55 protein-coding genes, 3 pseudogenes and 1 other annotated feature (1 of these 59 cut by a window edge) are annotated in these 57,671 nt (G+C 48.7%); of the genes and pseudogenes, 50 read left to right on the plus strand and 8 right to left on the minus strand.

The window, feature by feature from the left end; translation table 11 throughout:
• The 15 genes from NSU00_RS05415 to NSU00_RS05485 form a co-directional block, all read left to right on the plus strand.
• On the plus strand, positions 1-630 hold the final stretch of the coding sequence (locus NSU00_RS05415) for a penicillin-binding protein (RefSeq protein WP_340702494.1). Its footprint begins 1,509 nt before the window's first position; 630 of the gene's 2,139 nt are visible here — the last part of the coding sequence; its start codon lies beyond the left edge, outside the window; it ends in the stop codon at positions 628-630.
• A gap of 238 nt (positions 631-868) precedes the next feature.
• The gene (locus NSU00_RS05420) at positions 869-2,785 is read left to right on the plus strand and encodes a stage V sporulation protein D (RefSeq protein WP_029142128.1); all 1,917 of its coding nucleotides are present in this window, start codon (positions 869-871) and stop codon (positions 2,783-2,785) included.
• A gap of 274 nt (positions 2,786-3,059) precedes the next feature.
• Positions 3,060-4,517 carry a UDP-N-acetylmuramoyl-L-alanyl-D-glutamate--2,6-diaminopimelate ligase gene (locus NSU00_RS05425; RefSeq protein ID WP_340702495.1) on the plus strand — a complete coding sequence of 486 codons (1,458 nt, stop codon included), beginning with the start codon at positions 3,060-3,062 and terminating at the stop codon, positions 4,515-4,517.
• A gap of 5 nt (positions 4,518-4,522) precedes the next feature.
• A complete protein-coding gene (locus NSU00_RS05430) occupies positions 4,523-4,963 on the plus strand; it encodes a hypothetical protein (protein WP_017553743.1) in 441 nt (146 codons plus the stop codon).
• Complete coding sequence (gene mraY / locus NSU00_RS05435) at positions 4,960-5,934, plus strand: phospho-N-acetylmuramoyl-pentapeptide-transferase (protein WP_013858973.1); 975 nt, start codon at positions 4,960-4,962, stop codon at positions 5,932-5,934. The genes NSU00_RS05430 and mraY overlap by 4 nt, the downstream gene beginning before the upstream one ends.
• Before the next feature lies 1 nt (position 5,935).
• Entirely contained in the window at positions 5,936-7,291 is a 1,356-nt protein-coding gene (gene murD, locus NSU00_RS05440) for a UDP-N-acetylmuramoyl-L-alanine--D-glutamate ligase (protein ID WP_017553744.1), read from the plus strand.
• A gap of 78 nt (positions 7,292-7,369) precedes the next feature.
• Positions 7,370-8,470, plus strand: coding sequence for a stage V sporulation protein E (spoVE, locus tag NSU00_RS05445; RefSeq protein ID WP_013858975.1), 1,101 nt, complete (start codon positions 7,370-7,372; stop codon positions 8,468-8,470).
• A gap of 180 nt (positions 8,471-8,650) precedes the next feature.
• Positions 8,651-9,754 (plus strand): undecaprenyldiphospho-muramoylpentapeptide beta-N-acetylglucosaminyltransferase, encoded by a 1,104-nt coding sequence (gene murG, locus NSU00_RS05450; RefSeq protein ID WP_013858976.1) that lies wholly within the window; start codon positions 8,651-8,653, stop codon positions 9,752-9,754.
• Between the two features lie 27 nt (positions 9,755-9,781).
• Positions 9,782-10,537, plus strand: coding sequence for a cell division protein FtsQ/DivIB (locus tag NSU00_RS05455; RefSeq protein ID WP_258921715.1), 756 nt, complete (start codon positions 9,782-9,784; stop codon positions 10,535-10,537).
• Between the two features lie 318 nt (positions 10,538-10,855).
• Positions 10,856-12,145 carry a cell division protein FtsA gene (ftsA, locus tag NSU00_RS05460; RefSeq protein WP_340702497.1) on the plus strand — a complete coding sequence of 430 codons (1,290 nt, stop codon included), beginning with the start codon at positions 10,856-10,858 and terminating at the stop codon, positions 12,143-12,145.
• Positions 12,146-12,232: 87 nt separating this feature from the next.
• Positions 12,233-13,366: a cell division protein FtsZ gene (ftsZ, locus tag NSU00_RS05465; protein ID WP_013858981.1), complete on the plus strand. Its 1,134-nt coding sequence runs from the start codon at positions 12,233-12,235 to the stop codon at positions 13,364-13,366.
• Between the two features lie 599 nt (positions 13,367-13,965).
• A complete protein-coding gene (gene spoIIGA, locus NSU00_RS05470; protein ID WP_237349150.1) occupies positions 13,966-14,892 on the plus strand; it encodes a sigma-E processing peptidase SpoIIGA in 927 nt (308 codons plus the stop codon).
• A gap of 24 nt (positions 14,893-14,916) precedes the next feature.
• Positions 14,917-15,636 carry an RNA polymerase sporulation sigma factor SigE gene (sigE, locus tag NSU00_RS05475; RefSeq protein WP_019721956.1) on the plus strand — a complete coding sequence of 240 codons (720 nt, stop codon included), beginning with the start codon at positions 14,917-14,919 and terminating at the stop codon, positions 15,634-15,636.
• Between the two features lie 154 nt (positions 15,637-15,790).
• Positions 15,791-16,567, plus strand: coding sequence for an RNA polymerase sporulation sigma factor SigG (gene sigG / locus NSU00_RS05480; protein ID WP_013858985.1), 777 nt, complete (start codon positions 15,791-15,793; stop codon positions 16,565-16,567).
• Positions 16,568-17,246: 679 nt separating this feature from the next.
• Entirely contained in the window at positions 17,247-17,525 is a 279-nt protein-coding gene (locus tag NSU00_RS05485; RefSeq protein ID WP_017554168.1) for a YlmC/YmxH family sporulation protein, read from the plus strand.
• Positions 17,526-17,567: 42 nt separating this feature from the next.
• Here NSU00_RS05485 and NSU00_RS05490 read toward each other — a convergent pair whose 3' ends face one another.
• The gene (locus tag NSU00_RS05490) at positions 17,568-17,936 is read right to left on the minus strand and encodes a 3D domain-containing protein (RefSeq protein WP_340703521.1); all 369 of its coding nucleotides are present in this window, start codon (positions 17,934-17,936) and stop codon (positions 17,568-17,570) included.
• Between the two features lie 276 nt (positions 17,937-18,212).
• On the opposite strand from NSU00_RS05490, the gene pgeF reads away from it, so the two are divergent.
• The 19 genes from pgeF to pyrE all read left to right on the plus strand — a co-directional run bounded on the left by pgeF (position 18,213) and on the right by pyrE (position 37,621).
• Positions 18,213-19,037 (plus strand): peptidoglycan editing factor PgeF, encoded by an 825-nt coding sequence (gene pgeF, locus NSU00_RS05495; protein WP_013858988.1) that lies wholly within the window; start codon positions 18,213-18,215, stop codon positions 19,035-19,037.
• On the plus strand, positions 19,034-19,711 hold the full coding sequence (locus tag NSU00_RS05500; RefSeq protein ID WP_017554171.1) for a YggS family pyridoxal phosphate-dependent enzyme: 678 nt from the start codon (positions 19,034-19,036) through the stop codon (positions 19,709-19,711). The genes pgeF and NSU00_RS05500 overlap by 4 nt, the downstream gene beginning before the upstream one ends.
• A 26-nt stretch (positions 19,712-19,737) precedes the next feature.
• Complete coding sequence (locus tag NSU00_RS05505; RefSeq protein WP_013858990.1) at positions 19,738-20,187, plus strand: cell division protein SepF; 450 nt, start codon at positions 19,738-19,740, stop codon at positions 20,185-20,187.
• 5 nt (positions 20,188-20,192) lie between these two features.
• Entirely contained in the window at positions 20,193-20,465 is a 273-nt protein-coding gene (locus NSU00_RS05510; RefSeq protein WP_017554172.1) for a YggT family protein, read from the plus strand.
• 60 nt (positions 20,466-20,525) lie between these two features.
• Positions 20,526-21,302: a YlmH family RNA-binding protein gene (locus NSU00_RS05515; protein WP_017554173.1), complete on the plus strand. Its 777-nt coding sequence runs from the start codon at positions 20,526-20,528 to the stop codon at positions 21,300-21,302.
• Between the two features lie 107 nt (positions 21,303-21,409).
• Complete coding sequence (locus tag NSU00_RS05520) at positions 21,410-21,925, plus strand: DivIVA domain-containing protein (protein WP_237349154.1); 516 nt, start codon at positions 21,410-21,412, stop codon at positions 21,923-21,925.
• Positions 21,926-21,974: 49 nt separating this feature from the next.
• Positions 21,975-22,195 (plus strand) — a binding site (T-box leader).
• 93 nt (positions 22,196-22,288) lie between these two features.
• Positions 22,289-25,057 carry an isoleucine--tRNA ligase gene (gene ileS / locus NSU00_RS05525; protein WP_340703522.1) on the plus strand — a complete coding sequence of 923 codons (2,769 nt, stop codon included), beginning with the start codon at positions 22,289-22,291 and terminating at the stop codon, positions 25,055-25,057.
• 193 nt (positions 25,058-25,250) lie between these two features.
• Positions 25,251-25,499 (plus strand): hypothetical protein, encoded by a 249-nt coding sequence (locus tag NSU00_RS05530; protein ID WP_013858995.1) that lies wholly within the window; start codon positions 25,251-25,253, stop codon positions 25,497-25,499.
• A 191-nt stretch (positions 25,500-25,690) separates the two neighbouring features.
• Positions 25,691-26,188, plus strand: coding sequence for a signal peptidase II (gene lspA, locus NSU00_RS05535; RefSeq protein WP_340703523.1), 498 nt, complete (start codon positions 25,691-25,693; stop codon positions 26,186-26,188).
• The gene (locus NSU00_RS05540) at positions 26,160-27,071 is read left to right on the plus strand and encodes an RluA family pseudouridine synthase (RefSeq protein ID WP_013858997.1); all 912 of its coding nucleotides are present in this window, start codon (positions 26,160-26,162) and stop codon (positions 27,069-27,071) included. The genes lspA and NSU00_RS05540 overlap by 29 nt, the downstream gene beginning before the upstream one ends.
• Positions 27,072-27,240: 169 nt before the next feature.
• Entirely contained in the window at positions 27,241-27,783 is a 543-nt protein-coding gene (gene pyrR, locus NSU00_RS05545) for a bifunctional pyr operon transcriptional regulator/uracil phosphoribosyltransferase PyrR (RefSeq protein WP_017552910.1), read from the plus strand.
• A 234-nt stretch (positions 27,784-28,017) separates the two neighbouring features.
• Entirely contained in the window at positions 28,018-28,920 is a 903-nt protein-coding gene (locus NSU00_RS05550) for an aspartate carbamoyltransferase catalytic subunit (protein ID WP_340703524.1), read from the plus strand.
• Positions 28,921-28,935: 15 nt separating this feature from the next.
• The gene (locus NSU00_RS05555; protein WP_340703916.1) at positions 28,936-30,264 is read left to right on the plus strand and encodes a dihydroorotase; all 1,329 of its coding nucleotides are present in this window, start codon (positions 28,936-28,938) and stop codon (positions 30,262-30,264) included.
• Positions 30,261-31,358 carry a carbamoyl phosphate synthase small subunit gene (locus NSU00_RS05560; RefSeq protein ID WP_340703917.1) on the plus strand — a complete coding sequence of 366 codons (1,098 nt, stop codon included), beginning with the start codon at positions 30,261-30,263 and terminating at the stop codon, positions 31,356-31,358. Before NSU00_RS05555 ends, NSU00_RS05560 begins: the two co-directional genes overlap by 4 nt.
• Entirely contained in the window at positions 31,342-34,542 is a 3,201-nt protein-coding gene (gene carB, locus NSU00_RS05565) for a carbamoyl-phosphate synthase large subunit (protein WP_013859002.1), read from the plus strand. The genes NSU00_RS05560 and carB overlap by 17 nt, the downstream gene beginning before the upstream one ends.
• The gene (locus NSU00_RS05570; RefSeq protein ID WP_017552915.1) at positions 34,539-35,315 is read left to right on the plus strand and encodes a dihydroorotate dehydrogenase electron transfer subunit; all 777 of its coding nucleotides are present in this window, start codon (positions 34,539-34,541) and stop codon (positions 35,313-35,315) included. Before carB ends, NSU00_RS05570 begins: the two co-directional genes overlap by 4 nt.
• The gene (locus NSU00_RS05575) at positions 35,312-36,286 is read left to right on the plus strand and encodes a dihydroorotate dehydrogenase (protein WP_013859004.1); all 975 of its coding nucleotides are present in this window, start codon (positions 35,312-35,314) and stop codon (positions 36,284-36,286) included. Before NSU00_RS05570 ends, NSU00_RS05575 begins: the two co-directional genes overlap by 4 nt.
• Complete coding sequence (gene pyrF, locus NSU00_RS05580; RefSeq protein WP_340703525.1) at positions 36,279-36,986, plus strand: orotidine-5'-phosphate decarboxylase; 708 nt, start codon at positions 36,279-36,281, stop codon at positions 36,984-36,986. The genes NSU00_RS05575 and pyrF overlap by 8 nt, the downstream gene beginning before the upstream one ends.
• Positions 36,986-37,621, plus strand: a complete 636-nt coding sequence (pyrE, locus tag NSU00_RS05585) for an orotate phosphoribosyltransferase (RefSeq protein ID WP_340703526.1) — start codon at positions 36,986-36,988, stop codon at positions 37,619-37,621. Before pyrF ends, pyrE begins: the two co-directional genes overlap by 1 nt.
• Before the next feature lie 544 nt (positions 37,622-38,165).
• On the opposite strand, the gene NSU00_RS05590 is transcribed toward pyrE, so the two are convergent.
• A complete protein-coding gene (locus tag NSU00_RS05590) occupies positions 38,166-39,074 on the minus strand; it encodes a nuclease-related domain-containing protein (protein WP_340703527.1) in 909 nt (302 codons plus the stop codon).
• Between the two features lie 88 nt (positions 39,075-39,162).
• On the opposite strand from NSU00_RS05590, the gene NSU00_RS05595 reads away from it, so the two are divergent.
• Positions 39,163-40,266, plus strand: coding sequence for a transposase (locus NSU00_RS05595; protein ID WP_340703528.1), 1,104 nt, complete (start codon positions 39,163-39,165; stop codon positions 40,264-40,266).
• Positions 40,267-40,665: 399 nt separating this feature from the next.
• Here the strand turns inward: NSU00_RS05595 and NSU00_RS05600 are convergent, their stop codons facing one another.
• On the minus strand, positions 40,666-40,839 hold the full coding sequence (locus NSU00_RS05600; RefSeq protein ID WP_340703918.1) for a helix-turn-helix transcriptional regulator: 174 nt from the start codon (positions 40,837-40,839) through the stop codon (positions 40,666-40,668).
• Between the two features lie 91 nt (positions 40,840-40,930).
• Here NSU00_RS05600 and NSU00_RS05605 point away from each other — a divergent pair.
• The 7 genes and pseudogenes from NSU00_RS05605 to NSU00_RS05630 all read left to right on the plus strand — a co-directional run.
• Positions 40,931-41,890 (plus strand): annotated as a pseudogene (locus NSU00_RS05605) (L-rhamnose isomerase); the annotation flags it as partial.
• 72 nt (positions 41,891-41,962) lie between these two features.
• A pseudogene (locus tag NSU00_RS16045) lies at positions 41,963-42,100 on the plus strand (hypothetical protein); the annotation flags it as partial.
• 96 nt (positions 42,101-42,196) lie between these two features.
• On the plus strand, positions 42,197-42,619 hold the full coding sequence (mgsA, locus tag NSU00_RS05610; protein ID WP_013859011.1) for a methylglyoxal synthase: 423 nt from the start codon (positions 42,197-42,199) through the stop codon (positions 42,617-42,619).
• 333 nt (positions 42,620-42,952) lie between these two features.
• Entirely contained in the window at positions 42,953-43,261 is a 309-nt protein-coding gene (locus tag NSU00_RS05615; RefSeq protein WP_061575515.1) for a hypothetical protein, read from the plus strand.
• A gap of 113 nt (positions 43,262-43,374) precedes the next feature.
• Positions 43,375-43,482 carry a hypothetical protein gene (locus tag NSU00_RS05620; protein ID WP_142236785.1) on the plus strand — a complete coding sequence of 36 codons (108 nt, stop codon included), beginning with the start codon at positions 43,375-43,377 and terminating at the stop codon, positions 43,480-43,482.
• A 289-nt stretch (positions 43,483-43,771) separates the two neighbouring features.
• Entirely contained in the window at positions 43,772-44,398 is a 627-nt protein-coding gene (locus tag NSU00_RS05625) for a 5-formyltetrahydrofolate cyclo-ligase (protein ID WP_340703529.1), read from the plus strand.
• Positions 44,395-45,735 carry an MFS transporter gene (locus NSU00_RS05630; RefSeq protein ID WP_340703530.1) on the plus strand — a complete coding sequence of 447 codons (1,341 nt, stop codon included), beginning with the start codon at positions 44,395-44,397 and terminating at the stop codon, positions 45,733-45,735. Before NSU00_RS05625 ends, NSU00_RS05630 begins: the two co-directional genes overlap by 4 nt.
• Positions 45,736-45,931: 196 nt before the next feature.
• Here NSU00_RS05630 and NSU00_RS05635 read toward each other — a convergent pair whose 3' ends face one another.
• Positions 45,932-46,702 carry an MFS transporter gene (locus NSU00_RS05635; RefSeq protein ID WP_340703919.1) on the minus strand — a complete coding sequence of 257 codons (771 nt, stop codon included), beginning with the start codon at positions 46,700-46,702 and terminating at the stop codon, positions 45,932-45,934.
• A complete protein-coding gene (locus NSU00_RS16050; protein WP_133536750.1) occupies positions 46,624-46,848 on the minus strand; it encodes an ATP-binding cassette domain-containing protein in 225 nt (74 codons plus the stop codon). Before NSU00_RS16050 ends, NSU00_RS05635 begins: the two co-directional genes overlap by 79 nt.
• A 379-nt stretch (positions 46,849-47,227) precedes the next feature.
• Here NSU00_RS16050 and NSU00_RS05640 point away from each other — a divergent pair, with 379 nt between their 5' ends.
• The 3 genes from NSU00_RS05640 (at position 47,228) to NSU00_RS05650 (ending at position 50,547) form a co-directional block, all read left to right on the plus strand.
• The gene (locus tag NSU00_RS05640) at positions 47,228-48,385 is read left to right on the plus strand and encodes an AI-2E family transporter (protein WP_340703531.1); all 1,158 of its coding nucleotides are present in this window, start codon (positions 47,228-47,230) and stop codon (positions 48,383-48,385) included.
• Positions 48,386-48,961: 576 nt separating this feature from the next.
• Positions 48,962-49,207: an FAD-binding protein gene (locus NSU00_RS05645; RefSeq protein ID WP_412733975.1), complete on the plus strand. Its 246-nt coding sequence runs from the start codon at positions 48,962-48,964 to the stop codon at positions 49,205-49,207.
• 14 nt (positions 49,208-49,221) lie between these two features.
• Positions 49,222-50,547 carry a glycoside-pentoside-hexuronide (GPH):cation symporter gene (locus NSU00_RS05650; RefSeq protein WP_340703532.1) on the plus strand — a complete coding sequence of 442 codons (1,326 nt, stop codon included), beginning with the start codon at positions 49,222-49,224 and terminating at the stop codon, positions 50,545-50,547.
• Between the two features lie 159 nt (positions 50,548-50,706).
• On the opposite strand, the gene NSU00_RS05655 is transcribed toward NSU00_RS05650, so the two are convergent.
• Both NSU00_RS05655 and NSU00_RS05660 read right to left on the minus strand, forming a co-directional pair.
• Positions 50,707-50,844, minus strand: a complete 138-nt coding sequence (locus NSU00_RS05655) for a hypothetical protein (protein ID WP_218832535.1) — start codon at positions 50,842-50,844, stop codon at positions 50,707-50,709.
• Between the two features lie 66 nt (positions 50,845-50,910).
• Positions 50,911-51,948 carry a PocR ligand-binding domain-containing protein gene (locus tag NSU00_RS05660; RefSeq protein ID WP_340702518.1) on the minus strand — a complete coding sequence of 346 codons (1,038 nt, stop codon included), beginning with the start codon at positions 51,946-51,948 and terminating at the stop codon, positions 50,911-50,913.
• Positions 51,949-52,248: 300 nt separating this feature from the next.
• Here NSU00_RS05660 and NSU00_RS05665 point away from each other — a divergent pair, with 300 nt between their 5' ends.
• The 5 genes from NSU00_RS05665 (at position 52,249) to NSU00_RS05685 (ending at position 56,838) form a co-directional block, all read left to right on the plus strand.
• On the plus strand, positions 52,249-53,391 hold the full coding sequence (locus NSU00_RS05665) for a glycerol dehydrogenase (RefSeq protein WP_026684549.1): 1,143 nt from the start codon (positions 52,249-52,251) through the stop codon (positions 53,389-53,391).
• Between the two features lie 120 nt (positions 53,392-53,511).
• Positions 53,512-54,504: a dihydroxyacetone kinase subunit DhaK gene (gene dhaK, locus NSU00_RS05670; RefSeq protein ID WP_026684550.1), complete on the plus strand. Its 993-nt coding sequence runs from the start codon at positions 53,512-53,514 to the stop codon at positions 54,502-54,504.
• 18 nt (positions 54,505-54,522) lie between these two features.
• Positions 54,523-55,113, plus strand: coding sequence for a dihydroxyacetone kinase subunit DhaL (gene dhaL / locus NSU00_RS05675; RefSeq protein WP_110133936.1), 591 nt, complete (start codon positions 54,523-54,525; stop codon positions 55,111-55,113).
• On the plus strand, positions 55,106-55,483 hold the full coding sequence (dhaM, locus tag NSU00_RS05680; protein ID WP_110133937.1) for a dihydroxyacetone kinase phosphoryl donor subunit DhaM: 378 nt from the start codon (positions 55,106-55,108) through the stop codon (positions 55,481-55,483). The genes dhaL and dhaM overlap by 8 nt, the downstream gene beginning before the upstream one ends.
• A gap of 200 nt (positions 55,484-55,683) precedes the next feature.
• Positions 55,684-56,838: an iron-containing alcohol dehydrogenase gene (locus NSU00_RS05685; protein ID WP_026684553.1), complete on the plus strand. Its 1,155-nt coding sequence runs from the start codon at positions 55,684-55,686 to the stop codon at positions 56,836-56,838.
• A 279-nt stretch (positions 56,839-57,117) separates the two neighbouring features.
• Here NSU00_RS05685 and NSU00_RS05690 read toward each other — a convergent pair.
• Positions 57,118-57,552: pseudogene (locus NSU00_RS05690) on the minus strand (superoxide dismutase); the annotation flags it as partial.
• Positions 57,553-57,671 lie beyond the last annotated feature (119 nt).

Here is a 57,671-nt window from a genome sequence, read left to right on the forward strand (position 1 = left end):
AACATTCCGGGCTATGAGGTGACCGGCAAAACCGGTACCGCCCAGATCCCGAATCCGAACGGCGGCGGATATTTAACCGGTACCGATAACTATATCTTTTCTTTTCTCGGCATGGCGCCGAAAGACAATCCGAAATTAATCGTTTACGCCGTTGTCCAGCAGCCGCATTTAAAAGCAGGCGAGCTTGGTGGCGAACCGGTTAAAGCGCTGTTTAACCCGATTATGAAGAACAGCCTGCAATATTTAAATATTAAACCGGCAAAAGGGAAGGCCGTACGCCTTGCCAAGCTTCCTGATTTTACGGGTGACAGCCGGACAGAAGCATCATCTGCCGTAAGAGCACTGGGGCTTACCCCTGTTGTGCTCGGCGATGGCGATACCGTGACAGCCCAGGAACCCGAGGCACAGGAAAAACTACTGCCGGGCGCAAAAGTATTTTTGAAAACAAATGGCAATAGGGTAATGCCGGATATACGCGGCTTTTCGAAACGTGACGTGGCGGGCGCTGCCAAACTGCTCGGCCTCCGCCTGGCCATAAGCGGGGAAGGCTATGCCGTATCACAAAGCATTCCGGCAAAGTCAAAGGTGAAATCCGGGCAGGCCCTTACTGTAAAATTTAAGAATCCATAGGCGGGCGACAGAAGGGATGCCGAAAAAAAAGCAAGCACAAGGCTTGCTTTTTTTCATGCGCGTGAAAAGGTACTAGCCGGATGCGTACAAGCATATAAATGGGTGTAAAGGCAACAAAGGGCTTGTTTCGCCCGGAGCGGATTTGCAGGATTTCAGAAAGCCTGCAGGGCTGAAACTTTTCATCTTTCCTGCGCCGTGGAGTCTGCTGCTTTGAGATTTAAATAAAGGAGGCGCGCTCGTGAAACGTGTATCCAATGTTACGGTGAGAAAGCGGCTTGTTTTTATATTGCTTTGCGGGATTGTCATTTTCAGCATTATAGATGTGCGGCTCGGTTATGTCCAGTTCGGGCTCGGGGATATGCTGACGGACAGGGCAAAAGCGCTATGGAGCAGAAGTATCCCTTTTGAAGGGGAGCGGGGAAAAATCGAAGACAGAAACGGCGTGCCGATTGCCTCCAACCAAAGCGCCCCGACGATTTTCATCATTCCGAGGCAGGTCAAGGACCCGGCGAAAACGGCAGAAAAACTGGGGAACGCCCTTGATGCAGACAAAGAAAAGATCTATAAAGAGATTACACAGGTCAGATCGATTGTCAGAATAAAAGAAGGGCGGAAAATCAGCAATGAAAAGGCAAATGACGTACGCCGCCTCGGGCTTTCGGGGGTCTATATCGCGGAAGATTCCAAGCGGTATTATCCGTTCGGCCGCTACCTTTCGCATGTACTCGGATTCACCGGCGCCGACAATCAGGGGCTGACCGGGCTCGAACTGTATTATGATGATGCGCTGAGCGGAAAAAAAGGGGCAGTCGAGTTTTATACGGACGCAAAAGGGAAGAAAAAGATGAAGGATATGGCGGATGAATATGAAGCGCCAAAAAACGGGCTTGACCTGAAGCTAACGGTTGATACAAAAGTCCAGACGGTCATTGAGCGCGAACTCGATAATGCTGAAAAAAAATATCATCCGGACGGGCTGATTGCGATCGCCATGGACCCGGACACCGGGGAAATTCTCGGGATGTCAAGCAGGCCGAGCTATACGCCTGACAATTATAAAAATGTGCCGCAGGAAGTGTATAACCGGAACCTGCCGATCTGGAGCACATACGAACCGGGATCGACATTTAAAATTATCACACTTGCCGCCGCCCTTGAAGAAAAGAAAGTGAATTTGACAAAAGACAAATTTTACGATTCCGGCGCGGTTGAAGTCGGAGGTTCGACGCTGCACTGCTGGAAAAGGGGCGGGCACGGCAGCGAAACGTTCCTTGAGGTTGTCCAAAATTCATGCAACCCGGGTTTTGTCGAACTCGGTGAAAGGCTCGGGAAAAATACATTGTTCAAATACATCCGCAATTTCGGGTTTGGCACAAAAACCGGCGTGGATCTATCCGGCGAAGCTTCCGGCATTTTGTTCAACCTTGATCGCGTCGGGCCGGTTGAACTAGCGACAACGGCTTTCGGGCAGGGGGTTTCTGTTACGCCGATCCAGCAGGTGGCGGCGGTCTCGGCTGCCGTAAACGGCGGGATCCTCTACAAACCGTATATTGCAAAGGAACTCGTCGACCCTGAAACTGGGGAAACGGTCATGCGAAAAAACCCGGTTGCCAAAAGAAGGGTGATCTCGGAAAACACGTCAAAACAAATCCGCCATGCGCTTGAAACAGTTGTCACACAGGGGAGCGGAAAAAATGCTTATGTGGACGGTTATCCGGTCGGCGGGAAAACCGGGACGGCGCAAAAAGCCAAAAACGGCCGCTATCTCGAAAACAATTATGTTTTATCCTTTATCGGTTTCGCCCCGGCCAATGATCCAAAAATCGTCGTCTACTTGGCGGTCGATAATCCGAAAAATACGATCCAATTCGGCGGCCAGGTGGCAGCCCCGATCGCGGGCACGATCATCGGCGACAGCCTGCGTGCCATGGGCGTCAAGCCGGTGAAAAACCAGGCGGAAAAAGAAAAAAGTTATTTTGAAACGCCAACGGTGAAAGTGCCAAATTTAATCGGGGAGACGAAAAAAGAGATGATGAACGACCAATACAATCTCAAACTTGACGTCAGCGGATCCGGAAACAAGGTGATCCGGCAGTCCCCTGAACCAGGCGTGAAAGTGGAAGAAGGCTCAACGATCCGGGTTTACATGCAGTAAAACAGACTTTCCATTTCCTTATTTACTTGGGCCCCGCCAGGCCCGACAATCCGGATTTGCATGCAGGAAAACAGGGCGGCGCCGTATGTCCGGCCGCCCGTGTTTTTGTTTCAAGGGGCATAAAACAGGGCTGCTCCGGCTTACATTTTAAAAATCAGCAGGACTTCATAGCTTAATGGCCGTTTTTTTTGTACAATAGAAAAGGACTGTATTTACATGTATACACAAAAAAGATGCAGCAACAAGGGTTTGGAACAGGAAGGGTTGGAAGCAAATGAAGTTACATACATTGTTAGAGGCATTGTCGTTTGTGAAAATGCCTGCTGTGAATCCGGAAATTACGGAACTTGTCCAGGATAGCCGGCTTGTCACGAAAAACAGTCTGTTTATTTGCATCAAAGGCTATACGGTTGACGGGCACAAGTTTGCCGTTGATGCGGCAAAACGGGGCGCAGCAGCCATTTTAGCCGAAAAGCCGGTCGATGTGGATGTACCGGTCATTATCGTCCGCAATACAAAACGGGCAATGGCGCTCCTTGCAGACCGGTTTTACGGGCAGCCGTCCCGCAAGCTCCGCCTTGTCGGGATTACCGGCACAAACGGAAAAACAACAACGAGCCATATTATCGAAAAAATATACCGGGATGCAGGCAGAACGACCGGCCTGATTGGCACGATGTATATGAAAATTGGCGATGAAACGCTGGAAACGAAAAACACAACGCCGGACAGCCTGACATTGCAAAAAATATTTCATGAAATGAACGCGCGCGGCGTCACCGACTGTGTGATGGAAGTTTCTTCGCATTCGCTTGTTGAAGGCCGGGTGCACGGCTGCGACTATGATATTGCCGTTTTCACAAATCTCACGCAGGATCATCTCGATTACCATAAAACAATGGCAGAATACCGGCGCGCTAAAAGTTTATTGTTTTCGCAGCTCGGGAACTCCTGCCCGCAGGATAAGCCGAAATATGCCATTTTAAATGCAGATGACGCCGCATCAAAAGAATTTGAACAAGTAACAGCGGTGCCTGTCATAACGTACGGGATCGACCGCGATGCGGATTTTATGGCCGAAAACATTGACATGCACGCCCGTGGGACGACATTCACGCTTGTGACGCCGTTTGAAAAACGGGAAGTCCGTCTGCAGCTTGTCGGGAAGTTCAGCGTCTATAATATGCTCGCAGCGATCGCAACCGGGGTTGTTTCCGGGGTGCCGCTTGATTCGATCATTAAAACGGCGGAAGCGATGGAAGGCGTGCGCGGCCGGTTTGAGCTCGTAAACGGCGGCCAGGATTTTTCCGTGATTGTCGATTATGCGCACACGCCCGACAGTCTGGAAAATGTCCTGAAAACGGTCCGGCAGTTTGCCAAGAAAAAAATCTTTGTCGTTGTTGGCTGCGGCGGCGACCGCGATAAAACAAAGCGGCCGGTGATGGCGCAAATTGCCTGTAAATATGCGGATTATCCGATTTTTACATCGGATAATCCGCGCAGCGAAGATCCGCTTGCCATTTTGCGCGAGATGGAAAAAGGGGTAGAAGGCGAGCGGTATGCATGCATCCCCGACCGGAGGGAAGCAATCAAAACAGCCATTTTCCGTGCAAAGGCGGGGGATGTTGTCCTGATTGCCGGAAAAGGCCATGAAACTTATCAAATCATTGGAAATGAAGTGCATCATTTTGATGACAGGGAAGTTGCACTGGAAATGATAAAGGAGCGGTGAAGCATATGTTATCATTCGGGGATACAGCCCGCCTTTTCAGTTTGGGCCGCGGCATGGAGATGGCGCTCGAATTTGCAACAGTCAGCGTGTTTGCAGATGTAAACCAGCCAAAGGGATTATACGTCCCTTTTTCTGAACCGGACATTAACCGGGCAATTGCACACGGGGCAATCGCGGCGCTTTGGAAAAAAGATGCGCCCGTGCCCCGCTATATACCGAATGATTTTCCGCTGTTTATGGCAGAAGATGTTTCTTTTGCTTTTACACAACTGGTACAGTTTTATCTAAAAAAAATGGAAAGCAAGGATTTGGATATGAAGACAACTTTTATTTTTTATGGCCCGGAATTGCGGGACAAAAACCCTCATACATATGATTTGGCGGATGCGGAAAACAGGAAGCGGCTGCTTTGTGCATGCAGGCGCCACGGGAGGGAAAAAGCATGATCGAGCAGGTAATTTTTTTTACAACGCTGATGGCTTTTTTAATTTCCGTGCTGCTTTCGCCCGTTTTTATCCCTTTTTTAAGGAGACTGAAATTCGGCCAGAGCATCCGGGAAGAAGGCCCGAAATCGCACCAGAAAAAATCCGGGACGCCGACAATGGGCGGCTTGATTATTTTGGTATCGATCATTGCATCCACGCTGGTCATGGCCGGTAAATTCGCTGAACCGACTGTCAGAATTTACCTGCTGCTGCTTGTTACGATCGGATTCGGGCTGCTCGGATTTTTGGATGACTTTATAAAAGTGGTGATGAAGCGGAATCTTGGTCTTACATCGAAGCAGAAACTGCTTGGCCAGATTCTCGTTGCCGTCATTTTTTATGTCGTTTTCCGCCACTTCCATTTATCTTCGGAAGTCTCGATTCCGTTTACGGACAAATCGGTTGATTTCGGCTGGTTTTACTTTGTCATCATTCTTCTCTGGCTTGTCGGGTTTTCCAATGCGGTCAATCTGACGGACGGGCTTGACGGCCTTGTATCCGGGACGGCAGCGATTGCTTTCGGGGCATTCGCCGTTTTGGCATGGAACCAGTCACAGGCGGATGTCGCCCTGTTTTCGGTTGCCGTAGTTGGGGCCGTGCTCGGTTTTCTCGTCTTTAATGCCCATCCGGCAAAAGTTTTCATGGGGGACACTGGATCGCTTGCATTGGGCGGGGCGATTGCCGCCATTTCGATTCTGACCAATCTTGAGATTCTTTTAATTGTGATTGGCGGTGTTTTTGTCATCGAGACTTTGTCTGTCATTCTCCAGGTGATATCATTTAAGACAACAGGAAAAAGAATTTTCAGGATGAGCCCGCTGCACCACCATTATGAGCTGGCGGGCTGGTCGGAATGGCGTGTTGTCGTGACGTTCTGGGCGGTAGGCCTTTTGTGTGCGATTTTAGGAATTTATATCGAGGTGTGGATGTAACATGAAAAATATCACGGAATATGAACATAAAAAAGTATTGGTGCTCGGGCTGGCAAAAAGCGGGGTGAGCGCGGCTTCCCTGTTGCACCGGCTCGGGGCGTTTGTAACGGTGAATGATTATAAACCGCTTGAAGAGAACCCGGAGGCGCAGGGGCTTTTGGAACAGGGCATCAAAGTCATTTGCGGCAGCCATCCGATCGAACTGCTGGATGAAGGCTTTGAACTGATTGTGAAAAATCCGGGCATCCCTTATTCGAACCCGCTTGTTGCAGGGGCGCTTGAAAAAGGGATCCCGGTCATTACCGAAATCGAGCTGGCCTATAAAATTGCAGAATGCCCTATGGTCGGCATTACGGGAACGAACGGGAAAACGACGACCACCACTTTGATTTATGAAATTTTCCAGGCGGATCCGCATTTTGATCCGTTAATTGCCGGAAATATCGGCAAAGTGGCTTCCACGGTGGCGCAAAAAGCAAGCGCGGGCCAGCAGATGGTGGTGGAGCTGTCTTCTTTCCAGCTGATGGGCGTGCAAACGTTCAGGCCGCATATTGCCATCATCACGAATATTTATGAAGCCCATCTCGATTATCACGGGACAAAAGAAGCTTATGCAAAAGCAAAATCAAATATTACCCGGAACCAGACAGAGGATGATTTCCTGATTCTGAACCATGCCCAGCCGGAACTGTGGGATCTGGTCTCCTTCACAAAAGCAAAAATTATTCCTTTTTCAACGAAGGAATATGTTGAAGACGGCGCATCGGTAAAAGACGGCAGCATCATGTGGAAAGGCGAAAAAATCATGGACCGCGCTGAAATTGTGCTGCCGGGAGACCATAATCTGGAAAATATTTTAGCCGCTGTCGCCGCTGCCAAGCTGATGGGGGCAAGTAATGATGCTATCCGCGGCGTGCTCGCAACGTTCAAAGGCGTCAAGCACCGGACGCAATATATTGGTGAAATCAAAGGGCGGAAATTTTACAACGATTCAAAAGCGACCAATATCCTGGCCTGCAAAGCCGCACTCGCTGCTTTCCATCAGCCGGTCATTCTGCTTGCCGGAGGGCTCGACCGCGGCAACGGCTTTGATGAACTGATCCCGGCTTTGAAGTACGTCAAAGCATTGATTACTTTTGGGGAAACCGCGCCGAAACTGGAAAGCACCGCGAAAAAAGCAGGCATTCCGGTCATCCGCACGGTGGAAAACGTGGAAGAAGCCGTCCCGGCCGCGTGGGCATTATCCGAACCGGGCGATTGCATTTTGCTGTCGCCGGCATGCGCCAGCTGGGACCAGTACAAATCTTTTGAAATTCGTGGTGATATTTTCATCGACGCCGTGCATAAGTTAAGATAAGGGCTTGGACCGCTTTTTTACCGGTGCGGTTTGCCGGTTTTTGCGGGAAGCTCTAAATCTTTTCTGGGGTGGGCGCGGATGCCGTCGAAAAAAACGAATCCCGACTTTTTATTAATCATTGTGACCCTGGCGCTGCTTGCAACCGGGCTCCTGATGGTGTTCAGCGCGAGTGAGATCGTGGCGGAGTACAAATTTAACGATGCATTTTATTTTTTGAAGCGGCAGCTGCTTTTTGCCGGGCTCGGCGTGGCAGCGATGTTTTTCGTGATGCGCATTGATTACTGGACGTGGCGGGCATGGGCGAAAACCATCCTGGTCATTTGTTTTGTGCTGCTCGTCCTTGTGTTGATTCCCGGCATCGGGCTTGAACGGAACGGGTCGCGGAGCTGGATCGGGGTCGGCGCATTTTCCATCCAGCCTTCTGAATTCATTAAAATGGCGTTGATCGCGTATTTGGCAAAATTTTTATCGGAAAACCAGAAATACATTACGACTTTTAAAAAAGGCATGCTCCCGGCCTTGGCGCTCGTTTTTGTTGCTTTTGGGATGATTATGCTACAGCCGGACCTTGGAACGGGAACGGTGATGCTTGGGACATGCATCATCATGATTTTTGTTTCCGGCGCCCGCATTGCCCATTTTGCCATGCTCGGGCTCCTTGGTGTGGGCGGTTTTGTCGCTCTTGTTTTATCGGCTCCATACCGGATCGCACGGATTACCTCTTTCCTTGATCCATGGTCCGATCCGCAGGGGAAAGGATTTCAAATTATCCAGTCGCTTCTTGCGATCGGCCCGGGTGGCCTGTTCGGCATGGGGCTTGGGGAGAGCAAGCAAAAATTCCACTATCTGCCGGAACCGCAAAATGATTTTATTTTTGCCATTCTTTCCGAGGAGCTCGGTTTTATCGGCGGGACTTTTGTCCTGATTTTGTTTGCGCTGCTGCTTTGGCGCGGAATCCGGATCGCGCTTGGCGCACCCGATCTGTACGGAAGCCTGCTCGCAGTCGGCATTATTTCCATGATCGCGATCCAGGTGATGATCAATATCAGCGTCGTCATTGGCCTAATCCCGGTTACAGGCATTACGCTTCCGTTCATCAGTTACGGCGGCTCTTCTTTGACGTTGATGCTTGTCGCAGTCGGCGTGCTCTTAAACATCAGCCGCCATTCCCGGCTGTAACGGAAGGAGAACCTCATAAAGGGGTTCTTTTTTCGTTTGACAACTAGTTAACATTTTGATAATAATCGTTTTACTGTGTACCCATTGTCGTTTAAAATATAGTAATATAGGAAAATGAATGGTTCAAACATCATATATTGATACCCGTGCAACCCAGCACGGCGTCCTGAGGTGGAAAAAATGAAAATCATTGTCAGCGGGGGCGGAACAGGCGGGCATATTTATCCGGCCCTGGCATTGATCAGAACGATCAAACAGAAACATCCTGACACGGAATGTTTGTATATCGGCACGGAAAAAGGGCTCGAATCCCGGCTTGTGCCGCGGGAAAGCATTCCGTTCAAATCGATTCATATTACGGGGTTTAAACGCTCCCTTTCGTTTGAAAATGTCAAAACGGTTGCCCGCTTTCTAAAGGGCGTGAGTCGGTGCAAAAAAATCATCCGGGAATTCAAGCCGGATGTTGTCATCGGCACAGGCGGGTATGTATGCGGGCCGGTTGTCTACGCCGCCGCCAAACTGCACATCCCGACCATTATCCACGAACAAAACAGCGTGCCGGGGCTGACGAATAAGTTTTTAAGCCGGTACGTTGACAAAGTGGCCATTTGCTTTGAATCCGCAAAATCTTTTTTTGATGAGAAAAAAGTAGTACTGACAGGCAATCCGCGCGCATCGGAAGTGATCGGGGAGAAAAGGCGCGACGTCCTTTCCGGTTTCGGCCTGAAAACTACGCTTCCAACCGTTCTCATTTTCGGCGGGAGCCGCGGGGCACGCCCGATTAATGAAGCGGTTGTGAAATCTTTTTCCAATTTTGCACAAAAAAATTACCAGGTCATTTATGCGACAGGGGATGTGCATTATGAGGCCGTCAAAAAAGAAATTGCACTGATCGGCGAAAAGGGAAATATCAAAGTGGTGCCGTTTATCCACAATATGCCGGAAGTGCTGCGTGCGGTGGATCTTGTCGTCTCAAGGGCGGGCGCAACCACATTGGCCGAACTGACGGCGCTCGGCCTGCCTAGTATTTTAATTCCGAGCCCTTATGTGACAAATAATCACCAGGAAAAAAACGCGAAAACACTCTTGGAAAACGGTGCAGCTTTTATGCTGCTTGAAAAAGATTTATCTTCCGCGAAGCTCGTGTCCCTGATCGATAAAATTTTACTGGATCGGGAACAAATGGAGAAAATGCAGGCGGCCGCCCGCAAGCTCGGCATTCGTGACGCTTCGTGGCGGCTTTATGAAGTGATGGAAAATCTGGCCGCAAAAGCCAAATCATGATGCGGCAAATAAAAAGGGAGGAACAAAATGGCGCGGTCTGACAAAAACATCGTTTCGCTGGAAGACCGGATCCCGAAATTAAAGCAGCAGCGCCGCCGAAAAACGAACCGGCGGCTCATCATGCTGCTGACGGTTTTTTTTATGCTGGTGATGCTGATCATCTACCTTGAGTCCCCGCTGAGCCGCGTCCATCGCATTCAGATAGAGGGGAATGAGGCGGTCAGCAAGCCGTACATCCTGAAAAAAAGCGGCATTGCAACAGGTGAGAATATATGGAATATCCGTAAAGGCGCAGTCCGGAAAAGAATCGCATCCATCCCTGAAATTGATTCGGTGAAAATGGGCATTTCCTTGCCGAATACGCTTTACATAAAAGTGAAAGAGCATCAAAAAATCGGATATTTACAGCAGAAAAATGGTTTTTTGCCGGTTTTGGACAACGGTTCGGTCGTCAAAAGAACGGTGAAAGAAATTCCGGCCGCAAGCCTGATATTTACCGGCTTCAAACAGGATACGCATTTGCATGAAATGATCCGCCAGATGCAAAAATTGCCGGATTCGATCACAAATGCCATTTCGGAAGTCCGCTATACCCCTTCAAACGTTGACCGTGACCTTGTCACCCTGTACATGAATAACGGTTTTGAAGTACGCGCCAGCATTCCGTCATTCGCAGAAAAGATGGCGCATTACCCTTCGATCATCAGCCAGCTTGACCCGAAGAAAAAAGGTGTGATTGACCTTGAAGTCGGTTCGTATTTTAAAGCTTACGATTCGAAGTGAACATGAAAAAATTTCGCTTTTCTCCGTGTCCATCTTAGTGTAGACTTATGATGAAACCAAATTTTAGGAATTGCTATATTTTGAGGCTGGAAATATTTTGATAACCAAAAGAAAATGAAAAAAGTCCGATTGAAAAAAAGGGAATTTCACCATGACGAAGAATACTTTCTTTATACTCACCTTTTTAAATGGAGGCTTCAGGCGGGCTCACGGACGGAACGGCAAAAAGAGCCCGCCTCAGAAGAGACGAATTGGAAAAATGGGGCTTTAACATAGGCGGATTGCGTTTGATCGAAAGGCAAAGGGAGGTGCCGCAGTATGAACAGCAGTGAAATATATGTGAGTCTTGACATCGGTACATCTGCCACGAAAGTCATCATTGCCGAAATGGGCAATGATTCATTAAATATTATTGGGGTTGGCAATGTCAGGTCCGAAGGCATTAAAAAAGGATCGATTGTAGATATAGATGAAACCGTACTGTCCATCAGGCGGGCAATTGAGCAAGCGGAAAGAATGGTCGGCATGAAAATTGACCACGTGATCGTCGGCATTGCCAGCAATCATGTGATGCTGCAGTCGTGCCACGGGGTGGTGGCGGTCCAGAGCGAAAACCGTGAAATCACGGACGGGGATGTACAAAGAGTGATGGATGCGGCGCAAGTGCTTTCTATTCCTCCCGAAAGAGAGATTGTGAATGTCATTCCGAAGCAATTCATTGTGGACGGTTTAGATGAAATACATGATCCTCGCGGGATGATCGGTGTCAGATTGGAAATGGAAGGCATCATTGTCACGACTTCCAAAACGATCTTACATAATACATTGCGCTGTGTGGAAAAGGCTGGTCTGACCATTGCGGAAATTGTCCTCATGCCGCTTGCAGCCGGCACCATTGCACTGTCAAAAGATGAAATGGAACTCGGGACGGCACTCGTTGACATCGGCGGCGGGTCGACGACGCTGGCTGTTTTTGAAAACGGCCATATCCGGACAACGAGCGTGCTGCCCGTCGGCGGAGACCATATCACAAAAGATTTGTCCATCTGTCTGAGGGCTTCAACGGAAGATGCGGAAAAAATCAAACTGAAACACGGGCACGCGTTCAGCGAGGATGCGCTCGAAGACGATGTTTTTGATGTGCAGATCATCGGCAGCGAACAAAAAGAACAATTTAACCAATTACAAATTTCTGATATTATAGAAGCTAGATTAGAAGAAATCTTTTTGTTTATCCAGCAGGAACTCAGGAAAATCGGCATTCATGATTTGCCGGGTGGGATTGTGCTGACAGGGGGCACTGCAAATATGCCCGGTGTACCGGAGCTTGCAGAAACGGTCTTTCAAAACCGCGTAAGAGTCGCCATTCCGGATTATATCGGCGTCCGTGAGCCGCAATACACGACGGCGGTCGGCCTGATCCAGTACGCCGCGAAAAATGCGCGGCTGGAAGGGAAAAATGTCAGTTCCCGCCTGGTGGCAGCCGGAATGGAGCATGCGGAACCGAAACCGGCGAAAAAACCGCAGTCCAAACCGAAACAAGCATCCGGCCAGGAAGAAAAAATTTCATCGAAAATGAAAAAATTCTTTGGTTTGTTTTTCGAATAGCCTGCCGGCATCATGTGCGGAAAACCGGAGCCCGTCCGGCAGCAGGACCGGGATAAGATACGCAATACGAATTAGGAGGATTAGTGAATGTTAGAGTTCGATACCAATGTAGACGCTTTGGCAACGATAAAAGTTATCGGCGTTGGCGGCGGCGGCAACAATGCCGTGAACCGCATGATTGAACATAATCTGCAGGGCGTTGAATTTATTGCCGTAAACACGGATGCCCAGGCATTAAACCTTTCCAAAGCTGAAATTAAAATGCAAATTGGCGCAAAGTTAACGCGCGGCCTCGGTGCCGGCGCAAATCCGGAAGTAGGGCGGAAAGCGGCCGAAGAAAGCAAAGAACAAATTGAAGAAGCGTTAAAGGGTGCGGATATGGTGTTCGTGACAGCCGGGATGGGCGGCGGCACCGGAACAGGGGCGGCGCCGGTCATTGCCCATATCGCAAAGGAACTCGGGGCGCTGACGGTCGGGGTGGTCACAAGGCCGTTCACATTTGAAGGTCGCAAACGGGCAAACCAGGCGGCCGGCGGCATCAGTGCCATGAAAGAGGCGGTCGATACGCTGATTGTTATCCCGAATGACCGCCTGCTGGAAATTGTGGATAAAAGCACACCAATGCTGGAAGCATTCCGGGAAGCGGATAATGTGCTGCGCCAGGGCGTACAAGGGATTTCCGACCTGATCGCGGTGCCGGGTTTGATCAACCTGGATTTTGCGGATGTCAAAACAATTATGACCAATAAAGGTTCGGCGCTCATGGGAATCGGGATCGCTTCCGGGGAAAACCGTGCGACAGAGGCGGCAAAAAAAGCCATTTCATCACCGCTGCTTGAAACGTCCATTGACGGTGCACAAGGCGTGCTGATGAACATCACCGGCAGCGCGAATTTAAGTTTGTATGAAGTGCAGGAAGCGGCCGATATTGTCGCGTCCGCATCAGACCAGGAAGTCAATATGATTTTCGGATCCGTCATCAATGAAAGCCTGAAGGATGAAATTGTGGTCACGGTCATTGCAACCGGCTTTAATGAAGAAGCACAGGCCCAGGGCAAGCAGCGCCCGCCGCTCGGACAGTCGAGGCCGGCGCTGAATCAGCAAACAAAGCGCGAAACAAAGCGTGAAGAACCCCAGTCTGAACCGCAGCGCACCGTTCAGTACAGTGAAGATACACTCGACATTCCGACTTTTTTGCGGAACCGGAACAGAAGAAAATAATGAAAGAGCCCGTCTCTGTTTTCCAGGCCATCGCCTGAAAGCAAAGACGGGCTTTTTTGCGCTTGAATACTTTTCAAACCCGGTTTGGATTCGCAGAGGGTGCCTGCTTATCCAGCCGGGTTTTTTCTTTTCGGATGCATACCGACGTGACTACAGGACTACCCGGAAAGCACGCCTGACACTTTTCGGTTAAAAAAATGAAAAGTTCTGTTTTTTTGCCAGCAGAAACTGACACACTTTGATGCTCCAGGTGCGTTATACTAGCCATAAATCAAATTAAGAAGGGCAGATGCAGCAATTGCGCAAAGCGGCCCGCCTGGCAGCCGGGGTATGCCGGAACTGCGACGGCCGGTTTGTGCCATGATTCATTCACCGGATGGGAGCCCTTAAGGCCGCAGCAGATGTACCTTTCAGCCACAGTCACCGGGTTGGAGATCCTAAAGCCTTAGTGGATGTACCCTTCAACAACGTCACCGGGTTGGTGCACGAAAACCGACACAGCATGCATTGCGGCAGCATTCCGCAGGCTTCGGGCGCGCGGCCCGGGCAGAAGCGGCTGTTTTGGGGGGGCAGGTTCATTTGAGGCGGAGACAGGGGGGATGCGTTTGGTTGTATATATGGATGCCATCTGGCTTTTGAATTTTCTCGCCGACAGCCTGCTGTTATGGCTGACAAGCATTGCCTTAAAACGGCCGGCCCGCCTGCTCCGGATTCTTTCAGGCGGGCTTATCGGTTCAGTGATCATCATCATGGGCTTTATGCCGCAGCTCTCTTATTACGCCGGCAACCCGGCCGTAAAGTTGCTTTTTTCCGGCGCCATGGTGTTTGCGGTTTTCGGCTATAAGAGGTGGCGCTATTTTTTTTCAAATCTCTTAACCTTTTATTTTGCCACGTTTCTGATGGGCGGCATTTTAATGGGGGCCCACTACTTTTTAAGCTTTCGTTTTGACATGCAGGTGAAAATGCTGAAAGCTGCGGCGGGGGGATTCGGCGATCCGGTCAGCTGGGCGTTTGTTGCGCTTGGTCTTCCGGCAGCATGGCTGTTTTCAAAGAACCGGATTCAGGGGCTTGAAATGGCGAAAATCAAGTATGACCAGCTTGTCGATGTTTATATCCGCATCGGGGAAAGTGATTTTACAGTAAAAGGGCTGGTGGACAGCGGCAACCAGTTATATGATCCGCTGACAAAGCTGCCGGTGATGATCCTTTCCATCCTGCCCGTCCGTGAGCATCTCCCCGAAGAAATTGCGGCGCTTGCGGAAGATGCGACCCGTCTGCTGGACGGAAGTATTGCACTTCCTGACGAATGGGCCGGCCGCATCCGGTTCGTTCCGGCAAAAACGGTCGGGAAACAATCGATTCTTTTGGCGTACAAGCCGGATGAGGTGCAACTGACGAGCGGAAACCGGACATGGCCTGTAAAAAAAGTGCTGGTTTCTTTTTCGGCACAACGTTTATCCGGCGATGATGCATTCAGCTGCATTGTCCACCCGCAAATGATGGCAGAAGCTGCGCAATCCGCCTGATGGTGACTTTAAAGGAGGATGAATGTGAAACATTTACGGTTGAAACTCTCTTATTTTTGGTACAAACTCCTGTTCAAGCTCGGGCTGAAAGCGGATGAAGTGTATTATATCGGCGGGAATGAAGCCCTGCCGCCCCCGCTTTCCAAAGAAGAAGAAGAAATGCTGTTAAAAAAACTGCCGGCAGGGGATAAGGCAGCACGTTCGCTCCTCATTGAACGCAACTTGCGCCTTGTCGTTTACATTGCGCGCAAATTTGAAAACACCGGCATCAATATTGAAGATTTAATCAGCATCGGCACAATCGGCCTCATTAAAGCCGTGAATACGTTTAATCCGGAAAAGAAGATCAAACTGGCGACATACGCTTCCCGCTGTATTGAAAATGAGATTTTGATGTATTTAAGGCGGAACAATAAGCTCCGGTCCGAAGTTTCGTTTGATGAACCGCTAAATATCGATTGGGACGGCAATGAACTGCTGCTTTCGGATGTGCTCGGCACAGACGATGATATCATCACAAGGGACCTTGAAGCAAATGTCGATAAAAAATTGCTTTACAGCGCCCTGCACCGTTTGTCGGACCGGGAAAAGCAGATTATGGAATTGCGTTTCGGCCTTAAAGGGCAGGAAGAGAAAACACAAAAAGATGTCGCCGATATGCTCGGCATTTCCCAGTCCTATATTTCACGGCTTGAGAAAAGAATAATTAAAAGATTGCGTAAAGAATTCAATAAAATGGTATAGCAGGAAAATTTGCAGGCGGGCGGGAAGCAGGAACGGCAATGTCCGGGCATCTTCCGCAGGCAATTCCCGCTTTTTGCGCAGTGCATAAATTTCCCACCCGGGGAGATACTGTTTTTTGAACAGCAGCTCCTGAGTCCTGAAGGGGGGAAAAGATTTGAAGCGCAACAAAGTGGAAATTTGCGGGGTGGATACCTCCAAGCTTCCCGTTTTGAAAAATGAGGAAATGAGGGATCTTTTAAAGAAAATGCATGCCGGCGATACGTCTGCAAGAGAAAAGCTGGTCAATGGCAATTTGCGCCTTGTGTTAAGCGTCATTCAGCGCTTTAACAACCGCGGCGAATATGTGGACGACCTGTTTCAAGTCGGCTGTATCGGACTCATGAAATCCATCGATAATTTTGATCTGAATCAAAATGTCCGCTTTTCAACGTACGCCGTGCCGATGATTATCGGCGAAATCCGGCGTTATTTACGGGATAATAATCCGATCCGCGTATCGCGCTCCTTGAGGGATATTGCTTATAAAGCCCTGCAAGTAAGGGAAAAGCTGATGAGCGCCACTTCGAATGAACCGACAACAGAAGAAATCGCCAGAGAGCTGGATGTTCCGCACGAAGATATTGTATTTGCACTTGATGCCATACAGGATCCCGTATCGTTGTTTGAACCGATTTATAACGACGGCGGGGATCCGATTTATGTCATGGACCAGGTGAGTGACGAAAAAAACAAAGATTCGCAATGGATTGAAGAAATCGCCTTGCAGGAAGGGATGCGGCGCCTGAACGAGCGGGAGAAAATGATCATCCGCAAACGGTTTTTCCAAGGAAAAACACAGATGGAAGTCGCAGAAGAAATCGGCATCTCCCAAGCCCAAGTCTCCCGCCTCGAAAAAGCAGCCATCAAACAAATGAACAAAAATATACAGTAGTAAGAAAAGCGGAGGGCGCTTGCTCGTCGGCGTATGAATTTCATAGTCCCCGAACTGAGATAAAGGAAACACGGCGAGGAACGAGCCGATGTTGACTTATCGTAGGGGAGGGGACTGGAAATTCACTAGCCGACAGCGCCCGCAGCTGGACAAAGAAAAGCGGAGGCGACTGTACAGCGGCGTACGGATTTTGTAGTCTTCGACCGAGATAAAGGAAACACGATGAGCCGACAGGTGAATCGATGCCCGCTTATCGAAAGGAGAAGACGTAAAAATCCGCTAGCCGCTAGGAGCCGGAGCTGGACAATAAGAAAAGCGGAGGGCGTTTGATTATCGGCGTACGGATTTTATTAGGCCTCTGACTGAGATTGAGTGAAACTGCAATCATCAGGGCCATTGCCCTGATGATTGCAAGTTGAACCAATCGGACATTTACGGGCAGTTGCCACCGTCTAACTTACTAGGATGTAATTTCTGAGTGCCCATGGCGGGGGTCTTACTGCCCGTTAATGTGGGATAAAGGAAACACGGCGAGGAACGAGCCGATGCCCGCTTACCGTAGGGGAGAGGCCGGAAAATCCGCTAGCCGATAACGCTCGCTGCTTTTCTATTCGTAAAATGCTCCTCCCGTGCATAAACTTGTATTACATGGCGGAAAGACAGCAGGGGGGGAGAGCAGATGGTCCGGATTTCGGATTTTCAAGTGAAGGATGTTGTCAGCATATCGGACGGCAGAAAACTCGGAAACGTGGAAGATATTGATATCAACCTGGATAATGGCACAATTGAAAGTATCATTGTCGGCGGCTCATCGGGGAAAATGTTCGGCTTATTTGGAAAAGAGGACGAAGTGGTCATCCCGTGGAGCAACATCGTAAAAATCGGCACCGACGTTATCCTCGTCAGGTTTAAAGAGTCGGCCTATACACAGCAGCAGCTGCAGGAACCGAAAAAATAAGCGCGGCCTGGAAAAGAAAAAAAACGGCCGCGCAGCCGTTTTTTACTTATACACTTTAATTGTCACTGTTTTGCGGCCCCATTGCAGGGCTTTCTTTTTACTTGAAATAAATACATCAATTTTTTTCCCTTTGATAGCCCCGCCGGTATCACCGGCAACCGCCATACCGTAACCCGGAACGTACACTTTCGAACCGAGCCGGATCACCTTTGGATCGACCGCAATCACTTTTGCGGAAGGATGCCTTTTCAAGTTGATGCCGGTGGCCGTAATCCCGCCGCCGGAACCCGCTGTGTAAGCCGTTGCTTTCACCGTCATCGTGCGGTAAGAAGAAGTTGTTACCGCAAATGCGTGTCCCGTTCCAATTGACAACATACATACAGTCAGTAATGATACCAAAGTTTTCTTCAAATTCATTACCTCTTCTATGTAAGTGATTTATTATCAATAGAGTAGCAGTTTAATATAACAGAAAAGTAACAGCCATTTATTAGTTTCGTTACAAACCCGTTACATCCGGGAAATTTCCGGATGATACCCGTTTTTAAGCTAAAAAGTAGAGAATTTTGATGAAATTTGCTATAAATAAAATCAGTACGGAAAAAAACGCATTCAATGCGAAAATGTATAGAAGACGCATGGATAAAAAGGTATAATAGTACAAAAGAGAAACCGGGTGAGGGTGTGATGAGAGAACCGTTTGTAAAAACACAGGCATTGTATTATGCTGTCGGCGCCTGGCAAAAAAACGGGATATGTGCCGGATTTACAGTGAAAAACGGCGGCACAAGCATAAATTTTCCCGGCAGTTTAAACCTTGCTTTCCATGTGGACGACGATCCTGAATCGGTCAGGAAAAACCGGGAGATCGTTGCAAGTGCAACCGGATTCCCTTTATCAAACTGGATCGGCGCCGAACAGACGCACGAAGACCATGTTGAACGAGTTACGCGCAAAGATGCCGGCAAGGGGGCGGCTGAATACCGTTCCTCTTTTCCGCATACGGACGGATTGTACACCGATGAAAAAGAAATCTTGCTTGTGCTGGCGTTTGCGGACTGTGTGCCGGTTTTCTTTTTCGCATCGAAGTACGGCCGCGTCGGGATCGCACATGCCGGGTGGAAAGGAACCACCCGCGGGATTGCGGCTAAAATGGTTGAAAAATGGGTAAAGGATGGGGTGCCGCTTGATGAAATAGAAGCCGTCATCGGACCGTCCATTTGCGGCAAGTGCTATCTTGTCGATGACCGTGTCATCCAGGCTGTCCGCCCCTGGACCGGCAAAGGAGAAAAATTGCCGTACGTGGAAAAATCACCCGGCCAGTATGCGCTCGATTTAAAGCAGTTAAATAAAATCATATTACAGCAGGCAGGCATTCCGGAAAGCCGGATCGCAGTCAGCAGCCTGTGCACAAGTTGTTGTGAAGAAGACTTTTTTTCGCACCGGCGTGATCACGGCTCTGCCGGGAGAATGCTTGGCTTTATTGGTATAAAAGGAGCACCGGAGAGATGAAAGTATCGGAAAACCTCGCGCACATCAACGAAAAAATTGAAAAAGCGTGCCAAAGGGCAGGAAGAAGCCGCGGGGATGTGGAAATCATTGCAGTAACGAAATATGTCACAACAGAAAGGGCAAAAGAGGCACTGGAAGCAGGCATTCGGCATCTTGGCGAGAACCGAGACGACGGCCTTCTGGCAAAATACGAGGCGCTCGGAAACCGCCCCGTCTGGCATTTTATCGGGACGCTGCAGACAAGAAAAGTTAAAAACATTATTGATAAAGTCAGCTACATACACTCTTTGGACCGACTGAGCCTTGCGGAGGAAATCGAAAAAAGGGCGGCAAAATTGGATAAAGAAATCAAATGCTTTATTCAGGTGAATGTTTCCGGGGAAGAATCGAAACACGGGATGGCGCCCGGGCAAGTGGTTGATTTTGTCCGTAAACTGAAGGATTTTCCGCATATTTGCGTTGCGGGCTTGATGACGATGGCGCCGCTTACGGAAGATCAGGACGTCATCCGGCGCACATTCCGCGGGCTGAAAACTTTGCAGCGGGATATTGAATCGCTGCATTTGGATTACGCTCCGTGCCGTGAATTGTCGATGGGAATGTCCAATGACTTTGAAATTGCAGTAGAAGAAGGGGCGACTTTTGTCAGAATCGGCACTGCGCTTGTCGGATAAGGGAAAACAAACGGAGGTGTAATGGAATGGGACTGAAAACGAAATTTAAGTCATTCTTTTTGCTTGATGATGAATACGAAGACCAGGAAGAAGAAATGATGGAAAAAGAGTATGAAGAACCCGAGCAGCCCGCTGAGAAACCGGTCCGGCATGCGCGGCAAAATGTGGTCAGCCTGCAAAGCGTCCAAAAGTCTTCAAAAGTCATTCTGGTGGAACCGCGGGTTTATGCCGATGCACAGGAAATTGCCGACCATTTGAAAAACCGGCGCGCGGTGGTCGTCAATTTGCAAAGCATGCCGCATGACCAGGCGAAGCGGATTGTCGATTTTCTGAGCGGGACGGTGTACGCCATTGCAGGCGATATCCAGAGAGTCGGCAGCAATATTTTTCTTTGTACGCCGGATAACGTGGAAGTTTCCGGAAAAATTTCTGAATTCCTGCAGGGGCAGGAATATGACGATACGAGGTGGCCATAAACCGGATGGATCCAATTTTAGTCTCAATTTTAAACATCATTCTGCTTCTCATGAGAATTTACTCTTACATTCTCCTGATTTATATCTTTATGTCGTGGTTTAATCTCAGGGACACCGACATCGGGCGTTTGTTTGCGCGCGTTTCGGAACCTTATCTTGACCCTTTCCGCAGAATCATTCCGCCGATCGGCATGATTGATATTTCTCCGATCGTCGCTTTTTTTGTCCTGGATTTGGCAAGAGCCGGCATTGCGCAAATTTTTTCTTGGTTCATGTAAAAAAGCCATTTTCAGAAAAAGGGACTGTGCAGTTCCTTTTTTTAAAAGGAGCAAAGACAAATGGATTCGATTTACCAGCATTTCCGGCCGGATGAAAAGGAATTTATTGACCAGGTGCTGGCCTGGAAACAATACGTGGAAGATGCGTATGCCCCTGAACTGACGGATTTTTTGGATCCGCGGATGCAGCAGATTGTCAACACGGTGACCGGAAATCACGGCGCGGTCTCCGTCCGGGCTTTTGGCGGATACAAAGAGAGCGAGCGGAAAAGAATACTGCTTTTTCCTGACTATTTTTCTCCGGATGAGGACGACTTCCATCTTGCCTTATTCGAAGTACATTACCCTGCCAAATTTGTTTCCTTTGAACATAAACATGTGCTTGGTTCGCTGATGGCGCTCGGCCTGAAACGCGAAAAATTCGGGGATATTTTAATCGGGGAAGGGCGCATTCAGTTTTTCGCTGCGGCCGAACTTGCGGACTTTATTCAAATGGAATTCCGGCAGATCGGAAAAACGCCGGTCACCCTTACGAAAATGCAGTTGGATCAGGCCATCCGGCAGCAACAACACTGGCTTGAAAAACAGGCCACCGTCAGTTCGCTCCGCCTTGACGCGATTTTGTCCGCCGTTTATAACATTTCAAGGCAGAAAACGCGGATGCTGATTGAGCACGGGCTTGTGAAAGTGAACTGGAAAACAGTGGAAGACCCGTCATTCCAGTGCGGGGAAGGCGATACTTTTTCAACCAGGGGATACGGGAGAAGCCGGCTCATCCGGGTGGAAGGCAAAACGAAGAAAGAAAAATGGCGAATGGTGGCAGGGATTTTAAAATAATTTGATTGATTAGCAGGATTTTCCCAAAAAATCGTCGAATTCCATTATAATATAAAAAAGAAGGGGAATCTTGCAATCGAAAGTCAAATTGAACAGGAGGTGGCCACATGCCTTTAACGCCTTTAGATATACATAATAAGGAGTTCAGCAAAGGGTTTCGCGGCTATGATGAAGATGAAGTAAATGAATTCCTTGACCAGCTGATAAAAGATTATGAAATGCTGATCCGCGAAAAGAAAAACCTGGAAGATAAAGTGGCGTCGTTAAACGAACGGCTGAGCCATTTTACTTCCATTGAGGAAACTTTAAATAAATCGATTGTTGTTGCCCAGGAAGCGGCGGAAGAAGTAAAGGGCAATGCCCAGAAAGAAGCGAAGCTGATCATCCGCGAGGCGGAAAAAAATGCAGACCGGATTGTCAATGAAGCCCTTTCGAAAGCAAGGAAAATTGCGCTCGAAATCGAAGAGCTGAAAAAACAGTCGAAAGTCTTCCGGACGCGCTTTAAAATGCTGATTGAGGCGCAGCTTGACCTGATTGATAGCGATGACTGGGAAAAGCTGATGGAATTTGAAGTCGATACTACGGAGTTTGAACTGGAAGAAGAAGAAGCAAATCAAACTTGACGAATCCGAAAACGGTCCACTATAATAGAGTACATTCAATACTGTATACGAAAAAACGATGACAGGGCAGTAGGGTTGTGAAAGCTTTCCAAGCGAACCGGGGACAGTGCGAGCCCGGCAAAGCGCGCAACCTGAACATCCCCCTTGAGTTCTTGCCTTGAACGCCGAAAAGGCCAGTAGAGTTAAGCGGGACCTTCCACGTTACGGATGTCGAGCGGGCATATTGGATGCCTACTAGGGTGGTACCGCGGGAACCTTCTCGTCCCTATTTTGGGGATGGGAAGGTTTTTTTATTGGATTTTTGGCAAGGCTGAACATAACGAAAAATTCAAAATACAATATGCAAAAGGCAGGAGGATCAGCATGGATTACAAAGATACACTTTTAATGCCGAAAACGGATTTTCCGATGCGTGGAAATTTGCCGAAAAAAGAACCGAAAATCCAGGCAAAATGGGAAGAAATGGATATTTATCATAAGGTGATGAAACGCACGGAAGGAAGGCCGCTGTTTGTGCTCCACGACGGGCCTCCGTATGCAAACGGCGATCTCCATATGGGCCACGCCCTGAATAAAACATTGAAAGACATCATCAACCGGTTCAAATCGATGACGGGTTACCATGCCCCTTATGTACCGGGCTGGGATACGCACGGGCTACCTATTGAGCAGGAACTGACAAAAAAAGGCGTAGACCGGAAATCAATGTCGGTTGCCGAATTCAGGAAACTGTGCGAAAAATATGCCCATGAGCAAATCGATCGCCAGCGGACAGCGTTTAAACGGCTCGGCGTGCGCGGCGACTGGGAAAATCCGTATTTAACGCTCCGGCCCGCATATGAAGCCGAGCAAATCAAAGTATTCGGGGAAATGGCGAAAAAAGGCTATATTTACAAAGGCCTGAAGCCGGTATACTGGTCCCCTTCCAGCGAATCCGCGCTTGCGGATGCAGAAATTGAGTACAAAGACATTAAATCGCCATCGATTTATGTTGCGTTCGACGTAAAAGACGGAAAAGGCGTGCTTGACACGGACACAAAAATTGTCATCTGGACGACGACCCCTTGGACCATTCCGTCAAACCTCGGCATTGCCGTCAATCCGGAGATCAACTATGTGGTCGTAAAAACGGACGGCAACAAATATCTGGTTGCCGAAGCCCTGCTTGAAGAAGTAAGCAGCGTTTTGGAATGGGAAAACGCGGAAGTCGTTCAAACGGTTCCGGGGAAAAAGCTGGAGTACATTGTTGCAAAACATCCGCTGTACGGTCGCGATTCGCTCGTTATGCTCGGAGACCACGTCACAACCGACAGCGGGACCGGCTGCGTCCACACCTCACCTGGACACGGGGAAGATGACTTTCTCATCGGCAAAAAATACGGGCTTGATGTGATTTGTGCTGTAGATGACAAAGGCATGATGACAAAAGACGCGCCCGGTTTTGAAGGGCTGTTTTACGACAAAGCCAACAAACCGATCTGTGAAGCACTGGATCAGGCAGGTGCGCTTTTGAAACTGAAGTTTTTAACGCACTCGTACCCGCATGACTGGCGGACGAAAAAACCGGTAATTTTCCGGGCAACATCGCAATGGTTCGCATCGGTTGACATGTTCCGCGATGACATTTTGAAAGCCGTTGAAGAGGTCAACTGGACGCCTGTTTGGGGCGAACTCCGGATGCATAACATGATCCGCGACCGCGGCGACTGGTGCATCTCCCGCCAGCGTGCATGGGGCGTGCCGATCCCTGTTTTTTACGCGGAAAACGGCGAAGCGATCATCACGGAAGAAACCATCCGGCATGTGTCCGACCTGTTCCGCAAACACGGATCAAACGTCTGGTTTGAACGGGAAGCGAAAGACCTGCTTCCGGAAGGCTTTACGCACCCGGCGAGCCCGAACGGTGTATTTAAAAAAGAAACGGATATTATGGACGTCTGGTTCGATTCCGGTTCTTCCCATCAGGGCGTGCTGGCTGCACAAGAAGGCTTGAAACGGCCGGCTGATTTGTACCTTGAAGGTTCCGACCAGTACCGCGGCTGGTTTAACTCGTCGCTCATTACCAGTGTGGCGGTAACAGGGCGCGCCCCGTACGACGGCGTTTTAAGCCACGGGTTTGTGCTGGACGGCGAAGGCCGGAAGATGAGCAAATCGCTCGGCAATACGATTTTGCCTGGCAAAGTGGTTGAACAGCTGGGGGCTGACATCATCCGCTTGTGGGTCGCTTCCGTTGACTATCAGGCAGATGTCCGGGTTTCCAATGAAATTTTAAAACAAGTGTCCGAAGTCTACCGGAAAATCCGAAATACGTTCCGGTTTATGCTGGGCAATCTGAACGACTTCGACCCGGCCCGGCACCAAGTTGCCTATGAAGAGTTGCGCGAGGTCGACCGGTTTATGCTTGTCAAATTGAACAAGCTTGTAAAAGAAGTGCGGGAAGCTTATGAACGGTACGAGTTTGCCACGATTTACCATGCGGTGAACAATTTCTGCGCCACAGACCTCAGTTCGTTCTATATGGATTTTGCAAAAGACGTGCTGTACATCGAACTTGCAGACAATCCGGAACGCCGTGCGATGCAAACCGTTTTGTATGAATGCCTTGTTGCCTTAACCAAGCTGTTGTCGCCGATTTTGCCGCATACAGCTGATGAAGTCTGGCAGTATATTCCGGGTGTCGCGGAAGAAAGCGTCCAGCTGACCGATATGCCGGAATATGTGGATTTGCCGGATGCTAGTGCGCTTGAAGAAAAATGGAATGCGTTTATGGCGCTCCGGGGAGACGTTTTAAAAGCATTGGAAGAAGCGCGAAATGCAAAAGTAATCGGGAAATCGCTGACGGCAAAAGTAACCTTGTATGTGAATGAGGAGACGAAAGCACTGCTTGACAGCATTTCGGAAAGCAAAAAGCAATTGTTCATTGTATCGGGATTTGAAGTGGCAGGCGCCATTGAAGACGCGCCGGAAAATGCGCTGAAGCTTGAACACGCGGCTATTGTCGTCGAAAAAGCGGAAGGCGAAACATGCGAACGGTGCTGGGTTGTAACGCCGGAAGTCGGCCTGGACCATGACCATCCGACGCTCTGCCCGCGCTGTGCACAAGTTGTGAAAACATTGATGCGGGAAGTGTGAAGCTTTAAGCCGGGGCTTGCATGAAGACATGCAGCGCCGGCTTTTTTAAGGCCATTGCCGGCGCTGGATTTTTAACTGGCAAAAACCGTTTGCCGCTGCATGATTTTGTTACTTTTAGAAATCGTTTTCCCGCAAACAAGCCTTGCCTGCGGGAATGCTAAAACCAACAAAGAAGCGGGGAGGCTGTTGGAAGATGCGTAAAGATCCGAAAATTTGGCTGCAATCGCTACGGGCTGAATTATCCGTGTACGAGGCGAAACATGAGCTTGTGCAACATCTGGTTCAGGAGGAACTGAAAGAGATTGAGGCGGCATTGGACGGGTTCCACGGCACCCGGAAAGTTGCCCCGGGCCTTGCGGAAATCCCTTCCCTGTTGCCTGCGGACCGGCAAACCATCCTGTCATACGGCAAAGTAACCGTCCCGTATGATCTTATTCACTAGAAAAGGGCATTGCTTTTGCGCAACTTCAATCAGCAAGAATCCGCCTGAAAAAGCAGGCAGGAACGGGCGGACCGGGATCCGGCCGTCCGTTCTTTTCACTGTCTGCTGTTTATGCTAAAATGCAGGAAGAAATATATTCCGGGCCAGGCGGCATTTTGCGCCTGCCGTAAACACAGGCGGAGGAAAAGCGATTGGTTATTTTTTATTATGCGGTTGCACTCATTGTGGTCATCCTGGACCAGCTGGCAAAATGGCTCGTTTTAAAAGGGATGGCGCTCGGGGAAAGCATTGAAGTGATTCCGGGTTTCTTTTTTCTCACATCGACGCGCAATACAGGCGCTGCCTTCAGCATACTGGAAGGGCAGATGTGGCTGTTTTATCTCATCACCCTGGTTGTCATTGCCGGCATTCTTTATTACATACAAAAATACGCAAAAAACAGGACGCTGCTTGGCACGAGCCTCGGCCTCATATTAGGGGGGGCAATCGGCAACTTTATTGACCGCCTGTTCCGCGGCGAAGTTGTTGATTTTGTCCATTTGCGTTTCGGCAGCTACGATTTTGCCATTTTTAACGTGGCGGACGCCAGTTTAACGATTGGCGTTGTACTGTTGCTGATTTCAATGCTTTTGGAAGACAGAAAGACAAAGGAGAAAACCGATGGAAAAAATGGATCACACCATTCTTGAACACGAAGCAAATGAACGGCTTGATAAAATTGTCTCATCCATCCGGGAAGAATGGTCGAGATCACAAGTCCAGCAATGGATTAAAGAGGGCGATATTACCGTAAACGGCAAAAAAGAAAAAGCAAATTACAGATGCCAGGCAGGGGACCTGGTTGAAATTGAGGTGCCGGAGCCGGAATTGCCGGATATTGAACCGGAAGACTTGCATCTTGATATATATTATGAAGATGCCGATGTGCTTGTCGTTAATAAACCAAAAGGCATGGTTGTCCATCCGTCAAACGGGCATTTTACAGGGACGCTTGTAAACGGCCTGATGTACCACTGCAAAGATCTATCGGGCATTAACGGCGTGCTCCGCCCTGGGATTGTCCACCGGATCGACAAGGACACATCCGGGCTGTTAATGGTGGCCAAAAATGATTACGCGCACGAAAAGCTGGCGGCACAGCTCAGTGAAAAAACGGTGACCCGCAAATATTTTGCGCTTGTCCACGGCAATATTCCGCATGAAGCCGGCACCATTGACGCCCCGATCGGAAGGGACCCGGCTGACCGCCAGCGGATGGCCGTGGTCGATAACGGAAAAGACGCGGTGACCCATTTCCACGTGCTGGAACGGTTTGACCGGTATACATTTATCGAATGCCGGCTTGAAACGGGGCGCACCCACCAGATCCGCGTCCATATGAAGTATATCGGCCATCCTTTGGCAGGCGACCCGAAATACGGGCCGAAAAAAACGATTGATTTCGGCGGCCAGGCGCTCCACGCCGGGGTACTCGGTTTTTGCCACCCGCGCACCGGCGAAACGCTCACATTTGAAGCGCCGCTGCCGGATGATTTCGCGCATCTTTTAAACACAATGAGGCGCGGTTTGTGAACATCACGGTATAAAAAATATTGACAAACGGATGAAAAACGGGTAAGGTAAAAATAACTTCATAAGCCTTTTAAAAACAGTCCCGTGAGGCTGGCAAGGGAACGTTCATTTTACAAAGCCTTCCTGCCTTCGGTGCGGAAGGCTTTGATTTTTCCCGGGAGGAGACACCATGGCCCAAAAAGCGGTAGTAATGGATGAAATCATGATCCGCAGGGCGTTGACGCGGATCGCCCACGAAATCATTGAACGGAATAAAGGCATTGAAGACACGATGCTCATCGGGATTAAAACGCGCGGCATTTATCTCGCTGATCGCCTGGCGGAAAGGATTGAGAGAATCGAAGGGCGCAAAGTCGAAGTCGGCGAGCTGGACATCACGCTGTACCGCGATGATTTATCGAAAAAAACGGCAGACGGCGAACCGGAAGTGAAGGGCGCGAACCTGCCATCCAGCATCACCGGTAAAAAGATCGTGCTTGTCGATGATGTGCTCTATACAGGCAGGACAGTGCGCGCGGCGATGGACGCGCTGATGGATATCGGCCGCCCGAGCCGGATCCAGCTCGCGGTGCTCGTTGACCGCGGCCACCGGGAATTGCCGATCCGCCCCGATTTTATCGGGAAAAATATCCCGACGAGCCAGTCGGAAAGAATCGTTGTACAATTGACGGATGTGGACGGGCGGGACCTGGTCACAATCCATGATGTGTAATCCTTTTAAGCAAGCCCTGTGAGGTTTGCAAAGGAGTTTTGAAAGCCCCTTTGCACTCTCGCGGCAAAGGGGCTTTTCCATTGAAATGAATACGGAACACCTTTTAACTGCAAGTCCGGAGAGGCTTGGAAGGGTGCCGGCCGCGCAAGGCTTTTGACATGCCGTGCGTGCCATTTCACGCACCCTGCCATCAGCAGGGTGCTTTTTTGGGTTAAAAACAAAGGAGGATGGAAAATGCAGCATTTTCTGACGATATCCGATTTGGGCAATGAGGAAATTTTGGAACTTCTGGATGAAGCCGATGCCTTTTCAAAAGGGGCCGTATGGAAAGCACCGGAGCCGGTTTTTGCAGCCAATTTGTTTTACGAGCCGAGCACGCGGACAAAATGCAGCTTTGAAGTGGCAGAACGGCGGATTGGCCTTGAGCTGCTTCCGTTTGAAGTCGGGGCTTCAAGCGTGCAAAAGGGTGAGACATTGTACGACACCGTGAAAACATTGCAGTCGATCGGCGTCAAACTTGTTGTGATCCGCCACCAGGAAGATGAATATTACAAGCAGTTCGCCGGAAATATGGCGCTTTCGATTGTCAATGCGGGAGACGGCAGCGGCCAGCATCCGTCCCAGAGCCTCCTCGATCTGCTGACGATCAAACAGGAATTCGGCGGCTTCCGCGGTTTAAAGGTGTGTATCATCGGCGATATCGTCCACAGCCGTGTTGCCAGATCAAACGCCGAAGCATTGAAAAAGCTCGGTGCCACCGTCACTTGTTCGGGGCCTACAGAATGGTTTGACCCGACCATGCATCTCCGGTACGTCCCGGTCGATGACGGCGTAGCGGAGGCGGATGTCGTCATGCTGCTCCGCATCCAGCATGAACGCCATAAAGAAACCGCCCATCTGACAAAAGAAGCGTACCACCGTGCATTCGGCCTGACGGTGGAACGGGAACGGATGATGAAACCGGGCAGCATTATTATGCACCCGGCGCCGGTCAACCGCGATGTCGAGATTGCAAGCAGCCTTGTGGAGTGCAGCCGGTCGCGGATTTTCAAACAAATGGAAAACGGCGTGTTTGCCCGGATGGCGATTTTAAAAACGATTTTACAGAAAGAAAAAGCGGTTTTCCAGACAGCTTGAAAAATGAAGGTTGCTATGGAGCGGGATTTTAACAAAAAAGAAAAGGTGGTTTGCCAAGTGGACTGGTTGATTAAAGGCGGAATGGTTTTAGATGAAAAGGGAAAACCGGCAAAGCGGGATATCCGGATCAAAGATGGAAAAATCGCGGAAACCGGTCCGGAACTGAAAGAAGCGGGCGAGCAGGTATATGATGCAACCGGGCTCACGGTTCTCCCCGGGTTTGTCGACTTGCATGTGCATTTGCGGGAACCGGGGTTTGAACAGAAAGAAACGATCCGCACCGGGACAATGGCCGCGGCAAAAGGCGGGTTTACAACGATAGCTGCGATGCCAAACACCAAACCGGTTACCGACCGGCCGGCGCGCCTTTTATCCCTGCAGGAAAAAATCAGCCGGGATGCGGTTGTGCGCGTCCTTCCTTATGCTGCAATTACCCTTGATGAAAAAGGCGGCGAACTCGTGGATTTTGCCGGCTTAAAAGCAGCAGGCGCCTTCGCGTTCACGGATGACGGCGTCGGCGTGCAGGAAGCGGGGCAGATGCTGGCTGCGATGGAGCGGGCAAAAGCACTCGGCATGGCGGTCGTTGCCCATTGTGAAGACAATTCGCTTACCCGGGGCGGGTGCGTGCATGCCGGATCTTTTGCGGCGGCGCACGGGTTAAAAGGGATCCCTTCCGTATGCGAGTCGGTGCAGATCGCCCGCGACGTGCTGCTTGCAGAACATACAGGATGCCATTACCATGTCTGCCATATCAGCACGAAAGAATCCGTCCGGGTTGTCCGTGACGCAAAACGGGCCGGCATTCCGGTGACAGCGGAAGTAACACCGCACCATTTGCTCCTTTCTGAAGACGACATCCCGGGCCCTGATGCCAACTGGAAAATGAACCCGCCGCTCCGGTCGAAAAGAGACCGCGATGCCCTTATTGAAGGCCTTTTGGACGGCACGATTGATTTTATCGCCACTGACCACGCCCCGCATACCGCGGAGGAAAAAGCAAAAGGCATTGAACAGGCGCCATTTGGCATCACCGGATTTGAAACAGCTTTTCCGCTTTTATATACACATTTTGTTGAAACCGGCATATTTACGCTAAAACAGCTTGTTGACTGGATGACAATAAAGCCGGCTAGCGTGTTCGGACTTCCATACGGGACGATGAAAACCGGGGCACCCGCCGATATCACGGCAGTTGACCTGGGGGAAGAAAAAACAATTGACCCGGATCGCTTTTTATCGAAAGGAAAAAATACCCCTTTTTTGGGGCGTGTATGCAAAGGCTTCCCGCAAGCCACATGGGGAAGCGGAAAACTGGTATGGGAAAAGGAGCTGGCATTGAAATGAAAAGGCAACTGATCTTGGAAGACGGCACTGTTTTTAGAGGGGAAGGTTTTGGCAGTGCAAAAGAGGCTTACGGGGAAATCGTTTTTACAACCGGGATGACCGGCTACCAGGAGACATTAACCGACCCGTCTTTTTACGGCCAGATCGTCACTTTCACCTACCCGCTCATCGGGAACTACGGCATCAATTGGAACGATTTTGAAGCAGCTAAGCCGTATGTGAAAGGGGTCGTGGTGAAAGAAGCGGCTTCGTACCCGTCAAACTGGCGGAGCACTTTAACGCTCGATACCTTTTTAAAAGAAAAAGATATTCCCGGCATATCCGGCATTGATACCCGCAAACTGACAAGACAAATCCGCGCTTTCGGTACGCTCAGGGCCGCCCTGTGTGCCGAAAACGAAGACCCGGCAGCTGTTGTCAAACACCTTCAAGCCAAACGTGCCGTTCATGATGCCGTTGCAAGAGTATCCACAAAGAAGCGTTACGAAATGGAAGGGCCCGGCAAACATATTGCCCTTGTCGATTTCGGCGCGAAAAAAAGCATTTTAACCGAACTTTCAAAACGAAACTGCCGCGTTACCGTGCTGCCGTATGATACAACGACGGCGGACATTTTACAGCTTCAGCCGGACGGGGTGATGTTGTCAAATGGCCCCGGTAACCCGAAAGATGTGTCCTGTGCGGTTGATATGGTAAAAGGAATACTCGGGAAAGTGCCGCTTTTCGGGATTTGTCTCGGGCACCAGCTGTTTGCGTTAGCATGCGGCGCCGATACGTTCAAATTAAAATTCGGCCACCGCGGGGCGAACCATCCTGTGCAGGACATCCAAACGGGGAAAACGGTGATCACCTCGCAGAACCACGGCTATGCAGTCGATGAAAAGTCGCTTGCCGGAACAGGCCTTATCGTAACGGAACGGGCGTTGAACGACGGCACGATTGAAGGGCTGGCACATCGCAAATACCCTGCTTTTACTGTCCAGTACCATCCGGAAGCATCGCCGGGCCCGCACGATTCGAACCCGTTATTCGACAAATTTTTAACCATGGTTGAAAAACAAAAGGAGGAACAAACCTATGCCAAAACGCACTGATATCGAAAAAATTCTTGTGATCGGATCCGGCCCGATCGTGATCGGCCAGGCTGCTGAATTTGATTACGCTGGCACGCAGGCCTGCCTTGCTTTAAAAGAAGAAGGGTATCATGTCGTTTTGGTCAATTCCAATCCGGCAACGATTATGACCGATACGGAAATGGCGGATAAAATCTATATCGAACCGCTCACGCCGGCATTTGTCGCCCGCATCATCCGCAAAGAACGCCCGGATGCCCTCCTGCCGACGCTTGGCGGCCAAACCGGTCTCAACATTGCAATGGAACTGGCGAAATCCGGCATCCTTGACGAGTACGGCGTCGAAGTGCTCGGAACAAGGCTTGGCGCCATTGAGCAGGCGGAAGACCGGGAAGCGTTCCGCGAACTGATGGGAAAACTTGGCGAACCGGTACCGGACAGCATGATCATCCATACACTTGAAGAAGCTTACCGGTTTATCGAAAAAACGGGCTACCCGGTCATCGTCCGACCAGCTTACACGCTGGGCGGAACGGGCGGCGGCATCTGCTGTAACGAAGAAGAGCTGATCGAAACCGTGTCAGGCGGATTGCGCCAGAGCCCCGTCCACCAGTGCCTGCTTGAAAAAAGCATTGCCGGTTTTAAAGAAATCGAATACGAAGTGATGCGCGACAGCGAAGACCATGCCATCGTCGTCTGCAACATGGAAAACATTGACCCGGTCGGCGTCCACACCGGCGATTCGATTGTCGTCGCCCCGAGCCAGACGTTAAGCGACAAAGAGTATCAGATGCTGCGCAATGTATCATTGAAAATCATCCGCGCCCTCGGCATCGAAGGCGGCTGCAATGTGCAGCTCGCGCTTGACCCGGACAGTTTTCAATATTATGTAATCGAAGTCAATCCGCGCGTCAGCCGTTCATCCGCGCTCGCTTCGAAAGCAACCGGATACCCGATTGCGAAACTGTCAGCAAAAATTGCAGTCGGGCTCACGCTGGCCGAGATGAAAAACCCGGTCACCGGCACTTCTTACGCCAATTTTGAACCGGCGCTTGATTATGTTGTCACAAAAATTCCGCGTTTCCCGTTCGATAAGTTTGAACAGGCATACCGCAGGCTCGGCACGCAAATGAAAGCAACGGGCGAAGTGATGGCGATCGGCCGCACTTTTGAAGAATCGTTGTTAAAAGCGGTACGGTCGCTTGAAATCGGCGTCCATCATTTGGAACTCGGGGAAGCATCCGGTATGGACGTGATGGAAAAACGGATCAAAAACGCCGGCGACGAACGCCTTTTTTACATCGCAGAAGCGCTAAGAAAGGGTGTCACGGTCGGGCAGCTGCATGACTGGAGCAAAATCGACTTGTTTTTCCTTCATAAGCTGGAAAACATCATCCGCTTTGAAAACACGCTACGGGAGGCGCGATGGGACAAAGAGGCGGCCCGGAAAGCAAAAGAAATGGGCTTTGCCGATAAGATGATTGCCAGGCTGTGGAAAGCGGCAGAAGAAAACGTGTACGCATGGCGCAAAGAAAACGGCATTTTGCCGGTCTATAAAATGGTCGATACATGTGCCGGCGAATTCGCATCAGAAACGCCGTATTTTTACGGCACATATGAAGAAGAAAACGAATCGGTTGTGACAAACAGAAAAAGCATCATTGTCCTCGGCTCCGGCCCGATCCGGATCGGCCAGGGAATCGAGTTTGACTATGCAACTGTCCATGCGGTTTGGGCAATCCAGGAAGCCGGGTACGAAGCGATCATCATTAACAACAACCCGGAAACCGTCTCCACCGACTTCAGCATCTCGGACAAGCTCTATTTTGAACCGCTGACGATTGAAGATGTCATGCATATCATCGATTTGGAACAGCCGGAAGGGGTTGTTGTCCAGTTCGGCGGCCAGACGGCGATCAATCTCGCGGAACAGCTCGCAACACGCGGCGTGCGCATTCTCGGCACTTCGCTTGAAAATCTTGAGCGTGCCGAAGACCGCGACAAGTTCGACCATTTGTTAAACCGGCTCGGCATCAAACGCCCGCTCGGAAAAACCGGCACTTCGGCGGAAGAAGCCGCCCGAATTGCGGCTGAAATCGGCTATCCGGTGCTCGTGCGCCCGTCGTTTGTGCTCGGCGGACGGGCGATGGAAATCGTCTACCATGAAGAAGACTTGCGCCAGTATATGAAACATGCGGTGAAAGTCAGCCCGAACCAGCCCGTTTTGATTGACCGCTATGTGACAGGGCAGGAGTTTGAAGTCGATGTGATCGCGGACGGCCGGGACATTTTAATCCCGGGCATCGTCGAGCATATTGAACGGGCCGGCGTACACTCCGGCGACTCGATCGCAGTCTATCCGCCGCAGCGGCTTTCCGATGCATTAAAAGCGGAAATGGCGGAGACGTGCCGCAAGCTTGCTTCAGAGCTTGAAATCAAAGGGTTGATGAACATCCAGTTTATCGTCTCGCACAATGAACTCTTTGTTATTGAAGTGAACCCGCGCTCAAGCCGGACGGTTCCGTTTTTAAGCAAAATTACCGATGTCCCGATGGCAAAACTTGCGATGAAAGTGATTTTGGGCGAATCGCTTGAAAACCTCGGCTATGGCACTGGCCTGAGGCCGGAAAAAGCGGAAGTGTTCGTGAAAGTGCCGGTTTTCTCTTTTGCAAAATTGAAGCGGGTGGAACCGACACTCGGCCCGGAAATGAAATCGACGGGAGAAGTGATGGGTTGCGACCGTACATTTGAAAAAGCGCTGTACAAAGGACTCGTTGCAGCAGGCATGAAGCTTTCGCCGGATGGCAGCATCCTGTTTACGGTTGCCGATAAAGACAAACCGGAAGCCCTGCCGCTTGCAAAGCGCTTTGTCGAGATCGGTTTTACTTTAAAAGCAACGGCGGGGACGGCAAAATTTTTAAGGGAAAACGGCCTGGCTGTCGAAGAAGTAGCAAAAATCGGCGGCGACGGGGAGACCGTGCTCGACTCGATCCGGAGGGGCGATGTGCAATTTGTCCTGAACACGATCACAAAAGGCCGGCAATACGAACGTGACGGGTTCCGGATCCGCAGGGAAGCGGTCGAATGCGGCATCCCGTGCCTGACTTCGCTTGATACGGCAGCGGCCATCGTGTCCATTTTGGAATCGATGAGTTTTTCGATCATGCCGATGGTGCAGGGGGCAAAGCAGGCGGTGCACGCATGATCCAGGAATATATGACCGTGAAAAGCAACCGGCTGATTGCACAGGATATTTGGGAAATGGTGCTTGCCGGCAGTTTGGTCCGGCAAATCGCCCGCCCCGGCCAGTTTGTTCATGTCAAAGCGGGAAGCGGGTTTGACCCGCTCCTGCGCCGCCCGATCAGCATCGCGGCGGTGGACCGCAAAAACGGCGCGCTCACCTTGTTGTACCGGGTACAGGGAAAAGGAACGCGCCTGATGGCAGAAATCGCACCCGGCGCACGGCTCGATGTGCTCGGCCCCCTTGGCAACGGGTTCCCGGTGGACGCGCTTCGCCCCGGGCAAAAAGCGCTCCTTGTCGGCGGCGGCATCGGGGCCCCGCCGCTGTACGAGCTGTCCCGGCAACTTAAAGCAGGCGGCGTTGAAGTCCGCCACGTGCTCGGATTTGAATCGGCAGCCCACGCTTTTTACGTGGAGAAGTTTTCAGCGCTTGCCCCGACATCTGTCGCAACAGTGGATGGTTCATGGGGGACGAAAGGGTTTGTAACGGATGTACTGGCAGCGGAGAATTGGGCGTTTGACTGTTTGTACGCATGCGGCCCGGCTGCGATGCTGCGCGCATTGGAAGCGGCATACCCGGCGCGGCACGGCTTTTTCTCGCTTGAAGAACGGATGGCATGCGGAACCGGTGCTTGCTACGGTTGCGTTTGCCGCCCGAAAAATGACCCGGCCGGCACCGCTTCGAAAAAAGTATGCAGCGACGGACCTGTATTTGAAATGGGGGAGATCATAATATGACCGAATTACCTGAACACCATCCCGAAAGACGGGGCATAAAGCGCCGTGTTCTCCCGGATTTGCGCGTCGAACTGCCGGGCTTGTCCTTGAAAAATCCGGTCATGCCGGCATCGGGCTGCTTCGGTTTCGGGCGTGAGTACAGCCGTTGGTATGATTTGAGCGAACTGGGCGCAATCATGATTAAAGCGACAACAAGGGAACCGCGCTTCGGCAACCCGGTCCCGCGGATTGCGGAAACAGAATCCGGCATGCTGAATGCAATCGGCCTGCAAAATCCGGGGCTGGCAAGTGTGCTTGCGGAAGAGCTCCCGTTTTTACAGGCATATGATGTCCCGGTCATTGCAAATGTTGCCGGCTCCACTTTTGAAGATTATGTCTACGTTTCAGACCATCTTTCAAAAGCGCCGAATGTGCACGCGCTTGAACTCAACATTTCCTGTCCGAACGTGAAATCCGGCGGCATCGCGTTCGGCACCGATCCGGAGATGGCGTTTGAACTGACACGGCAAGTAAAAGCTGTCTCGGAAGTGCCGGTGTATGTGAAACTTTCCCCGAATGTCACTGATATTGTGGCGATTGCCAAGGCAGCAGCATCCGGCGGTGCCGACGGGCTCACGATGATCAACACACTCCTCGGCATGAAAATCGATTTGAAAACGGCGCGCCCGGTTCTCGCCAATGAAACAGGGGGGCTTTCCGGGCCGGCCGTCAAACCGGTTGCCGTCCGGATGGTTTACGAGGTGAGCCGGGAAGTGGATATCCCGATTATCGGCATGGGCGGCATCATGACGGCGGAAGATGCAGTGGAATTTTTATACGCCGGCGCTAGTGCAGTCGCAATCGGCACCGCGAATTTTATTGACCCGCTTGCCTGCCCGCGCATCATCCGCGAACTGCCGGCGGTGATGGAACAGCTCGGCGCCGGAAGCATTCAAGACCTGATTGGAAGGAGCCACAAGCAGCATGCATAAACCGATCATCGCCCTTGATTTCTCGTCGGAAGAAGAAGCGCTCGTTTTTTTACAGCAGTTTGGCAGCGAGCCGCTCTATGTCAAGGTAGGAATGGAATTGTTTTACCAGGCCGGCCCTTATTTGATTGCTGCCCTGAAAGAAATGGGGCATGACATTTTTCTTGATTTAAAGCTGCATGACATTCCGAATACAGTGAGGCGGGCAATGAAAGGGCTAGCCCGGCTTGGAGCGGATATGGTGAACGTCCATGCCGCCGGCGGTTCGGAAATGATGAAAGCCGCTTTGGATGGTTTGGAAGCCGGCACCCCTGCATGGAAAAAGCGCCCGGCGATTGTCGCGGTAACACAGCTAACAAGTACTTCGGAAACGCAAATGCAAAAAGAACAAGGTATTTTAAAACCGCTGCGCGAATCAGTGCTGGATTACGCTGTGCTTGCTTATGATGCGGGGCTTGACGGCGTTGTCTGCTCCGCTTTTGAAGTCCCTGATATTACGGCGCGGCTCGGCGGGGCGTTTTTGAAAGTGGTGCCGGGCATCCGGCTGGCCGGGGATGATGCTTCCGACCAGAAACGCGTCGTTACACCGGCGAAAGCGAGGGAACTCGGTTCGACCGCAATTGTCGTCGGGCGTTCGATTACGAAAGCGCCCGATCCGTACGAAGCTTATGTAAAAGTGAAACAACAATGGGGGAACGAATAATGGAAAAATACATTGCCGGACAATTGCTTGACATTGAAGCTGTTTTTTTAAAACCCGGTGAACCTTTTACATGGTCATCCGGAATCAAATCGCCAATTTACTGCGATAATCGCATTACATTGTCCTATCCGAATCTGCGGAAAGAAATCGCCATCGGACTGAAAAAGCTGATCGAAGCACACTTCTCGGAAACGGAAGTAGTAGCAGGCACGGCAACTGCCGGGATTGCCCACGCCGCTTTTGTCAGTGACCTGATGAATTTGCCAATGGTATACGTCCGTTCGAGTGCAAAAACACACGGCAAGGGCAACCAGATCGAAGGTCGGGTTTCCACCGGGCAAAAAGTTGTCGTTGTCGAAGATTTAATTTCAACTGGCGGCAGCGTGCTCACCGTTGTCCGCGCATTGCGGGAAGCCGGCTGCGAAGTGCTCGGCGTTGTCTCGATTTTTACGTATGAACTTCCGGCCGGGGCTGCAAATTTTGCGAAAGAAGGCATCACCGCTTACTCCTTATCGAATTACTCCACGCTGCTTAAAGTTGGCGTGGAAAAAGGGCTGATCCGGGAAGAAGACTTGGCGACACTCGAGGAATGGCGACGGGAACCGGAAAAATGGGGGAAATCCAAAAAGGGCTGAACAAGATACTTTGGTTTGCTATTAAAATATGGCAAAAGTAAGCTTACTGTTGTTTCAGAGAGGCATTTAAAAGAACAAATGGAGTCATGGGACTGGAGCAATTGTCCTTTTGGAGCATTCAAAAGGACAAAAGGAGCCGTAAACCGGAGCAAAATGTCCTTTTGGAGTATTCAAAAGGACAAAAGAACTCGTGAACCGGAGCAAATTGTTCTTTTGGAGCATTCAAAAGGACAAAAGGAGCCATGAACCGGAGCAAAATGTCTTTTTGGAGTATTCAAAAGGACAAAAGAACTCGTGGACCGGAGCAAATTGTCCTTTTAGAGCATTCAAAAAGACAAAAGGAGCCCGTAGACCGGAGCAATCGTCCTTTTGGAGCATTCAAAAGGACAAAAGGAGCCATTGACCGGAACAAAGTGTCCTTTTGGAGTGTTCAAAAGGACAAAAATAACGGGGGAACAGAGCATATTTGGTCTTTTTGAAGTGTTAAAATACCAAATGCTTTTCCCCCGGTAGAATTTGTAATTCATAAGTTTGTGATCATCAATTACTCATAGTAAGACCACCTTCCACCTCTGAACTTATTAAAATTTTTTGCCAGTATCCTGCTCACCCTTTTTTTCGAGTCCACAATCCTGCACCAGTCAAAAATATCATTTGTTGTAATCTTCCGCTCTGGAAACAGCATCCGAAATTCTCTGACACTGCGGAGGACCGCGGCCTCAACAGATTCAGCATGTCCACAATCCTCACAAATCATTGAACGCCCTTTTACCGCACAGGAAAAAGAACTACAAGTGTCGCACACAATGCCTTTCCGCAATTGATCATACTCATATTTCGGCAAATGAAGAAAAGACGATTCTTCTATATGCAGCGAAGATAGCTTTTCTGCCAGCCTTCTATGCTTTCCGCTCAGCTTTGCAGAAATTGCATTCAAATCTTTCATATACCGTTTTAACTGATTCGGAAAAATAAATGGCGCACTTAGGGGTGCCTGGTACAGGGTAAATTCGGGGTTTACAAAAACAACGGAAGCCGAGACCGGCATATTGAAACCGAGCGAGAGAATCAGCTGCCGGAAAAGCGATTCGCAACGTTTGACCTGAAGCAGTGGGTTGTTGATTTCAGACTTATTATTTTTTGTAAAAATCCTGTCCCGCTCGTAATAAAAATCCCCTTCATAATTTTTCACTTCAAACAGGTAAATGGTTTCGCCGGTAATCATGAGGGCATCAATCTGGAACGTAGCATTGTTGCAGGAAAGGCGCAAATCATTCAGTACAAAACAATCACATGTAAGCGCTCCTGTTAAAGAGTCAAAATACCGCTCGCCTTCGTCACCTTTTTCCAAATTCCGTAGATACTGAAGGTCTTTTTCATGGAGTTTCATCCGGCTGCTCAGCGACTTTAAAAGAGCATACTCAAGTGAAGTTTTCCTTTCCTTGAAAAGCATCGTTCACATCCTTTCTAAAATTCAGACTTCATACCCATTATAAGCAACTTTTTGTATAATATAAATATCAATTTTCGCAGGTGAGCAGATGAAAAATTTACGGATTGAGCAAACAAGTGAAAGAATAAGCGATCAATTCGGAATGGGCATCGTAGAATTTCTTATCAGCCAGACGCATCTCGCATCAAGGCTGAACAGTGCCAAGTCAGAAACGATTAAAAGGAATCCCGGCTATTCAAACGGGGACATCGCGAAGTCTTATATCGGGCTGCTTTGCCTTGGGAAAAATAAGTTTGCTGAAATTGAACCGTTGCGGAGCGATTGTAATTTCCGTACCTTTTTAAAATTGGAAAGAGTTCCCTCGCCGGCTGTCCTTGAGCACCGCCTGGATGAAGCAGCTTTATCAGAAGAATGGAAACAGATCATCCTTGATGAATCTCTTCACCTGCTTCGCAAGGCTGGTGCACCTATCAACCCGGTGACCATACAAGGCAAAAGTTTTATCCCGGTAGATGTTTCAACGCCGTTTGCTTTTATTGGAAAGGAAGGGTACTGCCTTTCCTTTGGACAAGAAACGAGCGTGACGGTCCGTGCTGCTGAACAATTGGCGGAAGGGCCTTTCCTTTGGCGGCTCGAGGCAAAAGAAGGATCCGAAATGATGGAAAAATTGTTGGACCGTAACATTGATTTTGTGATCAAACTGCAGACAGATGCCGGCACCTGGATGGAAACTGCACGGAAATACGGCACATGCTCAACCGAACGGGAAGGAAAAAACGTTTACTTTGGGTCTGTTGCGGAACCCATTACGGCAGCCGGGGCAAAAAAACCAGCCTATTATGTTTTTAAACTCATTGAAACAACCATTGATAAAAACGGGCAAATCCTTCTGATTCCAGAGTATGAAGCAGATGTGTACATGACAACGCTCGATACCCCGCCGGAAGCTGTGCCAAGGCTTTACGGCGAACACCTGAAAGCCTGTAAATCACTGAGACGGGAATTTATGTTTGATCTTGGTTTTAAACAGCCGCCTTCCCGGAATAAAAAAACGAATGCGCTTGCCCTGCATTTTGGCATATATGCTTACAACCTGCTCCGCTTTGCCAGCCAGGGGAAAATCCGAGCAAAACGAATCCGTGATGCGATCAGGGAACTGCCAAACATGGTGATTAAAGAAGTGGAAGAATAGCATTTTCTATCCTGAAAATATGCGCCGGCTGACTTTCACTCTTCTGCTGGTACCGCATTCATTGCGGCATGGGCGTCTAATAGCATTTTCTTGCCGTTCCTCAGGCCCGGCCATTGCGATGGAAAAATGGAGCGGGCCACAAACTTCTCCCTGTTTCACTTGAATGCCATTAGAATGTTCCACGTCACGCCTGCATGAATATAAGGGCGGGAGTGGGCTCTGCGTTCAGGCACCATCCGTTATACAGCGCAAACAGCAAGGGAAATCCCATCCCACCAGCGTTGTGCCATTCAAACTGCAAAAAGGAACACTTGTCGATAGCGCAATTAAAATGAATCCCCGTCCGCTGACATTGTGCAATCCAACCAGTATTACGACAACGCAAACAGCAGGGATCCGTCACCCGTTCCGCCTGTAAGCAAGCGGCGTCATCTCCGTTTTCCGTTTGAACAGCCGGTTGAAATAGGGGGTATCCGCAATGCCGACGTCAAGGGCAATTTCTTTTACGCTTTTATTGGAGTAGCGGAGCAGCCTTTTCGCGGTGTTGATCCGGAAATGGATTAAGTACTCAATCGGGGGGGATGCCGATGTAGTGCGTGAATTCCTTGCTGAGCTGGTACTTGTTCAGGCGGCACACCCGTTCCAAATCCTTTAGGGTAATTGAATGGCAAAAAAAGAAGCGATCATCCGAAATTATGAAACCGCAAAACAGCGGTATGCCGAAATCGGCGTGGATACAGATGCGGCGCTTGAAAACTTGCAAAAGATTAAAATCTCGCTGCACTGCTGGCAGGGTGACGATGTCCGCGGCTTTTTAAATCCGGATGGCGACCTGACCGGCGGCATTATGGCAACCGGCAACTACCCGGGGGCGGCACACACGCCTTCCGAGCTGCGCAAAGACCTGGAAAAAACATTTTCTCTGATACCGGGCAAGCATAAATTGAATCTGCATGCCATTTATGCGGACACGGATGAAAAAATCGACCTTGACACCATTGAACCGAAACATTTTGCTTCGTGGGTGGACTGGGCAAAAGAACAGGGGCTCGGCCTTGATTTTAACCCGACATTTTTCTCGCATCCGATGTATAAAGACGGTTTTACGCTCGCCTCCCCTGACAAAACAGTGCGGGATTTCTGGGTGGAACACGGGAAAAGGACGCGGAAAATTGCCGAGTATTTCGGAAAAGAAACAGGGCAAACGAGCATCAATAATTTCTGGATTCCGGACGGTTATAAAGACAATCCGGTAGATACGCTCGGTCCGCGCCGGCGTTTAATGGAAGCGCTCGATGAAATTTTTGCGGAACCGCTCAATCCGGCTTATACGGAAGATGCGGTGGAAAGCAAATTGCTCGGTCTCGGTGCGGAAGCCTATACAGCCGGTTCCCATGAGTTCTATATGGGCTATGGCATCTCAAGAAACAAACTGGTCTGCCTTGATGCCGGCCACTTCCATCCGACAGAAGTGATTTCCAATAAACTAAGCGCCCTTTCTCTCTTTAGCAAAGGGCTTATGCTCCATGTCAGCCGCCCGGTGCGCTGGGACAGTGACCATGTCGTCATCATGGATGATGAATTGGCGGCAATCGGCAGGGAACTTGTCCGCAACAGTTTCGTGCCATTCTCTTAAAAAATTATATGATGAAATGAAAATGCCGGCATTCCAATTGCTTGATAACTCGGTGTCAAAGAAGAAGACATCCCGAATCTCGCAAAAGTTGTGTATGCAGATGTGTATACGGGCGGCAACCCGCGCGGCATAAGCGTGGAAGAAATCGAAGCATTGTACAAATCCATGCTGCATGATCCCAGTGAAAGCCTAGGGTAAAAAACGGGTGGTCCTGGAAAACGGGCCATTCGTTTTTTTTATAATATTATCGTATTATAGTAGTAACGTTATTTTTTGGAGAAGGGAGTTTTCCAGTTGAAAATTGCTTTTATTGCCCATGATAAAAAGAAAGAGGAAATTGTAAACTTTGCGGTTGCCTATGAGCCGGTATTCGACGGCCATGAATTGTACTCGACCGGCACAACCGGCAAGAGGATTATGGAAAAAACCAATTTGAAAATTACCCGCTTCAATTCTGGCCCGCTCGGCGGCGACCAGGAAATCGGCGCAATGATTGCCAAAAATGAAATGGATCTCGTTTTCTTTTTCCGTGATCCGCTCACGGCCCAGCCGCACGAACCGGACATTACCGCTTTACTCCGTCTTTGCGATGTCTATTCGATTCCGCTTGCCACCAACATGGGTACAGCTGAACTGCTCGTCCAGGGCTTAATGCGCGGCGATTTAAACTGGCGCATGATTGTGCATGAAAAGGAGAAGAAGAACAAGGGGGAATAAGAATTTCCGCCATATTCCATGCCAGCTTCCGGTGAAGGAAAATTAGGATTTCCGCATTTTGGGAATCCTTTTGGTTCCCCCGTCATTGGATTGGAATGCCAGGCACAGGCTGGGATAAATGGATGTTAGCCCCTGATGCGTTCCTGGATAGAGTGAAAGGGGGCTATCCGGGAATAGCAGGAAAGCGGTTCAGCAAATACATTGAACGGAACCGCCGCGAATACTACGAAAATGCGGGCGGCAGAATGACGAGCGGGCCGTTCTAAGGGCAGGGTCAAATCGAAAAAACCTGCCGGCACCGAAAGAGGTTTCCCCGAACCGGAGAAATGGGCGATGAACGAGCAGGAAGTGCTTGACGCAATCAAAGAGTGGGAAAATTTAAGTACCAATCGGGAAAACAAAGTATTGTACGAAGCCCGGCTGAAATTTTTGCGCGACCAGCTTGCGAATATCCGCGGGGAAAGAGAGGAAGGGCTCAAAGAAGGGATACAAAAAGGGATTGAAGAAGGCAGGCAAAAAGGAATCGAAGAAGGGGTACAAATAGCAATCAAAAAAATGCTGAGCAAAGGCACCGCACCCGAAACGATCGCAGATATGCTCGATTATCCGCTTGAAGAAATCAAAAAATCCAGCGGGAAATAGAACGGGGCCATTAATGTTTCCCTGCAGTCCGGGTGGTGAAAAAAGGGGAGAAGTCAGGCATCAGTTTGCTGCAACTAGTCAACATTTGATCACAATGGCAATCCGGCTATTCTATGAAATTCGGCCTGATTGCCGTAAACCAAAAAACGCAGGAACGTATGATAAAGGAAAGCGGGCGCTATCTCGGAGAAATGGCACAACTAAATGCAGGAAAAAGATAAGAAAAAGCCCCCATGCCGTATGCAGCTTGGGGGCTTTTTCTGTTGCAGCAAAGGATGCTAAGCAACTGTCATTGCCAGCGGGGTTCAGGAGCTCCGGTATCCCGGAAAAGCTGCCTCTTGCACCCGTTGAAAGTGGAATTCAACAATAATCTCGAATCACTTTGGCGTGGATAACCGGGGAATTCTAAAAAGTGAAAAAAGTACTTGCCATTCCCAAGGGAGCGAATCAGAAAATCCCCTCTGGTCTCATACACCCGGGGGGCATTTTCGTTTCCACTTCAGCCCAAACATGGTAAGATGGAAAAGCGCAAATTTTGATGGGTGTTCCGGGGTGAAGAAAATGGACAAGGCGGAAATACGAAGAGAAATGATCGGCTGGTTAAAGCGGCTGGATTTTAGTGAAAAGCAGGCCATAGAAGAAAAACTGCAACAAATTTTATTTTCCTCCGGTTTGTGGAAAAATGCCGGAACGGTTGGCGTGACGGTCTCCCAACATTTCGAATGGGATACGAAGCGGATCATTGAAACCGGGTGGGCGCAGGGGAAAACGATTTGTGTTCCAAAATGCGTGCCAAAAGAAAAAGAGCTCGTTTTTTACAGGCTGGATGATTTCGCGCAATTGGAAAAAAGCTTTTTTAACCTGCTCGAGCCGAAACCGGAAGAAACAGCAAAAATCGAGAAGCAGGCGATAGACCTGCTCATCGTTCCTGGCCTTGTTTTTGACAAAAAAGGCTTTCGCATCGGTTTTGGCGGCGGTTATTATGACCGGTTTCTTGCCGGTTTTCCTAATCAGACCGTGTCTTTGGTCCACTCGTACCAATTGAAGGAGCATGTCCCCAACGAATCTTATGATATTCCGGTCCGGCAAATCGTGACGGAAACCGGAATGTTAAAAGGGAATGGAGGGATTTTATGAAGAGCAGAACGTTTGTCATGGTCAGTATTGTCCTGGCAATGCTTGTGTCATCGATTGACGCAACGATTATGAACACCACAATGCCTGTCATTGCAAAAGAACTCGGCCGCTTTGACTTGTACGCATGGGCATTTGCTTCCTATATGATCACCAGTACTATTTTATCCCCGGTTGCGGGCCGGTTGTCCGACTTGTTCGGGAGGAAAAAAGTGTTCGGGTCCGGGATCGTGCTTTTTTTCGCCGGGTCACTTTTATGCGGCATGTCATCCGGGATGATTGAACTGATTGTCTTTCGGGCTATTCAGGGCATTGGGGCAGGTTTTATGGTCCCGTTCCCGGCCATTATCGCAGGAGACCTGTTTTCTGTTGAAAACCGCGGAAAAATCCAGGCATTGTTTACTGGCATGTGGGGATTATCCGCTGTCCTGGCGCCACTTTTAGGCTCGTTTTTTGTAACGTATTTAACGTGGAGATGGATTTTCTTTGTCAACCTGCCTGTCTGCCTCATTTCATTTTTAACGCTTTTGCCTTATAGCGAACATTACGCGCCGAAAAAAGCGCGTGTCGATTACATAGGTGCTGCATTATTTGCGGTTGCGATCACACTCTTGCTTTTGGTCACGGTCGTACACCGCAACTACTGGTTGTTTGCGGCAGCCGGAATCCTTTTTCTTCTCCTTTTTTATTTTTATGAAAAAAGGCAGGATTCCCCGATTGTGCCGCTTTCGATGTTTAAAAATAAGACATTTGCCCGGATGAATGTCAACTCCTTTATCGGGACAGTGGCGTTGTTTGGTGCTTCCAGCTATGTACCGCTGTTTTTGCAGAAAGTAACAGGGCTGTCACTGCTCATGAGCGGGGTTGCGCTGCTTGGGTCGTCGATCGGCTGGATGGCCGCTGCAGTCCCCGCCGGAAAATGGATATTGCGGTATGGCTACCGGCGGCTGCTTTTAATCGGGAACGGGCTTTTGCTTGTTTCGGGTTTATGCTGGATCTTTTTAAATCCGGGCCACGGGTTCTGGTACGTCTTTCTCGTCATGATTGTCCATGGCGCTGCGTTCGGGCTGCTTTCGACGGTTGGAATTATCGGTTCCCAGCAAATGGTGAGCGCCCACGAAAAAGGGATAGCTACTTCCTTTTTCATGTTTTGCCGGAACATGGGAACGGCGATCGGCGTGACCGTAATGGGCGCCTTTCTGACAAGCGGGTCTACTTATATGCAGGGCATTCACCATTTGTTCCTGTTCGGCTTTTGCGGCAGCATTTTGGCCTTTTTAACTTCTTTTCTGATTCATAATAATGCGGGTGAAAGCGGAAAAACAGCAGAAAATCAATAGGGCTTGCTGAATCAGCCGGTGCCTGGCAGGGGATCTGGCAGCTCTGGGCGAACTTCACGTTTTACTCGAAAACAGGATCTTTCGCAGATCCATGATTTGGTAATATTGAGGCAGAGCTTGCCGGCAAATCGGATTTAATCAGCAAACCTTAATAAACCCGTCTTAGCTTATCAGGCTAAAACGGGTTTTCTGCTCCTCAACAGGGGGAGTCCGTTTCTTTTTTTAACTGCATTTTCCTTTGCTGGTCCTGCGGCTTTTCCAATACACCAACGGTTTGGACGGTAAAGGAAAGGGCAAATCCGATGACTGCCAGGATGAGCGTGAACATAAAACCGTACTGGACGCCGTTTGTTAAGGCCGCTGCGGCACTTTGCCCGCCTGCCCCTGTATAAGCGTGTTCGCCTGCAGCCAGCAATGTGGCAGACAAGGGAGTGGCAATCGCGCCGCTCACTTGCTGGGCGGTATTCATAATCGCGCTGCCGTCAGGGGACATCTCTTTCGGCAATGCGTTCAGCCCGTTCGTTTGCGCCGGGGACATAACAAGCGGCGCGCCGACCATGAGCAAAAGATTCGCTGCAATCACAAAAAGAAAAGAAGATGTTGTTTGGACACAGATAAACATTGCACCAGCTGCGATGCAGATCAGAAAGCCGATTCTGACAAGCCATTTTGCGCCGTATATATCATAAAACTTGCCCGAGATAGCTGACACAATCCCGTTTACAATGCCCCCTGGCAAAAGAAGGATGCCGGTAAGCGCGACAGCTACCAGTTTTCCGCTCTGCCAGTACATCGGCAGCAAAAGCATGGATGACATGATAATACTGAAGACGATCATAATCATCAGCGTGCCAATGGTGAACATTTTATGCTGGAAGGCACGCACATTCAGCATCGGCTTTTCCATTCGCAATTGCCGGATGGAAAAAATCGCCTGTTTGTTTTCATTTGACAGCCAGGGATAAATTTGGTTGCTGAAACGGCGCCAACATCCGGGCTCGTTTTAGCATGCCTGTTTCCAACAATAATCACTTTCCCTGAATCCGGCGCCTGAAAACCGGCAATCACGTTCAGAAGGGTAGTTTTGACGCAGCCGGAGGCCCCGGGATACAAACAAAATTTACCGGCAGTTCACTGTTTGGGGAAACCTGGTCACTTAACCTGCTCTCCTTTGGCAGCACTTGGCCTGGCCCGGACTTTTGGCTTCTCCTGCCCGTCTTCCTGAGCAGCCTGAAAGCAGTAATACAATCAGCAATAGAAAAGCGCCAATTTTAAAGTAATTTTTCGTAAATAACATATGCCATCCCCTGTTTTATTCATTTTTCATTTTCCCACCCAAGAGAATTTCACGTGCTGGAACCATCTGATCAGGCCTCATCATGTATAACACAGAAAAAATGATAAAAATTGGTCTGCTGCAATCCTTTATTTTCAAGTATAATCAAGTTAAATGGATTATAAAACAAACGGACGCATCAGACGGAGGGATTAAATGAAAGAAATAAAACTCAGTTTATGGATCAAATACATACTGCTGGCGGTTGTGGCCGTGCTTGTTGTAAAATATTTCAGCACGATTCTGGGCGCGCTCGGGGCGGTTTGGCATGTTGCATTCCCGCTTGTGCTCGGGGCTGCGATTGCCTATGTGCTCAATATTTTAATGAAAAAAGTGGAACGCGTTTATTTTCCGAACGCGCAAAACAAATTTATCCGTGCAACGCGGAGGGGCGTCAGCATTCTTTTTTCGTTTGTGGTGATTTTCGGCATTGTTTCCATTCTGGTTTTGATCATTGTGCCGCAATTGATCCAGGCTTTTACAGTGTTGATTGATGCCATTCCGCGCGTTTACACGAAAAGCTTGGACTATTTCCAGTCAAACAGCGGCAAGTACTCCAGTCTCGGAAAGTTCATCTCCAGCCTGCAGGTCGATCTGGATGCAGTCACAAAAAAATTGACCGCATCTCTTTCCAAAGTGGTGACCGGCATTTTGAATTCGACGTTTTCCATCGCCGGCGCCTTAACAAGCGGCGTAATGAACCTGGTCATTGCCATTATTTTTGCCATCTATATTTTGGCGGCAAAGGAGAAGCTGGCTATTCAGGCGGATAAAGTGGTCCGTGCTTTTTTGAAAAAGCAGACGGCGGACAGATTGTATTATGTGCTCAAGGTGGCAAACCGGACTTTTTCAAGCTTTATTGTCGGGCAATGTGTAGAGGCCGTGATTTTAGGCTGCTTATGTACGGCAGGCATGTTTCTTTTACATTTTCCATATGCTGCCATGGTCGGGGCATTTATCAGTGCAACGGCCTTGATTCCGGTTGTCGGCGCGTATTTGGGTGCGGCATTCGGCGCATTTATGATTTTAACGGTGGATCCGATGAAGGCGCTGTTCTTTTTGGTGTTCATTGTTGTGCTTCAGCAAGTGGAAGGCAACATCATTTATCCGCGGGTAGTAGGGTCGTCGATCGGGCTGCCGGGTTTATGGGTCCTGGCGGCGGTCATCATCGGGGGCGGCCTTGGCGGGGTTGTTGGCATGCTTTTCGGTGTGCCGGTTGCCGCAACATTGTATAAGCTGCTGAGCGACCAGGTGCAAAAACGGCTGCAAACACCAGCGGGAGTGGAGGAAACAAACAGGAGCGGTACTGTATAATCACCCGGATGGAGACGGAAGTTCTTTGCACGAAAAGATGAAACATTGGGCTGCCGTCCGAATGATAATTGCGGGAATAGAAGTGAGGTTTTCGGCTTCTATTCCCTTTTAGGGAGAAAAACAATGAGAATTGGATTCAGCGGAGGGATCCTTTACGGAGCTGTCATCTTGCTCTTTCTTTTGTTGTTTGTGATGAAAGCGTTTTATAATTTGTAAAACAAGATACAGCTGAATCCTTTGTTTGTTGGAATACATTTATCACATAGCCGGGTAGCCTTTTCACACTCCGCTTTCCCCTTCCCGGTCTGCGCCGGGCGCGTTGGCCGGAGAGTTTTTTTTATCGCCTGTTGTTTTTCTATCTTAATTTAAATAGGATATTCCGATTTCGTGTCGAATGTTAGCATCAATGTTATGCCGGCTGGAAGAAGAAAGGTGTCTCCTTTTTGCCGGCTGAAGGTACCCGCATCGATGAAATACTTTACAACGGCAATCCAGGGCCATCAGAATTATTTGGGTGATAAGTGGATTCGCGTTGCCCCGCCGCATAAAATACTCGATCATAAAAATGGTCCGCTCATCGCCGTGCGCCTTCATATTATAAGCAGAAAAACATTAGGCGGCCTGCAAACCGATTTATCCGGAAGAGTACTGGATTCCGCAGGCCATGCTATACCCGGGTTGTATGCAGCGGGGGAGGTTTCCGGATTTGGCGGCGGCGGTGTCCATGGCTACAGGTCCATTGAAGGAACATTTCTGGGCGGCTGCCTTTTCACAGGAAGGACGGCCGGCCGGGCGATTATGCCGGGATCCAAAAGCCGGTAACGCAAACAGGAGAATTGCAGCGGAAGGAAAAAATCGCATACGGTGCTGGGGATATCGGGTATAATTTTCTGTTTGACCTCGGGCAAATCTATTTGCTCAAATTCTATACGGATACGCTCGGGCTCCCGGCCTCTATTGCAGGAATGGTATTTTTAGTGACGAAAATTTGGGATGCTTTTTCGGATTTTACCATCGGCACGGTTGTGGACCACCGGAAAAAAATCGGGCCAAAGGGGAAATTCCGGCCCTTCATTCTGTATACCGCAGTTCCGCTGGCGCTCATGACGGTGACGAACTTTCTTTCACCGGATTTTTCATTAAACGGAAAAGTGATTTGGGCCTTTGCTACATACATGGCTTTCGGCACCATCTACAGCATTTCCAGCATACCATACGGTTCAATGGCTCCGGCAATGACGAAAAATCCTAACGAACGGGCTGAATTGTCCGCCTTTAGGCAGGCCGGCGCTAATCTTGGATTGCTCATTACGACAGTCGGTTTTATGCCGGTCGTCCTCCTGTTTGATAATCCGAAAATCGGATATCCGGCAGCGGCTGCGATTTTTGCAACGGCCGGCATATTGCTGCAAATCTATTCTTATAAGCATATAAAAGAGCGCCATGTCGAACTGGAACCGAAAAAAACAAGCCATACGATAAAAGACAGCTACAAGGCGCTTGTTAAAAACGGGCCCCTTTTCATTGTCAGTCTGGTCAATTTATTTACCATTTCAGCTTATAATGTGAAACTGGCTGTCCAGGTGTATTACTGCCAGTATGTCTTGCATAATGTCACGATCGTTTCCTATATGGGATTTTTCAGTATGGGCTGCGCATTTTTCGGGATTGCCCTCGCTCCTTTTGTTCAACGAAAAATAGGGAAGAAGTACACGTATATGTTCGGTTGCGCCATTTGGGCAGTTGCCGATCTGCTTGCTTTGTTTTTTGCCCATAATGCCGTTCTGTTTATTGTATTTGCCTGCCTCGCCTTTTTCGGAAACGCTTTTGTCAACAGCCTGAACTGGGCATTGATTTCCGACTGCGTGGAATACGGAGAATGGAAAACCGGAAAGCGGACGGAAGGTATTGTCTACTCCTTTTTTACATTCTTTCGCAAATTGTCACAGGCTGTCGCCGGGTTTATTCCCGGGTTTGTGCTGAGCATTTCCGGATATGTGCCGAATGCCGTCCAGTCCGCAAGCGCCATTTTTGGTATCAAAGCGCTTATGTTTATCTATCCGGCAGCACTGTCCATTTTAACGATTGTTGTCTTCGGCTTTTTCTACCGCTTGACGGAAAAGAAATATAAAGAAATCGTGGCGGAGATGAATAGCAGGTAATGCAGGTTGAAGGTCAATTTGGGGAGTATTTTCAACAAAAGCTGGCTCTTTGTTTTCCTACACATGCCGGCTTGCGGCCAGATTCATGTCTGTATTTTCTGCCTTTTCTCTAACGGCTTGGGCATCCCTTGTCCATTTTAAATGCCAAGGGATGCGTTTTTAAACATCATAATGATCATCATCGTTGCCCTTTCCCTTAGATGCTTCTTCCAATTGGCGTTTTTGTTCTTCTGGAACGATCCACTCATTCAGTTCGTTGATGATTTTTGCATTCAAACGCTTTCTAAATCGAGTCATCAAAGAATCAAAAGTAGCAGAAATCCTTGTCAAACTTGAAGTTTTTGCTTATTCAGCAAGCCCTGTTTACTTTTCTTGATAGTATTTCCTGTATACGTTAGGGGTAATATTTTCATATTTTTTAAATGTCTTAATGTAGTATCCTGGTTCGTTGAATCCCAATTCATCACTAATTTGTGCAATAGATAGGTCTGTTTTCTCTAACAATGGTTTAGACCATTCTATTTTTTGAAGGGATATAAAAGTAGAAAAATTAATTCCCGTTTCTTTCACAAATAACCGGCTGAAATAACCGGTGCTGATGTGGCATAAACCGGCTAACATTTGTTGCGAAAATTTTTCGCCTTTATTTTTGAAGATATAGTCAAAGGCAGGTTGTAATGTTTTGTTTTTACAAACAAGGTGATCATTGAGCGCTGTTTTTACATAAGCGCTCGTAACCGTATTTGCCAATTCTTTTTTTATATGTTGAATATTATCTAAAGAATATCCGGTTGCAACGTCATCCATTGCAGCTTTTTCTTTAAGCGGAGCTATTTTCTTATACGCTTCTAAAATTAAATTTTTATTCATCGCCTCCTCGACGATATAGTTGGACAGGCGATAGAGCATTTGAGCAGCTTCTTTAATTTCGGAATAAGAGAGAATCGGGATTGAATCGTATAATCGATTTATCTCTTCTTTCTGATCAACTTGTGCAAGTCTTTTTGCCGGAACGGTTAGCATTTGTTCAAGCGTTTGCTGTTCTCCGCTGTCAGCGAGCCTCACTTCTCCCGCCATGATAGCGCCTACATATTGATCATCAACAATAATCGGGATGGCCATGTCGATAATATTCCAATGACATAAATAGATATAAGGAGCATTTGTTCTGACAGCTTCCAGGCCTCCTCTGGCATCACATTTTTCACAAAGCTTTGCTGTATTTGGATTGTCACGCATCATTTTACAGAAAGGGCGAACATCACTATGATGCGTAATGGGTGTTCCTTTATAGTCAACGGTGATGATCGCCAGTTTTGTAACAATGGAAAGAGAATCTTGAAGTTTTTTCCACTTTTTTAAATCCAGTATTTTATCCAAATTCATGTAACTCGTATTCATCGTGTTTCTCCCTCTCTTATTTTTAATGGAAAAACAGGTTTGTGTTCGAAGACAGAGATCATCCGCTGAACATGAAGTTAAATATTACAAAATTGCCCGAATATCAGAACGTACATCATAAGATTGAAATGATATATAACCAGTCTCTATATCAAAATAATACCACTTTAATAGGAAAAGCAAAATAATACTATGAATAATTGTAAAAAGTCGTTATTTAAGTCCAATGTTTTCCCGGGGGAAGGATGGTAAGCTTAATTTGTGTAAGGGATTACAAAATTTGATTTGGAGGGAATATCCATGAGAAAAGCATTTATTAGTCCTACCAAATATGTCCAAGGCGAAGATGAAATTTTAAACTTAGGTTATTTTGTGAAAACATACGGTACCTCAGCATTATTAATCGCACATCCAGATGATGCAAAACGGGTAAGGGAAAAATTGGATGCAACGGCAGAAAAATTTGGCATTACATTTATAGAAAGCGGATTCAATGGCGAATGTTCGCGACAAGAAATTGCCAGATTAAAAGAAGTGGCGAAAGAAAACAAATGTGACTGTACAATCGGTTTAGGCGGCGGGAAGGCGCTTGACACATCAAAATGTGTGGCAGAGGGAGATGCATTAATCATTGTGCCGACGATTGCAGCTACAGATGCGCCAACCAGCCATTCTGCAGTTATGTATACACCGGAGGGGGCTTTTGATGATTACGCATATTTTAAACAAAGCCCGAGTGTCATCTTAATTGATACGACGGTAATTGCCCATGCGCCAACCAGATTCCTGGTTTCCGGAATGGGGGATGCGTTGTCCACTTATTTTGAAGCAAGAGCAACAGCACGCTCTTTTTCTAATGTGAATGCAGGTTTACCTTGTGGCGTCAGGGAAGGCTTATGTCCGCCAGCAAAAGGAACAAATGCAGCATTGGCGTTAGCCACACATTGTTATCAGACATTGTTAGAAGATGGGCTGAAAGCGAAAGCTGCGAGCGATTGTAATACCGTAACGCCAGCCTTGGAAAATATAATTGAAACCAATATTTTATTATCAGGATTAGGTTTTGAAAGTGGCGGATTGGCAGGCGCACATGCGATTCATGATGGTCTAACAATTTTAGAAGGAGCGCATGCGTATTATCATGGTGAAAAAGTAGCTTTCGGTACATTGGCACAGTTAGTACTGGAGGACGCACCAAAACAGGAAATTGAAGAAGTATTAAATTTCTGTTTGGCAGTAGGGTTGCCGGTTTGTCTTGCTGATATTGGAGTAGACCATATTACGCAAGAAGAGTTAATGGAGGTTGCCAATAAAACTTGTATCCCGGAAGAATCCATCTATTCTATGCCATTTCCTGTTACACCAGAGTCAGTAGCAGCAGCAATCATTGCGGCTGACAAAATCGGAAGCGATTATAAAGCTGAAAAATTGCAGAAAGCGTGATCAATAAGGAAAAACTTTAAAAATATCAGCCAGGCAATATAAGCATGCATGCCTGAAGCATGCATGCCCGCCTGTGCTTAAAATGTTCCATTTTACATATAAAGAGACGGGGGAGCAGCCATGAAAAAAATTTTGAATGACCCGAAAAATGTGCTTGATGAAATGCTGCAAGGCTTTGTGTATGCAAATGAAGACAAGGTCGGACGAATAGAAGGAACCGGCGTCATCTACCGCAAGTATAAAGATGAAGGTAAGGTCGGGCTGGTGAGTGGCGGAGGCAGCGGCCATGAACCGAGCCATGCCGGTTTTGTAGGAAAAGGCATGCTGAGTGCGGCTGTCTGCGGGGAAGTGTTTACTTCGCCAACGCCGGATCAGATTTTTGAAGCGATAAAAAAAGCGGACCAGGGTGCCGGCGTATTTTTAATTGTAAAGAATTATACGGGTGATGTGATGAATTTTGAGATGGCCGAGGAACTGGCTGAAATGGAGGACATCAAAGTCAAAAAAGTGATTGTTGATGATGATATTGCCGTGGAAGACAGCACCTATACAGCAGGAAAACGCGGAGTTGCAGGAACTGTGCTAGTCCATAAAATTCTCGGGGCCGCGGCTGCATCCGGCTATTCTCTGGAAAATATCAAAACATTGGCAGACCGCTTAGTGCCAGCTATTAAAACGATCGGTGTCGCGATTTCTCCGGCAACTGTCCCGGAAGTCGGCAAACCGGGTTTTGAATTGGGGGCAGATGAAATGGAGTACGGTGTCGGGATCCACGGCGAACCGGGTTACCGGCGCGAAAAAATCAAGCCGTCAAAAGAAATTGCACATGAACTGGTTACCCAGCTGAAAAAAGCATTTGATTGGCAAAAAGGCGACCATTTCGCTTGCCTTGTCAACGGGCTGGGTGCAACGCCGCTGATGGAACAATATATTTTTATCCATGATGTGCAGGCCATACTGGAAAAAGAGGGGCTGGTTGTCGATTTTAAAAAAGCCGGGAATTTGATGACGTCCATTGATATGGCAGGCCTCTCGCTGACCCTTTTAAGATTGGAAGACGCGTCTTGGGCGGACGATTTAAAACAGCCTGTAGAAACGCCGGCATGGGTGTAAAAAGGAGGAGTTACCGGGATGTTAACAGTAGATACTGCCGTTGATTGGCTGAAAACCTTTGCGGCCCAAGTGGAAGAACAAAAAGCATATTTGAGCGATTTGGATTCCGCAATCGGGGACGGTGACCATGGGAGTAATATGGCACGCGGCACGAAAGCGATGGCGGAAAAACTGGAGGAGGGCGGTTTTAAAACCGTCCAGGATGTATTCAAAACAGCTGCGATGGCGCTGTTGAGCAAAATTGGCGGCGCATCCGGACCACTTTACGGATCGGCGTTGATCGCGATGGCCAAACAAGCCGGTGAAACGGAAACAGATGTAGCGGGTATCGTAAAAGCAGGCCTTGCCGGCATCCAAAAACGCGGGAAGGCAGAGCAGGGCGAAAAGACAATGGTTGATGTCTGGATCCCGGTCTGTGAAGCACTCGACTCAGGGAACTTGTCAAAAGAAGTAATCCAAAGCGCCGTCGCCCGCACCAAAGACATGAAAGCGACAAAGGGCCGGGCTTCTTATCTTGGCGAACGGTCTGTCGGACACCTGGATCCGGGCGCTGTATCGAGCGGTTATTTATTTGAAGCACTCCTGAAAGGCGGGGTACTTCATGCGTAAAAAAGCTTGTGGCATTGTTGTCGTTTCCCATATTCCGGAATTGGCAGCAGGGGTTGCCCGTTTACTGGGCGAAGCAGCCAAGGATGTTTCGATTACGTATGCGGGCGGTACAGATGAGGGTAAAGTGGGCACCAGCTTTGAAAAAATCTCGGCAGCGATTGCGGAAAACGAAGCCGATGATCTATTCGGGTTTTACGACCTCGGCAGCGCGAAAATGAACTTGGAAATGGCTATAGAAACGTCGGACAAAAATATCCGGCTCATGGATACCGCCTTCGTAGAAAGTGCTTATACTGCCGCCGCGCTGATCCAAGCTGATGCGGATGTGGAGGCTGTTCTTGCACAGCTGGATCCGCTAAAAGTGAAATAGCGAAGGGACAGGACAGCCATTTTGAACACCCTTTCCTTGGGAGACATGAATAAAGTGAAACTTCCCCCACTGATCGTTAGTTGAACCAATCGGACTTTACAGGCAGTTGATCTCCCACCTATTTTTTCATACCTTTAATCTTTAGGTGGAAGCCTTATTGTCCGATAAGAGGTGGGATAAACCAAACTGGAGGTTATGACATGTACGATTTTTTTATGCCGAATGTTAACTATTTTGGTCGCGGTGCCGTAAAAGTAACCGGGGAACGTTGTAAAATTCTTGGAGCCAAAAAAGCTTTCATTGTAACGGATCGATTTTTGAACAAATTAGATGGCGGGCCGGTAGAAAAAGTCATCGCAACATTAAAGGAAGCGATGATTGATTATGTGATTTATGATGGAGTTGAACCCAATCCAAAAGATACGAATGTAGCAGATGGACTAAAGGTATATCAGGAAAATCATTGCAACCTCATTTTAACCGTTGGGGGCGGCAGTGCACATGACTGCGGGAAGGGAATTGGTATTGCTGCCACTCACGAAGGAGATTTATATGAGAACTATGCCGGAATTGAAAAATTAACACATCCTCTGCCTCCTATTATTGCTGTAAACACAACCGCAGGAACAGCAAGTGAAGTAACACGCCACTGTGTGCTGACGAATACGGAGAAAAAGATTAAATTTGTTATTGTTAGCTGGAGGAACACGCCGTTAGTATCTATTAATGATCCGGAATTAATGGTAGGAAAACCAGCAGCCTTAACTGCAGCAACAGGAATGGATGCCCTAACTCATGCGGTTGAAGCCTATGTATCACTTGGTGCAAATCCAGTAACAGATGCTCAAGCCATTCAAGCGATTCAATTGATATCGGAAAATTTGCGCCAAGCAGTCGCTTACGGTAAAAATATTGAAGCACGTGAGAATATGGCAAGTGCTTCTCTGTTGGCTGGAATGGCATTTAATAACGCAGGTTTAGGTTACATACACGCGATGGCCCATCAATTAGGCGGTTTATATGATATTCCGCATGGCGTTGCAAATGCAGTATTGTTACCGCATGTTGAAAAGTTTAATATTATCTCTAATCCCCGCAAATTTGCTGATATCGCTAAATTTATGGGTGAAAATATAGAAGGGATTTCCATTCGTGACGCCGCAGATAAAGCCATTGATGCAATTAGAAAATTATCTGAAGACATTCATATTCCTTCTAATCTGCGGGAATTAGGAGTAAAGGAGAAAGACTTCAAATTAATGGCAAAATTATCCCTTGAAGATGGGAATGCACTTAGTAACCCCATTCAAGGAAACGCGCAAGATATAATTGATATCTTTAAAGCAGCTTACTAAAATATGATTTTGATCGTGAAAGAAATTCGGGGATATCTCCTTTTTTGATTGCAAAAAAATCGCGGTAAGACGTGAATTGTGGTCATGTCTTACCATTTTTTTGTTCTCTAACTGAAGTTCCAATACTATAGAGCGTTTGTCTACATTTACCATAAAAATTCCCCACCCTTATGGAATCAAAGCGCTGCTAAACATAAGCAGGAAATCATTTTTTCGAAGATAATGGGTAATTAAATGTTGAATCTCCGTAAAAAAAGACCGAAACGCCATCCATTTAATTTAAAAAGGCTGCCACTTTAATTTCACTGCTTCTTTGAAACGATTCTCCACCTCTTGCCAATTGACAACATGCCACCAGTTTTCAATGTATTTCTTTCTTTCGTTTTTGTATTGGAGGTAGTAGGCGTGTTCCCACACATCCAGAACAAGTAGCGGTATGACATCCCATTGGCTGAGATTTTGATGTTTTTCAGCCTGCAGAATTTCAAGCCGCCTTGCACGTGGGGACCAGACCAATATGGCCCATCCGACACCTTCCACCTGATTTGCTGCCTCTGAAAAATGTTTTTTAAATGGAACAAAGCCACCAAACGTTTGTTGAATTTTTCTCTCTAAATCTCCCTTCGGCTCCCCTCCGCCATTGGGGCTCATTATATTCCAAAAAAGGGTGTGCAAATAATGGCCGGCACCGTGAAAAGCAGCTTCTCTTTCCCATGCTTAAGAGCCTTTGCCAAAATGCTATACCCCCTGAAGCAGTAGGCAGTCAGACAATTAAAGATCGTGGATTTATTCCACTAAAGAAAACAGATATTGGTAAGAAAATTATGATAAAT

It is taken from the genome of Weizmannia sp. FSL W8-0401, assembly GCF_038009125.1.
GTDB lineage: Bacteria > Bacillota > Bacilli > Bacillales > Bacillaceae_C > Weizmannia > Weizmannia coagulans.

Coding starts and splice junctions, on each gene's coding strand:
- NSU00_RS05425 (WP_340702495.1), top strand. CDS start 3,060: ATGAAGTTACATACATTGTTAGAGGCATTGTCGTTTGTGAAAATGCCT.
- NSU00_RS05430 (WP_017553743.1), top strand. CDS start 4,523: ATGTTATCATTCGGGGATACAGCCCGCCTTTTCAGTTTGGGCCGCGGC.
- mraY (WP_013858973.1), top strand. CDS start 4,960: ATGATCGAGCAGGTAATTTTTTTTACAACGCTGATGGCTTTTTTAATT.
- murD (WP_017553744.1), top strand. CDS start 5,936: ATGAAAAATATCACGGAATATGAACATAAAAAAGTATTGGTGCTCGGG.
- spoVE (WP_013858975.1), top strand. CDS start 7,370: ATGCCGTCGAAAAAAACGAATCCCGACTTTTTATTAATCATTGTGACC.
- murG (WP_013858976.1), top strand. CDS start 8,651: ATGAAAATCATTGTCAGCGGGGGCGGAACAGGCGGGCATATTTATCCG.
- NSU00_RS05455 (WP_258921715.1), top strand. CDS start 9,782: ATGGCGCGGTCTGACAAAAACATCGTTTCGCTGGAAGACCGGATCCCG.
- ftsA (WP_340702497.1), top strand. CDS start 10,856: ATGAACAGCAGTGAAATATATGTGAGTCTTGACATCGGTACATCTGCC.
- ftsZ (WP_013858981.1), top strand. CDS start 12,233: ATGTTAGAGTTCGATACCAATGTAGACGCTTTGGCAACGATAAAAGTT.
- spoIIGA (WP_237349150.1), top strand. CDS start 13,966: ATGCGTTTGGTTGTATATATGGATGCCATCTGGCTTTTGAATTTTCTC.
- NSU00_RS05485 (WP_017554168.1), top strand. CDS start 17,247: ATGGTCCGGATTTCGGATTTTCAAGTGAAGGATGTTGTCAGCATATCG.
- pgeF (WP_013858988.1), top strand. CDS start 18,213: ATGAGAGAACCGTTTGTAAAAACACAGGCATTGTATTATGCTGTCGGC.
- NSU00_RS05500 (WP_017554171.1), top strand. CDS start 19,034: ATGAAAGTATCGGAAAACCTCGCGCACATCAACGAAAAAATTGAAAAA.
- NSU00_RS05505 (WP_013858990.1), top strand. CDS start 19,738: ATGGGACTGAAAACGAAATTTAAGTCATTCTTTTTGCTTGATGATGAA.
- NSU00_RS05510 (WP_017554172.1), top strand. CDS start 20,193: ATGGATCCAATTTTAGTCTCAATTTTAAACATCATTCTGCTTCTCATG.
- NSU00_RS05515 (WP_017554173.1), top strand. CDS start 20,526: ATGGATTCGATTTACCAGCATTTCCGGCCGGATGAAAAGGAATTTATT.
- NSU00_RS05520 (WP_237349154.1), top strand. CDS start 21,410: ATGCCTTTAACGCCTTTAGATATACATAATAAGGAGTTCAGCAAAGGG.
- ileS (WP_340703522.1), top strand. CDS start 22,289: ATGGATTACAAAGATACACTTTTAATGCCGAAAACGGATTTTCCGATG.
- NSU00_RS05530 (WP_013858995.1), top strand. CDS start 25,251: ATGCGTAAAGATCCGAAAATTTGGCTGCAATCGCTACGGGCTGAATTA.
- NSU00_RS05540 (WP_013858997.1), top strand. CDS start 26,160: ATGGAAAAAATGGATCACACCATTCTTGAACACGAAGCAAATGAACGG.
- pyrR (WP_017552910.1), top strand. CDS start 27,241: ATGGCCCAAAAAGCGGTAGTAATGGATGAAATCATGATCCGCAGGGCG.
- NSU00_RS05550 (WP_340703524.1), top strand. CDS start 28,018: ATGCAGCATTTTCTGACGATATCCGATTTGGGCAATGAGGAAATTTTG.
- NSU00_RS05555 (WP_340703916.1), top strand. CDS start 28,936: ATGGAGCGGGATTTTAACAAAAAAGAAAAGGTGGTTTGCCAAGTGGAC.
- NSU00_RS05560 (WP_340703917.1), top strand. CDS start 30,261: ATGAAAAGGCAACTGATCTTGGAAGACGGCACTGTTTTTAGAGGGGAA.
- carB (WP_013859002.1), top strand. CDS start 31,342: ATGCCAAAACGCACTGATATCGAAAAAATTCTTGTGATCGGATCCGGC.
- NSU00_RS05570 (WP_017552915.1), top strand. CDS start 34,539: ATGATCCAGGAATATATGACCGTGAAAAGCAACCGGCTGATTGCACAG.
- NSU00_RS05575 (WP_013859004.1), top strand. CDS start 35,312: ATGACCGAATTACCTGAACACCATCCCGAAAGACGGGGCATAAAGCGC.
- pyrF (WP_340703525.1), top strand. CDS start 36,279: ATGCATAAACCGATCATCGCCCTTGATTTCTCGTCGGAAGAAGAAGCG.
- pyrE (WP_340703526.1), top strand. CDS start 36,986: ATGGAAAAATACATTGCCGGACAATTGCTTGACATTGAAGCTGTTTTT.
- NSU00_RS05590 (WP_340703527.1), bottom strand. CDS start 39,074: ATGCTTTTCAAGGAAAGGAAAACTTCACTTGAGTATGCTCTTTTAAAG.
- NSU00_RS05595 (WP_340703528.1), top strand. CDS start 39,163: ATGAAAAATTTACGGATTGAGCAAACAAGTGAAAGAATAAGCGATCAA.
- NSU00_RS05615 (WP_061575515.1), top strand. CDS start 42,953: ATGAACGAGCAGGAAGTGCTTGACGCAATCAAAGAGTGGGAAAATTTA.
- NSU00_RS05620 (WP_142236785.1), top strand. CDS start 43,375: ATGAAATTCGGCCTGATTGCCGTAAACCAAAAAACGCAGGAACGTATG.
- NSU00_RS05625 (WP_340703529.1), top strand. CDS start 43,772: ATGGTAAGATGGAAAAGCGCAAATTTTGATGGGTGTTCCGGGGTGAAG.
- NSU00_RS05630 (WP_340703530.1), top strand. CDS start 44,395: ATGAAGAGCAGAACGTTTGTCATGGTCAGTATTGTCCTGGCAATGCTT.
- NSU00_RS05640 (WP_340703531.1), top strand. CDS start 47,228: ATGAAAGAAATAAAACTCAGTTTATGGATCAAATACATACTGCTGGCG.
- NSU00_RS05655 (WP_218832535.1), bottom strand. CDS start 50,844: ATGACTCGATTTAGAAAGCGTTTGAATGCAAAAATCATCAACGAACTG.
- NSU00_RS05660 (WP_340702518.1), bottom strand. CDS start 51,948: ATGAATACGAGTTACATGAATTTGGATAAAATACTGGATTTAAAAAAG.
- NSU00_RS05665 (WP_026684549.1), top strand. CDS start 52,249: ATGAGAAAAGCATTTATTAGTCCTACCAAATATGTCCAAGGCGAAGAT.
- dhaK (WP_026684550.1), top strand. CDS start 53,512: ATGAAAAAAATTTTGAATGACCCGAAAAATGTGCTTGATGAAATGCTG.
- dhaL (WP_110133936.1), top strand. CDS start 54,523: ATGTTAACAGTAGATACTGCCGTTGATTGGCTGAAAACCTTTGCGGCC.
- dhaM (WP_110133937.1), top strand. CDS start 55,106: ATGCGTAAAAAAGCTTGTGGCATTGTTGTCGTTTCCCATATTCCGGAA.
- NSU00_RS05685 (WP_026684553.1), top strand. CDS start 55,684: ATGTACGATTTTTTTATGCCGAATGTTAACTATTTTGGTCGCGGTGCC.